The 57,671-nt window shown below is 63.2% G+C and carries 46 protein-coding genes (1 of these 46 running past the window's edge); 25 read left to right on the forward strand and 21 right to left on the reverse strand.

Translation table 11 applies throughout. The features are described 5' to 3' along the window. Positions 1 to 336: 336 nt before the first annotated feature. The 4 genes from PAQ31011_RS00005 to PAQ31011_RS00020 are packed head-to-tail and all read left to right on the forward strand — an operon-like array spanning position 337 to position 4,503. Positions 337 to 1,761, forward strand: coding sequence for a circularly permuted type 2 ATP-grasp protein (locus PAQ31011_RS00005; RefSeq protein WP_174989815.1), 1,425 nt, complete (start codon positions 337 to 339; stop codon positions 1,759 to 1,761). A gap of 33 nt (positions 1,762 to 1,794) precedes the next feature. Then, positions 1,795 to 2,793, forward strand: a complete 999-nt coding sequence (locus PAQ31011_RS00010) for an alpha-E domain-containing protein (RefSeq protein WP_150573909.1) — start codon at positions 1,795 to 1,797, stop codon at positions 2,791 to 2,793. A 4-nt stretch (positions 2,794 to 2,797) separates the two neighbouring features. Continuing rightward, on the forward strand, positions 2,798 to 3,604 hold the full coding sequence (locus tag PAQ31011_RS00015; RefSeq protein WP_150573910.1) for a transglutaminase family protein: 807 nt from the start codon (positions 2,798 to 2,800) through the stop codon (positions 3,602 to 3,604). 50 nt (positions 3,605 to 3,654) lie between these two features. Next, complete coding sequence (locus PAQ31011_RS00020) at positions 3,655 to 4,503, forward strand: proteasome-type protease (protein WP_150573911.1); 849 nt, start codon at positions 3,655 to 3,657, stop codon at positions 4,501 to 4,503. A gap of 61 nt (positions 4,504 to 4,564) precedes the next feature. Here PAQ31011_RS00020 and PAQ31011_RS00025 read toward each other — a convergent pair whose 3' ends face one another. From PAQ31011_RS00025 to uraH, 3 genes are all read right to left on the reverse strand, one after another. Further along, complete coding sequence (locus PAQ31011_RS00025; protein ID WP_150573912.1) at positions 4,565 to 5,935, reverse strand: MATE family efflux transporter; 1,371 nt, start codon at positions 5,933 to 5,935, stop codon at positions 4,565 to 4,567. Between the two features lie 447 nt (positions 5,936 to 6,382). Next, positions 6,383 to 7,588 carry a urate hydroxylase PuuD gene (locus PAQ31011_RS00030; RefSeq protein ID WP_150573913.1) on the reverse strand — a complete coding sequence of 402 codons (1,206 nt, stop codon included), beginning with the start codon at positions 7,586 to 7,588 and terminating at the stop codon, positions 6,383 to 6,385. Between the two features lie 40 nt (positions 7,589 to 7,628). After that, complete coding sequence (uraH, locus tag PAQ31011_RS00035; RefSeq protein ID WP_150573914.1) at positions 7,629 to 7,979, reverse strand: hydroxyisourate hydrolase; 351 nt, start codon at positions 7,977 to 7,979, stop codon at positions 7,629 to 7,631. 448 nt (positions 7,980 to 8,427) lie between these two features. Between uraH and PAQ31011_RS00040 the strand changes: the two genes are divergently transcribed. Beyond that, a complete protein-coding gene (locus PAQ31011_RS00040) occupies positions 8,428 to 9,801 on the forward strand; it encodes a nucleobase:cation symporter-2 family protein (protein WP_150573915.1) in 1,374 nt (457 codons plus the stop codon). Continuing rightward, complete coding sequence (locus PAQ31011_RS00045) at positions 9,801 to 11,159, forward strand: 8-oxoguanine deaminase (protein WP_150573916.1); 1,359 nt, start codon at positions 9,801 to 9,803, stop codon at positions 11,157 to 11,159. Before PAQ31011_RS00040 ends, PAQ31011_RS00045 begins: the two co-directional genes overlap by 1 nt. Positions 11,160 to 11,374: 215 nt before the next feature. Here PAQ31011_RS00045 and PAQ31011_RS00050 read toward each other — a convergent pair whose 3' ends face one another. After that, positions 11,375 to 12,313 carry a LysR substrate-binding domain-containing protein gene (locus PAQ31011_RS00050; protein WP_039398644.1) on the reverse strand — a complete coding sequence of 313 codons (939 nt, stop codon included), beginning with the start codon at positions 12,311 to 12,313 and terminating at the stop codon, positions 11,375 to 11,377. 244 nt (positions 12,314 to 12,557) lie between these two features. On the opposite strand from PAQ31011_RS00050, the gene PAQ31011_RS00055 reads away from it, so the two are divergent. The 6 genes from PAQ31011_RS00055 to PAQ31011_RS00080 all read left to right on the forward strand — a co-directional run bounded on the left by PAQ31011_RS00055 (position 12,558) and on the right by PAQ31011_RS00080 (position 20,907). After that, positions 12,558 to 14,105, forward strand: coding sequence for an ABC transporter ATP-binding protein (locus tag PAQ31011_RS00055; protein WP_150573917.1), 1,548 nt, complete (start codon positions 12,558 to 12,560; stop codon positions 14,103 to 14,105). Between the two features lie 113 nt (positions 14,106 to 14,218). After that, positions 14,219 to 15,325 carry an ABC transporter permease gene (locus PAQ31011_RS00060; RefSeq protein ID WP_150573918.1) on the forward strand — a complete coding sequence of 369 codons (1,107 nt, stop codon included), beginning with the start codon at positions 14,219 to 14,221 and terminating at the stop codon, positions 15,323 to 15,325. Positions 15,326 to 15,335: 10 nt separating this feature from the next. Continuing rightward, complete coding sequence (locus tag PAQ31011_RS00065; protein ID WP_150573919.1) at positions 15,336 to 16,265, forward strand: ABC transporter permease; 930 nt, start codon at positions 15,336 to 15,338, stop codon at positions 16,263 to 16,265. Positions 16,266 to 16,355: 90 nt separating this feature from the next. After that, positions 16,356 to 17,504, forward strand: a complete 1,149-nt coding sequence (locus PAQ31011_RS00070; protein ID WP_150573920.1) for a BMP family ABC transporter substrate-binding protein — start codon at positions 16,356 to 16,358, stop codon at positions 17,502 to 17,504. A gap of 237 nt (positions 17,505 to 17,741) precedes the next feature. Further along, positions 17,742 to 19,337, forward strand: a complete 1,596-nt coding sequence (locus PAQ31011_RS00075) for an ABC-F family ATPase (protein ID WP_150573921.1) — start codon at positions 17,742 to 17,744, stop codon at positions 19,335 to 19,337. Positions 19,338 to 19,473: 136 nt separating this feature from the next. Continuing rightward, positions 19,474 to 20,907, forward strand: a complete 1,434-nt coding sequence (locus PAQ31011_RS00080) for an aldehyde dehydrogenase family protein (RefSeq protein ID WP_150573922.1) — start codon at positions 19,474 to 19,476, stop codon at positions 20,905 to 20,907. On the opposite strand, the gene PAQ31011_RS00085 is transcribed toward PAQ31011_RS00080, so the two are convergent. After that, positions 20,888 to 21,103 (reverse strand): DUF1289 domain-containing protein, encoded by a 216-nt coding sequence (locus PAQ31011_RS00085; RefSeq protein ID WP_150573923.1) that lies wholly within the window; start codon positions 21,101 to 21,103, stop codon positions 20,888 to 20,890. The genes PAQ31011_RS00080 and PAQ31011_RS00085 overlap by 20 nt on opposite strands. 160 nt (positions 21,104 to 21,263) lie before the next feature. Here PAQ31011_RS00085 and PAQ31011_RS00090 point away from each other — a divergent pair, with 160 nt between their 5' ends. Further along, positions 21,264 to 21,686, forward strand: coding sequence for an EamA family transporter (locus PAQ31011_RS00090; RefSeq protein ID WP_174989817.1), 423 nt, complete (start codon positions 21,264 to 21,266; stop codon positions 21,684 to 21,686). 59 nt (positions 21,687 to 21,745) lie between these two features. Here PAQ31011_RS00090 and PAQ31011_RS00095 read toward each other — a convergent pair whose 3' ends face one another. The 6 genes from PAQ31011_RS00095 to PAQ31011_RS00120 all read right to left on the reverse strand — a co-directional run bounded on the left by PAQ31011_RS00095 (position 21,746) and on the right by PAQ31011_RS00120 (position 28,624). After that, on the reverse strand, positions 21,746 to 23,044 hold the full coding sequence (locus tag PAQ31011_RS00095) for a phospholipase A (protein ID WP_150573924.1): 1,299 nt from the start codon (positions 23,042 to 23,044) through the stop codon (positions 21,746 to 21,748). A 47-nt stretch (positions 23,045 to 23,091) separates the two neighbouring features. Next, positions 23,092 to 24,651: a sensor domain-containing diguanylate cyclase gene (locus PAQ31011_RS00100; RefSeq protein WP_174989825.1), complete on the reverse strand. Its 1,560-nt coding sequence runs from the start codon at positions 24,649 to 24,651 to the stop codon at positions 23,092 to 23,094. 141 nt (positions 24,652 to 24,792) lie between these two features. Further along, positions 24,793 to 26,127 carry a putative bifunctional diguanylate cyclase/phosphodiesterase gene (locus PAQ31011_RS00105; protein WP_150573926.1) on the reverse strand — a complete coding sequence of 445 codons (1,335 nt, stop codon included), beginning with the start codon at positions 26,125 to 26,127 and terminating at the stop codon, positions 24,793 to 24,795. Continuing rightward, complete coding sequence (locus tag PAQ31011_RS00110) at positions 26,124 to 26,456, reverse strand: hypothetical protein (protein ID WP_150573927.1); 333 nt, start codon at positions 26,454 to 26,456, stop codon at positions 26,124 to 26,126. The genes PAQ31011_RS00105 and PAQ31011_RS00110 overlap by 4 nt, the downstream gene beginning before the upstream one ends. 11 nt (positions 26,457 to 26,467) lie before the next feature. After that, a complete protein-coding gene (locus PAQ31011_RS00115) occupies positions 26,468 to 27,718 on the reverse strand; it encodes an NAD(P)/FAD-dependent oxidoreductase (RefSeq protein WP_150573928.1) in 1,251 nt (416 codons plus the stop codon). Between the two features lie 423 nt (positions 27,719 to 28,141). After that, the gene (locus PAQ31011_RS00120) at positions 28,142 to 28,624 is read right to left on the reverse strand and encodes a Cd(II)/Pb(II)-responsive transcriptional regulator (RefSeq protein ID WP_150573929.1); all 483 of its coding nucleotides are present in this window, start codon (positions 28,622 to 28,624) and stop codon (positions 28,142 to 28,144) included. Between the two features lie 134 nt (positions 28,625 to 28,758). Here PAQ31011_RS00120 and PAQ31011_RS00125 point away from each other — a divergent pair, with 134 nt between their 5' ends. Further along, positions 28,759 to 31,188 (forward strand): heavy metal translocating P-type ATPase, encoded by a 2,430-nt coding sequence (locus tag PAQ31011_RS00125; protein WP_150574810.1) that lies wholly within the window; start codon positions 28,759 to 28,761, stop codon positions 31,186 to 31,188. A 34-nt stretch (positions 31,189 to 31,222) separates the two neighbouring features. On the opposite strand, the gene PAQ31011_RS00130 is transcribed toward PAQ31011_RS00125, so the two are convergent. Continuing rightward, positions 31,223 to 32,137, reverse strand: coding sequence for a CHAD domain-containing protein (locus tag PAQ31011_RS00130; RefSeq protein ID WP_174989827.1), 915 nt, complete (start codon positions 32,135 to 32,137; stop codon positions 31,223 to 31,225). Positions 32,138 to 32,596: 459 nt separating this feature from the next. Continuing rightward, a complete protein-coding gene (locus PAQ31011_RS00135; RefSeq protein ID WP_039398613.1) occupies positions 32,597 to 32,875 on the reverse strand; it encodes an HU family DNA-binding protein in 279 nt (92 codons plus the stop codon). A gap of 473 nt (positions 32,876 to 33,348) precedes the next feature. Between PAQ31011_RS00135 and PAQ31011_RS00140 the strand changes: the two genes are divergently transcribed. After that, positions 33,349 to 34,173 (forward strand): phosphodiesterase, encoded by an 825-nt coding sequence (locus PAQ31011_RS00140; RefSeq protein ID WP_150573931.1) that lies wholly within the window; start codon positions 33,349 to 33,351, stop codon positions 34,171 to 34,173. A gap of 181 nt (positions 34,174 to 34,354) precedes the next feature. Here the strand turns inward: PAQ31011_RS00140 and PAQ31011_RS26600 are convergent, their stop codons facing one another. Continuing rightward, positions 34,355 to 34,618, reverse strand: coding sequence for a hypothetical protein (locus PAQ31011_RS26600; RefSeq protein ID WP_246179240.1), 264 nt, complete (start codon positions 34,616 to 34,618; stop codon positions 34,355 to 34,357). Between PAQ31011_RS26600 and PAQ31011_RS00145 the strand changes: the two genes are divergently transcribed. The 6 genes from PAQ31011_RS00145 to PAQ31011_RS00170 all read left to right on the forward strand — a co-directional run bounded on the left by PAQ31011_RS00145 (position 34,617) and on the right by PAQ31011_RS00170 (position 42,379). Then, positions 34,617 to 35,915, forward strand: a complete 1,299-nt coding sequence (locus tag PAQ31011_RS00145) for a PelD GGDEF domain-containing protein (protein WP_246179242.1) — start codon at positions 34,617 to 34,619, stop codon at positions 35,913 to 35,915. The genes PAQ31011_RS26600 and PAQ31011_RS00145 overlap by 2 nt on opposite strands. After that, complete coding sequence (locus tag PAQ31011_RS00150) at positions 35,908 to 37,059, forward strand: tetratricopeptide repeat protein (protein WP_150573933.1); 1,152 nt, start codon at positions 35,908 to 35,910, stop codon at positions 37,057 to 37,059. The genes PAQ31011_RS00145 and PAQ31011_RS00150 overlap by 8 nt, the downstream gene beginning before the upstream one ends. 68 nt (positions 37,060 to 37,127) lie before the next feature. Beyond that, positions 37,128 to 38,804: a GT4 family glycosyltransferase PelF gene (gene pelF / locus PAQ31011_RS00155; protein WP_150574811.1), complete on the forward strand. Its 1,677-nt coding sequence runs from the start codon at positions 37,128 to 37,130 to the stop codon at positions 38,802 to 38,804. Beyond that, positions 38,804 to 40,180, forward strand: a complete 1,377-nt coding sequence (pelG, locus tag PAQ31011_RS00160; protein ID WP_150573934.1) for an exopolysaccharide Pel transporter PelG — start codon at positions 38,804 to 38,806, stop codon at positions 40,178 to 40,180. The genes pelF and pelG overlap by 1 nt, the downstream gene beginning before the upstream one ends. A 131-nt stretch (positions 40,181 to 40,311) precedes the next feature. Continuing rightward, positions 40,312 to 41,334 carry a UDP-glucose 4-epimerase GalE gene (gene galE / locus PAQ31011_RS00165; RefSeq protein WP_150573935.1) on the forward strand — a complete coding sequence of 341 codons (1,023 nt, stop codon included), beginning with the start codon at positions 40,312 to 40,314 and terminating at the stop codon, positions 41,332 to 41,334. A gap of 274 nt (positions 41,335 to 41,608) precedes the next feature. Then, positions 41,609 to 42,379 (forward strand): ferredoxin--NADP reductase, encoded by a 771-nt coding sequence (locus tag PAQ31011_RS00170; RefSeq protein WP_150573936.1) that lies wholly within the window; start codon positions 41,609 to 41,611, stop codon positions 42,377 to 42,379. Between the two features lie 110 nt (positions 42,380 to 42,489). On the opposite strand, the gene PAQ31011_RS00175 is transcribed toward PAQ31011_RS00170, so the two are convergent. The 7 genes from PAQ31011_RS00175 to PAQ31011_RS00205 form a co-directional block, all read right to left on the reverse strand. Continuing rightward, a complete protein-coding gene (locus tag PAQ31011_RS00175) occupies positions 42,490 to 44,742 on the reverse strand; it encodes a TonB-dependent siderophore receptor (RefSeq protein ID WP_150573937.1) in 2,253 nt (750 codons plus the stop codon). Between the two features lie 60 nt (positions 44,743 to 44,802). After that, the gene (locus PAQ31011_RS00180; RefSeq protein ID WP_150573938.1) at positions 44,803 to 46,383 is read right to left on the reverse strand and encodes a PepSY-associated TM helix domain-containing protein; all 1,581 of its coding nucleotides are present in this window, start codon (positions 46,381 to 46,383) and stop codon (positions 44,803 to 44,805) included. Between the two features lie 10 nt (positions 46,384 to 46,393). Then, positions 46,394 to 46,648 (reverse strand): hypothetical protein, encoded by a 255-nt coding sequence (locus PAQ31011_RS00185; protein WP_150573939.1) that lies wholly within the window; start codon positions 46,646 to 46,648, stop codon positions 46,394 to 46,396. Next, a complete protein-coding gene (locus PAQ31011_RS00190) occupies positions 46,638 to 46,916 on the reverse strand; it encodes a hypothetical protein (protein WP_150573940.1) in 279 nt (92 codons plus the stop codon). Before PAQ31011_RS00190 ends, PAQ31011_RS00185 begins: the two co-directional genes overlap by 11 nt. Positions 46,917 to 47,288: 372 nt before the next feature. Next, on the reverse strand, positions 47,289 to 48,338 hold the full coding sequence (locus PAQ31011_RS00195; RefSeq protein WP_150573941.1) for a fatty acid desaturase family protein: 1,050 nt from the start codon (positions 48,336 to 48,338) through the stop codon (positions 47,289 to 47,291). 232 nt (positions 48,339 to 48,570) lie between these two features. Continuing rightward, positions 48,571 to 48,858 (reverse strand): helix-turn-helix domain-containing protein, encoded by a 288-nt coding sequence (locus PAQ31011_RS00200; protein WP_150573942.1) that lies wholly within the window; start codon positions 48,856 to 48,858, stop codon positions 48,571 to 48,573. Then, on the reverse strand, positions 48,851 to 51,163 hold the full coding sequence (locus PAQ31011_RS00205) for an FdhF/YdeP family oxidoreductase (protein ID WP_150573943.1): 2,313 nt from the start codon (positions 51,161 to 51,163) through the stop codon (positions 48,851 to 48,853). Before PAQ31011_RS00205 ends, PAQ31011_RS00200 begins: the two co-directional genes overlap by 8 nt. A gap of 236 nt (positions 51,164 to 51,399) precedes the next feature. Here PAQ31011_RS00205 and PAQ31011_RS00210 point away from each other — a divergent pair, with 236 nt between their 5' ends. From PAQ31011_RS00210 to fdhF, 4 genes are all read left to right on the forward strand, one after another. Beyond that, positions 51,400 to 52,473 carry a substrate-binding domain-containing protein gene (locus PAQ31011_RS00210; protein WP_174989830.1) on the forward strand — a complete coding sequence of 358 codons (1,074 nt, stop codon included), beginning with the start codon at positions 51,400 to 51,402 and terminating at the stop codon, positions 52,471 to 52,473. 258 nt (positions 52,474 to 52,731) lie between these two features. Beyond that, entirely contained in the window at positions 52,732 to 53,214 is a 483-nt protein-coding gene (locus PAQ31011_RS00215) for an NAD(P)H-dependent oxidoreductase subunit E (protein WP_150573945.1), read from the forward strand. After that, the gene (locus PAQ31011_RS00220; protein ID WP_150573946.1) at positions 53,207 to 54,841 is read left to right on the forward strand and encodes an NADH-ubiquinone oxidoreductase-F iron-sulfur binding region domain-containing protein; all 1,635 of its coding nucleotides are present in this window, start codon (positions 53,207 to 53,209) and stop codon (positions 54,839 to 54,841) included. Before PAQ31011_RS00215 ends, PAQ31011_RS00220 begins: the two co-directional genes overlap by 8 nt. A gap of 60 nt (positions 54,842 to 54,901) precedes the next feature. After that, on the forward strand, positions 54,902 to 57,671 hold the 5' portion of the coding sequence (gene fdhF, locus PAQ31011_RS00225) for a formate dehydrogenase subunit alpha (protein WP_150573947.1). Its footprint extends 116 nt past the window's final position; only the first 2,770 of its 2,886 coding nucleotides appear in the window; it begins with the start codon at positions 54,902 to 54,904; its stop codon lies off the right edge, out of view.

The raw sequence follows: 57,671 nt of genomic DNA on the forward strand, positions 1-57,671 counted from the left end.
GCACTGGGTGCTTCGAGGGAGACGGACCGGGGCGCCTTTCTGCAGCGAGTTGGGTTTATGTCTGAGCGGCGGAAAGGGGCTCCGGTCCGTTAGGGGGGAGGTTTTGGGGGGCGGGGGCGGGGGTAAACACAACAGACTGAGGCAAAACCCAGCTCCTATACTTCGAAAAACACTGACATGGTGCGCGTAGATGGGGGAGGGAGTGCGGGCGCACCGAAAGCGTGCGGAAAGGGTGAAAAGGATAGAAAACGGTGAAAAAAGGGTAAAAAAAGGGCGGATAAACAGCTCGGGCATGGATATTGCTCGATCTCGACACAGCAATCTGCGGAGAAGCGTATGGTCGAGAGCTATAACGAGATGGCGAGCATCACGGGTGCGACGCGTTCGCACTACCGGCGGTTTGACGACTGGTTGAAATGTCAGACAGACGATGTCTTGCACCATAAGCGAGCCGAGGCTGATCTGGCGTTCCGGCGCGTCGGGATCACCTTTGCTGTGTATGGGAATGAGGCGGGCACCGAGCGCCTGATCCCGTTCGATCTGATCCCTCGGATCATTCCGGCGCATGAGTGGCAGACCTTGCAGACGGGTTTGCGTCAGCGAGTCGAGGCGCTCAACAAGTTTATTCACGACGTCTACCACGAGCAGAACATCCTGCGCGCGGGGGTAATCCCGGCCGATCAGGTGTTGAAGAACGCGCAGTATCGTCCTGAGATGCAGGGCGTGGACGTTCCTGGCGATATCTACTCGCACATCGCGGGCGTCGATGTCGTCAGAGCGGGAACGGGAGACGATGGCGTCTTCTACGTGTTGGAAGACAACTTACGGGTGCCATCCGGCGTGTCGTACATGCTGGAGAATCGCAAGATGATGATGCGGTTGTTCCCGGAGTTGTTCGCGCGTAACCGCATTGCACCGGTGGAGCATTACCCGGACTTGTTGCTAGACAGTCTGCGCGCGGTGGCCCCGATCGGCGTGGACGATCCCACCGTCGTCGTCATGACACCCGGCATCTACAACTCCGCCTACTTCGAGCATGCGTTCCTCGCGCAGCAGATGGGGATCGAACTTGTCGAAGGGCAGGATTTGTTCGTCGAAGACAACCTCGTCTACATGCGCACGACCAACGGTCCGAAGCGTGTCGACGTCATCTATCGTCGTATTGACGACGACTTCCTTGATCCATTGGCCTTCCGAGCCGACTCGACGTTGGGTGTGCCGGGGTTGCTGAGTGTCTATCGTGCGGGGCGCGTGACGCTGGCCAACGCCATCGGTACAGGCGTCGCCGACGACAAGTCTATCTACCCGTTCGTCCCCGACATGATCGAGTTCTACCTCGGAGAGAAGCCGATCCTGAACAACGTGCCGACCTACCAGTGCCGTCGGCCCGACGACCTTGCGTACACCCTCGACAACCTCGGTGAGCTGGTCGTCAAGGAGGTCCATGGTGCGGGCGGCTACGGCATGCTCGTCGGTCCGGCATCCACCAAAGCCGAAATCGAAGCCTTCCGCCAGCGGCTTATCGCGAAACCCGACGGCTACATTGCGCAACCCACGCTGGCGCTTTCCGCATGCCCGACGTTCGTCGAGGCCGGTATCGCGCCGCGACACATCGACCTGCGGCCCTTCGTATTGTCTTCAGGCAAGGGTGTGACCATGGTGCCGGGTGGCCTGACGCGCGTGGCGCTCACAGAGGGTTCGCTGGTCGTCAACTCCTCGCAGGGCGGGGGGACGAAGGACACCTGGGTATTGGAAAAGTAAGGGAAAAGTAAGCGAAACTATCGGGAAGAGATCATGCTCAGCCGTACCGCCGACCACTTGTTTTGGATGGCCCGCTATATGGAGCGGGCTGAGAATACCGCTCGCCTGCTCGACGTCAACCTGCAAAACCTCCTGCTTCCGCAGGATGCCATCGACGACGAAGACGACACCGACATGACGCAAGTCCTCGCCGGCGGCATCGACAACGAAGCGGGCTGGCGCGCCACCTTGCGCATCTCCGAGCTGGAGCCGGCGTTCAATCGAAAACATGCGCGTGCGACGCGGGCCAACGTGCTCGACTTCGTGGTGCGCGACCCCGAAAACCCGTCGAGCATCGCCTGCTGTCTGGCGGCCGCGCGGGAGAACGCCCGTGCCGTGCGCGGCACACTCACCACCGAACTGTGGGAGACCGTCAACAGTACCTGGCTGGATTTCCCGCGCATCCTCGATCTGCTTGAGCGTGACCCTGCGCACCTGTTCGAATGGGTCAAAGTGCGTTCGCACCTCTCGCGAGGCGTGAGCTTCGGCACCTTGTTCCAGGACGACGCGTTCTACTTCACCCGGCTCGGCCTGTTCCTTGAGCGCGCCGACAACACCGCCCGCATTCTCGACGTCCGCTTCCACGAAGCCGTGCGTGCCGACAAGGCGGGGCCGGATGCGTCGCATCCGACCGACTTCTACTACTGGTCGGCCGTACTGCGCAGTGTCTCCGGCTTCGAAATCTACCGAAAAGTCTATCGCGACGTCATCACCCCCGAACGTGTGGTCGAGCTGCTGATGCTCAATGCGCACATGCCGCGCTCGTTGCTCGCATCGCTCACGGGCGTGTGCGAAAACCTTGCCACGCTCTCCAATGCCCAGTCCGGCGACGTCGAACGCTACGCGGGCAAACTTCAGTCCGAACTCAAGTACACCGACATCCAGCAGATCCGACAGCAAGGCTTGCACCCCGTGCTGACCGAATTCCTCGAGCGAGTCTCCGTGCTCGGTAACAAGATCAGTCAGACCTTCCTGATCCCGCTCGCCGCCTGATGCCATGCGCCTGACCATTCGCCACGAAACCACCTACCGCTACGACACACCGGTGCGCTACACCATCCAGCAGCTTCGGCTCACGCCGAGCGCGTCGGAAGTGCAGCGCATCGTGCAATGGCGACTGAGCGCGCCGGGCAAGCTTACGCCCGCGCGCGACGCCTTCGGCAACGATATGCATACGCTCGTTCTGCATCAACCGCACGACGAGATCCATCTGCTGGCCGAAGGCGAGGTCGAAACGACACCGCTCAACGACGGCAGGCTGGGGGAAACGAGCCACGCCGTACCAGTGTTATGCTTCGCCAGCCCTACGCCGTTGACGGGGCGCAGCGACGGCATCGACGCCCTGGCGGGCGACGCCGGGGTTGCCACGCCGGGAGAGTTGCTGGCGCTGGCGGCCGCCATTTGCGAGCAGGTCGACTACGAATCAGGGATCACCGCAGTGACCAGCACTGCTGCACAGGCGCTCGCACTGGGGCGCGGGGTCTGTCAGGATCATGCGCACCTCATGCTGGCCGTCTGCCGCGCGCGTGGCGTGCCGGCGCGCTACGTCAGCGGGTACATCGATCCGGGCGACGTGCCGCATGCGGCCAGCCATGCCTGGGTCGACGTGTGGGTGGATGGGGCAGGGTGGGTCAGCATCGACGTCACACATGCCTGCTTCGCCAGCGGCAACTACTGCCGTCTGGCGGTGGGGCGAGACTACGAATCAGCGGCACCCGTCAGAGGGATGCGTAGCGGTGGTGCGACCGAGAAGTTGCACGTATCGGTCAGCGTCGATACGACACCGCTCGATCAACAACAATAGCTTTTCAACGTAGCGAGGCGGCGCGCCTTGCACGGCAAGACAGGAACGACATGACGTATTGCGTGGCCATGAAGCTCGATGCCGGGCTGGTCTTTCTTTCCGACACCCGCACCAACGCGGGCGTCGATCATGTGAGCACATTCCGCAAGATGCTCGTCTTCGAGCGTCCGGGCGAACGCGTCATCGTGCTGCTGTCGGCGGGGAATCTGGCGCTGACGCAGGCGGTGCGCCAGCAACTGGTCGAGGCGCGCGACACAGAAACGCTGTGGACCGCCAAGACCATGAGCGACGTGGCGCGCGTCGTCGGGCAGGCCATTCGCGACGTCTACACGCGCGACGCCAAGTCGCTCGAAGCGTTCGGCGTCGACTTCAATTGCAGCTTTCTGCTGGGCGGACAAATCGCCGGTGCGCGCAGCCGATTGTTCCAGTTGTACTCGGCGGGCAACTTCATCGAAGCGTCCTCCGTCAATCCATACTTCCAGATCGGCGAGTCGAAGTATGGCAAGCCCATCATCGACCGGCTGGTCACGCCAGCGACGTCGCTCGACGACGGCGCGAAATGTGCCCTCATCTCGATGGACTCCACGCTGCGCTCCAACGTCTCCGTCGGATTGCCGCTCGATCTGCTCGTCTACGAAGAAGACAGTCTGCGCGTGACGCGCTTCGCGTCGCTCGACGACGAGAACGTCTACTACAAGATGATCCACGACACGTGGGGCTCGCGTCTGCGTCAGGTGTTCGACGAACTGCCCGAACCGCAATGGGCGACGTCCAGCGTGGCCAGCGTGCCCGCGTCGCTACCGCCGCGCGCCGAGCCGCCCGAAGGCATGCCCGGCGCGGACGAGCCGGGGAGCGTTCAGTCGCTTGCGCAGACCGTATCGCTCAAGATGCCGTCCTGACGACCGTGCGCAGATGCGCGCCGGCCTTTGACCGACAAGCATCCGCGCATCGGTGCACCTGTTACGCCAACCCGAGACTGCGGTGCTGCTTCCGATACAGCCATGCACTGACGGCGAGCGTCGCCGCTTCCGTGGCGAGTAGCGTGTACCAGATCGCGCCGCCGCCGAAAAGCGCGTCGAGCAACCAGAGAATGCCCAGCAGCAAAATCCAGCTGCGCAGCATCGCGATGGCTGCCGACGGGCCCGGTGCTTCCACCGCCGTCAGATAGCCCGCGACGATCAGATTGCCTGCCGCGGGCAGAAACGCCAGCGCGTACCAGATTACGGCGTGCTCCAGAATCGACCATGCGTCGCCACCGGCGGGCAGGAAGAGGAACGTCAGCGGACGCGCCAGCGTCGCCATAGCGACCGCGACGAGTAGCGAGAATCCCATCACCGCGATCACACCGAGACGGAACGACCCCTGAAGCGCCTTCGCATTCTGCGCGCCACGATAAAAGCTGATCATCGGCTGCATGCTCTGCACGAGTGCGACCATCGTCACCGTCGCCCCGAGTGTCATGTATTCGAGGATCGCGTAAGCGGCCAGCCCCGGCTCACCGAAGCTCGCCAGAATCACGCGGTTGAAGACGAACACCGTCACCGCCGGCGCGATCGCGCCGAGGAACTCCGACGCGCCGTTGTACATCGCCCGCCACACGTGCGTCTCTCCGCCACCGAAGGCGCGACGGGCCGGCACCACCTGCTTCGCCAGGAAGAGGTGATATGCGAACATCACGCTGCTCGACACCATCATCGACAACCCGGTGGCGAGCGCTGCACCGTGCATGCCCATCCCACGAACGACGATGAACCAGTAGTCGAGCGCCACGTTCGCGAGTGCGCCCATGAACATCGCATACAGACCGAAACGGGCGGCGGGTGCACCTTCGACGCGCAGGAACAACTCCATCGCGTAAAGACCGTTGGCAAACAGCACGAACCAGCCCCAGCCGGACAGATAGGCGACGACATCCGCCGTGATCGCGCCTTGCGCACCCAGGGCGGCCGCGATCTCATGCTTGAAGACGAGCACACCAGCACTCATCAGGACGCCCGAGACGAGCATCACCCACAGCACTTGCGAGAACGCACGACGCGCTTCCGCATGCCGTTGCTCACCCAGCAGACGGGCGATGAGCGTGGCACCCCCGACGCCCACCATCACGCTGACGGCGTACGGTACATAAAGCAGCGGCACCACGAGATTCAGCGCGGCCAGCGCTTGTTGACCGACATAGCGGCCGATAAAGATTCCGTCGATCAGCGTGTAGATCGTGTAGACCCAGCCGGAGAGGATCGTCGGAATCGCGAGAGACGTAAATTCCTTGAGCAGAGACGTCCGTGCGCCCTGCGAATGATTGCAATGATTGGTCGACGTGGAAAGAGACATGGTCCCCCCGATGACTTCGCACCGCGTCGTGTCGGGACGCGGCTCACCGTGGCTTGCACATCAAAGGCTTCAGAACTTCAGAGACTTCGGGATGGGGAGGGTTGTCGCTCACGCGCAAGCGATGGCGTAAGCGCTCCGCCCCGCTGCGTGACACCCGAGCGGGTGGACGTCAGCGAGGCAGTCAGACGGACGGAGGGAACATCGCCTGGTGCAGATGCACCCAGACGACGCCTTGCCGGGAGGAACAGAAAAGGAGGAAATTCATGATGTTTGTCGTTCGGCCCGGAAATCCGGGCGCGTATGACAGACACGCCGTGCTACGCCGAAGTTCCCTCACTTGGAGGACGTTTTAGGCAGCGCTTCGGCTGACATCATGGGAATGTCGCGATGAAAAAAGGGGCGCCGAAGCGCCCCAACATGGGTCCAGCAAGAAAGACGGTAATGCCGTTATTGTTGTGCGCCGCCGTTAAACCACGCGGCAATCTTCTGGCGCTCTTCATCGGTCATTTGCGTCACGTTGCCCAGGGGCATCGATTTGAGCGCGACCGATTGCTGATAAATGCGTTGTGCGTTTTGCGAGATCTCGGCGGGTGTATCGAGCATCACGCCGGCCGGTGCGCTACCCATCATCGTCGGCTTGGCCGAGTGGCAGGTGGCGCAACGTTGCGTGAGGATCGGCTGAATCTCCGAGAGCTTCACGGCCGGGGCAGCGGCCTCACCGTGTGCGCCAGCGGCAGGTGCCGGGGCGGGACGGGGGGCAGCAAACACGGCAACGCCTGCGAGCAGTGCGGCTCCGGCCACCGGCAGCGCGTACAGATTCTTGCCTGCGTGACGCAGCACGAAGAACTGACGAATCATTGCGCCTGCGGCCATGATGATCGTGAGGATCACCCAGTTGTACGGGTTGCTGTACGTGAACGCATAGTGGTTGCTGATCATGATGAACACGACCGGCAGCGTGAAGTACGTGTTGTGCACCGAACGTTGCTTGCCGAGCTTGCCCCAGATCGGGTTCGGGACTTCGCCCTTCGAGAGCGCGTCCACGCTCTTGCGCTGGCCCGGAATGATCCAGAAGAACACGTTCGCCGACATCGACGTCGCCATCATCGCGCCCACGATCAGGAACGCGGCGCGGCCAGCGAAGATGTGCGTCGTCGCATACGTTGCGGCCACCACGAACAGCGCCACACCGATGCCCAGCAGACGATCGTTCTTGCCCAGAATGCGGCACAGGAAGTCATAGACGAACCAGCCGCCGATCAGGAACGCGACCGCAAGGCCCACGGCCTGACCCGGTTGCAGATCCATCACGTTCTTGTCGATCAGATACGTTTGCGGTTGCAGCAGGTACAGCACGCAGAACAGGGCGAAGCCCGAGAGCCACGTCGTGTACGACTTCCACTTCGACCAGTGCAGATCTTCCGGCATCTGCGGCGGTGAATTCAGATACTTCTGGGCGTGGTAGAAACCGCCGCCGTGCACCGACCACATCTCGCCGAACACGCCTTTCTGTTTGTCCTCGGCAGCTTTGGGTGGCTTCAGACCATTGTCCAGCATCACGAAATAGAACGACTCGCCAATCCAGGCAATGGCCGCCACCACATGCAGCCAGCGCAGCAACAGATTGACCCAGTCGGTAATAAACGCTTCCATCTTATGTTCTCCTCAACTGCCTGACGTTCACGTTCGCGATTTAGCTACCGCGATACGTTGAAAAGCTCCACGGCGACACCAGAAGGGGCACGTGGTAATGCTGGGAAGGCTCCGCGATGCCGAAACGCAGCACCACGCGATCCACGAAGCGCGGCGACGGCACGTCCACGCCCTGCGCGGCGAAATAGTCGCCTGCGTGGAACACCAGCTCGTATTCGCCGGCGGCGAATTCCTCACCTTCGAGCAGCGGCTTGTCGCAGCGGCCGTCGGCATTCGTCTGCACGTCGCGCAGCGAACGGCGCTCGCCGTCCACGCGCCACAGCTCGACACGGATGCCCGCGCCTGGCTTGCCGTGCGATGTATCTAGTACGTGGGTAGTCAGTCGTCCCATGATGTCTCCTGTGATGGATGGGTGCATTGTAGGGAGATGGCGGCCCGGCAACGCGCGCAATACCAAAGATAAAAACGCGCACATACCCCCACATACTCCGTTATGCAGGACAAAAAAGATGACGCGCTTCAATATGGCATCGTGACGTCTGAAGCGTACGCCGCGTGCACCGGAATTGGGATTTTTTGGAGGACTATCGGATTCTGTTATCCGGCGTATAACGCCTGTCATATGAGCCGTTATCGCGACAGGAGACGGATCGCCCGGGAAGCCCAATGGTTACGTGCATGCTTGGGGAAAACCCGAGACGCAAGATAAGCATTCATGCATACGTTCCATGAAAAAAACACTATAGCCTCCGGTGGTCTTGCCGCAAAGTGCGTCGACCTGCACCATTGAGTCACCCTAAAAATAGACATTAAACAGCCCCCCGAGGGACGGAGACGCAATGAGTGTGACAACCAATACCGTGGATCCGGTCGATGAGCGACTGCCGATCGGAAAATTGTTCATGCTGGGCCTGCAACACGTTCTGGTGATGTACGCGGGCGCGGTCGCCGTGCCCCTCATCATCGGCGGCGCGCTGGGTCTGCCCAAAGATCAGATTGCGTTTCTGATCTCCGCCGACCTGATGTGCTGCGGCATCGCCACGCTGATTCAAAGCGTTGGCGTGGGCCGCTTCGGTATCCGTATGCCCGTCATCATGGCGGTCACATTCGCTGCTGTCGGGCCGATGCTCGCCATCGGCACGAACCCCTCGCTAGGCTTACCCGGTATCTTCGGGGCGACCATCGCGTCCGGAATCATTGGCACGCTGATCGCGCCGCTCGTGGGCAAGTTGCTGCGCTTCTTCCCGCCGATCGTGACGGGTATCGTCATTACGTCCATCGGGCTGACGATCATCGGCGTGGGCATCAACTGGGCGGCCGGTGGCGTGGGCAATCCCGACTACGGCGACCCGGTCTACCTCGGTGTGTCGTTTGCCGTGCTCATCTTCATCTTGCTGATCACGCGCTTCGTGAAAGGCTTCTTCTCGAACATCGCCGTGCTGCTCGGCATCCTTTTCGGATTCGGCATTGCACTGTTGCTGCATAAAGTGAACTTCGACGGACTCGATCAGGTGAAATGGTTCGACATCGTGCTGCCGTTCCACTTCGGTATGCCCGTGTTCGATCCGTGGGCCATCGTGACGCTCACCATCGTGATTCTGATTACCTTCATCGAATCGACGGGCATGTTCCTCGCGTTGGGAGAGATCGTCGGTAAGCCGGTGGATGAAAAGGCGCTGGTCGCCGGCCTGCGTGTCGACGGCGTTGCCACGGTCATCGGCGGCCTGTTCAACACCTTCCCGCATACCTCGTTCTCGCAAAACATCGGCCTTGTTGGCGTCACCGGCGTGAAGAGCCGCTGGGTGTGTGCCTCGGCCGGCGTTATCCTGCTGGTGTTCGGCCTGATTCCGAAGATGTCGGTCGTCGTGGCGTCCATTCCCCAGTTCGTGCTGGGCGGCGCAGGTGTCGTGATGTTCGGCATGGTGCTCGCCACGGGTATCAAGATCCTGTCCAAGGTCGACTACTCGCATAACCGCTACAACCTGTATATCGTGGCCATCAGCATCGGCATGGCGATGATTCCGGTCGCGTCGAACAAATTCTTCGCGAAGATGCCGGAACAGCTCGCGCCGTTGCTGCATAGCGGGATTCTGCTCGCTACGCTGTCCGCCGTGATCCTGAACGCCTACTTCAACGGCTTCAAAGCGCCGGTGACGCATGGCAACGGCCACGGCGAGAAAAACGGATCGGGTATGGGGCTGGAGGCGCATTGATGAAAACGTTGCTCGTCAAGAATGCCGAAGTGCTGGTCACGATGGACGCCGGTCGCCGCGAAATCGCGCGCGGCGGGCTGTACATCGAAGACAACCGGATCGTGGCCGTCGGCACCAGCGACACGCTGCCGGCGAGCGCCGACGAGGTGCTCGATCTGACGGGGCACGTCGTCATTCCCGGTCTGGTCAACACGCACCATCACATGTACCAGAGCCTCACGCGGGCCATTCCGGCCGCGCAGGACGGCGAGCTGTTCAACTGGCTGACGAACCTCTATCCGGTGTGGGCCAACCTCACGCCGGAGATGATTCGCGTCTCCACGAAGACAGCGATGGCCGAACTGCTGCTCTCGGGCTGTACCACGTCGAGCGACCATCTCTACATTTACCCGAACGGCTGCAAGCTCGACGACAGCATCGAAGCTGCTGCCGAGATCGGCATGCGCTTTCACGCGAGCCGGGGCAGCATGAGCGTCGGTCAGAGTCAGGGCGGATTGCCGCCCGACCGCGTGGTCGAGCGTGAAGACGACATTCTCAAAGACACGCAACGCCTCATCGAGACGTATCACGACGAAGGCCGTTACGCGATGCTGCGCGTGGTCGTCGCGCCTTGCTCGCCGTTCTCGGTGAGTCGCGACCTGATGCGCGAGTCGGCCACGATGGCGCGCCACTACGGCGTGTCGTTGCACACCCATCTGGCCGAGAACGTCAGCGACATTGCCTATAGCCGCGAGAAGTTCGGCATGACGCCGGCCGAGTATGCGCAGGATCTAGGCTGGGTCGGTCACGATGTCTGGCACGCCCACTGTGTTCAGCTCGACGACGCAGGGATCGCGCTCTTCGCGAAAACCGGCACCGGTGTGGCGCATTGCCCGTGCTCGAATATGCGGCTCGCGTCGGGCATCGCCCCGATTCGCCGGATGCGCGATGCAGGCGTGCCCGTCGGACTGGGCGTGGACGGCTCGGCGTCCAACGATGCGGCGAGCATGATTAACGAAGCGCGTCAGGCGCTGCTGCTGCAACGGGTCGGATTCGGCCCGAGCGCGATGACGGCGCGCGAAGCGCTGGAAATCGCGACGGTCGGCGGCGCGCGCGTGCTGGGGCGCGACGACATCGGCGTGCTCGCGGCGGGCATGGCGGCGGATTTCGTGGCGTTCGATACGCGTGGCGTCGGCATGGCGGGCGGTCTGCACGACCCCGTGGCGGCGCTCGTCTTCTGTAATCCTGGACAAGCTGCGTACAGCGTGGTGAACGGACGGGTGGTGGTGCGAGAAGGGCGTCTGACGACGCTCGACCTGCCGTCGCTCGTCACGCGTCACAACGCGCTGGCGCGGCAACTGGCCGAGGCTTCCCGGTAAGGCGTTGCCACACCGGCCGCACATTCATGGTGTGAGGTCGCGGGACGGCTCACCCCAATCGGCAGATTCGGGTGAGTCGGTTCCGGCGTGGCGATGGGCAAGCGGGAAGTCGGGGTGGCGTTCCTGTGCATGGGGAACGCTGCCGTGCGGTTCGGCGGGGCGGTGGGGGCCGCTCCGCCGGTAAAAACGGCACAGCCCCTTGGGTTGAATCGATGTCAGGACGGCGTACGCGATTCCAGCAGCGTGCGCGTCGCATCGGAAATCACACTGCGCAGCCAGCGCACTTCGTCCGAGTAATGCGTGCGCTCGTGCCACAACTGGTAGTACTGCATCGGCGGGAAATCGATGGGCGTCTCCAGCACCGTAAGCGGCAGGAATTCCGCGTAGTGGTCGGCAAACAGGCGCGTCGTCGTGAAAATCAGATCGGATTTCAGCAGGACATACGGTGCCAGATTGAAGTACGGAATCGTGACGACGACATTGCGCTTCAGACGCTCGCGCGCAAGGTGCATGTCGATCGCACCGCGCTGGGCGACGGAGTAGGGTGTCGGCGCGAGGTGCGGGCTGCCGAGGTATTGCTCCAGCGTGAGCCCGCGCTTGGCATACGGATGCGTATTACGGACCAGACACACGATCTGGTCGACGAACAGATTCGAGAGGTGAAGCTGCTCGGGCGGTTCCGGCCAGTTGCCGATGACGATGTCCACCTTGCCGTCTTCGAGCGCGTGTTCGTAGTCGAAGGCGGGGCCGAGCGAGTGCAGTTCCAGTTGTGCGTTGGGGGCTTGCTGGCGGAAACGTTCGACGACCGTCGGCACGAACAGCGTATTCAGATAGTCGGGCGAGCCGATGCGGAACGTGCGCACCGTCGTGGCCGGGTCGAAATTCGATTGCTGCACCGTGATGCGCTCGATTTCGCGCAGTGCGTTTTGCGTCGGCTCCAGCAGCGACTGACCGTATTCGGTCGGCACCATGCCCGATTTGCCGCGAACCAGCAGCGGATCGCCGGTAATGTCGCGCAAACGGCGCAGCGCAGCGCTGATCGCCGGCTGCGACTGATTCAGTTTGACGGCCGCACGCGTCACGCTGCGCTCGATCAACAGGGTGTGAAGAACGCGCAGCAAATAGGTGTCAATCGGTTCGCGGTTTTGGCTCATGAGAAATATAACGATCCGGATATGTCGGACCCTGTAGTGCATAAGTAAATCATTATGAAGGACAAGGGTGGGGGCCTCTATAGCGGAAAGTCCCTATCACTAAACTAGACGCGCGTCGTTCGTAAGGTGGCCTTAGATGTCCTTGTTAATGACACAGACTCGACATTTCGCCGCGAATTGGGTATTTTCGGACCGCCCAAGCCCCGAACTCAGACTCAGTCAGACTCCGCCAGTGACCCTTTCCATGCAATCGACGCCACGTCTGGCGCTGACCGGCATCACCAAACGCTATCCGAGCGTGGTGGCCAACGACGACATCGCGTTGAGCGTATTGCCCGGCGAGATCCACGCGGTACTGGGTGAGAACGGCGCAGGTAAGAGCACGTTGATGAAGATCATCTACGGCGCCGTGCGCCCCGACGCCGGGGAAATCCTCTGGGAAGGTCAACCGGTTCGCATCGATAGCCCGGCGGCGGCACGCAAGCTCGGCATCGGCATGGTCTTCCAGCATTTCTCATTGTTCGAGACGCTGACCGTCGCCGAGAACATTTCTCTTGCGCTCGACGACGCAGGCCGCGACCTCAAGGCGCTGGCCAAACGCATCCGCGAGGTCTCGACCCAGTACGGGCTTGAGGTCGATCCGCTGCGCCACGTTCACAGCTTGTCCGTCGGCGAGCGTCAGCGCGTGGAGATCGTGCGCTGCCTGTTGCAGAATCCGCGTCTGCTCATCATGGACGAACCGACCTCGGTGCTCACGCCGCAGGCCGTCCAGAAACTCTTCACGACGTTGCGCCGCCTCGCCGCCGAGGGATGCAGCATCGTCTATATCAGCCACAAGCTCGACGAAATTCGCGACCTTTGCGACCGCGCGACCGTGTTGCGTGGTGGACGCGTGTCCGGTCACGCCGTGCCGCGCGAGGAAACCGCCGAGACCCTGGCGCAGATGATGATCGGACGTGCATTGCCGCAGATCGAACGTCGCGCGCATCAGCCGGGCGACGTGCTGTTGTCGCTCAAGAACCTCTCGATGACGAGCGAAGACCCGTTCGGGACTTCGCTGCATGACGTCAATCTCGATGTGCACGCAGGCGAAATCGTGGGGATCGCGGGGGTGTCCGGCAACGGGCAGGCCGAACTGCTGGCAGCGCTCTCGGGCGAGGCGCGTGCACCGCATGCCGAAGCCATCGCGCTGCATGACCGTGCGGTCGGTCGCATGGGCGCGGCCACGCGGCGACGGCTCGGGCTCGCCTTCGTCCCCGAGGAGCGGTTGGGACGCGGCGCAGTGCCGAGCATGTCGCTCACGGATAACGCCTTGCTGGGTGCGTCAGGCACGGCACATCTCGGCTTGCTTCGCGGGGGATGGATTCGTCGCGGCACGTTGCGCAAGTTCGCCACGTTGTGCATCGAACGCTTCAACGTGAAGGCGGGCGGCCCGGACGCCGCTGCGCAAAGCCTCTCGGGCGGCAATTTGCAGAAGTTCATCGTCGGACGCGAGATTTTGCAGGAGCCTCGGGTGCTGGTGGTGGCGCAACCGACGTGGGGTGTGGATGTCGGGGCTGCGGCCTTCATCCGTCAGCAATTGCTGGATTTGTCTGCGCGTGGCGTGGCGGTGCTGGTGCTGTCCGAAGAACTCGACGAGCTGTTCGAGATTTGCGACCGGATTACTGTGCTGGCGCAGGGACGTTTGTCGCCTGTGCGCAAACCTGCGCAGACCGACGCGCGTGAGATCGGTCTGTGGATGGCGGGGATGTTCCCCGGTGGCCCGGGAGAACGCACCGCAACGGCCGCCTGACGGGCAAACACGGGCGCGCGCGGCATTTTCCGTTTTCGACGTGTTCCGTTGCTTGACGAGCGACCGCTCGCCAGCCGGAACACCGTAATGCTTTCATCGATTCATCAGACACCATGTTCGATATCACGCTTGAGCCACGGCCAAGTCCTTCCCGCACCATGCGGCTCGTTATGCCGCTGGTGGCCACGCTCATCACGTTGGCTGGCGGCGTGCTCATCTTCAGCTTTCTCGGCAAGAATCCAGCGCAGGCGATGGCTGCATTCTTCCTCGCGCCGATCAGCAGTCTGAACGGCTGGTCGGAGCTGCTGCTCAAGGCGTCGCCGCTGTGTCTGATCGCGTTGGGGCTCGCCATCGGCTATCGCGCGAACGTCTGGAACATCGGCGCAGAGGGGCAGTTGTTGCTCGGCGGGATCTTCGCGTCGGGCGTGGCTATCCACTTCGACGGCCACGGCGGTGCGTGGCTGCTGCCGCTGATGATGGCGGCCGGTGCGCTCGGCGGCATGCTGTGGGCCGCCATTCCGGCGCTGCTGCGTGTGCGCTTCAACGCCAATGAGATTCTCGTGAGCCTGATGCTCACCTACGTCGCGACGCAGTTGCTGATCTATCTCGTCAGCGGACCGTGGCAAGACCCGCATGGAATGAACTTCCCGCAGTCCATCAACTTCAGCCGCGACGCGCTGTTCCCGCGCTTCTTCGGCGACTGGCACTGGGCGACGTGGCGGGGTACGCGTCTGAATGCCTCCATCTTCATGGCCGTGGTGGCCGTGCCACTCGCGTGGTTCTTCATGCGCAAGAGCTTCGCGGGATACCGCATGGAAGTCGGCGGTCTCGCACCGCTCGCTGCACGCTACGCCGGTTATTCGGAACCGCGCGCGGTCTGGCTCGCGTTGCTGATCGGTGGCGCGGCCGCCGGGCTGGCCGGAACAGGCGAAGTCGCGGGGCCGGTGGGACAATTGCAGGCGACGTGGGCACCGGGGTATGGCTTCACGGCGATCATCGTGGCGTTCGTCGGCCGCTTGCATCCGGTGGGCATTGTGCTGGCGAGTCTGCTCATGGCGCTGCTGTATCTCGGCGGCGAAGCGGTGCAGACGTCGCTCCAGCTGCCCAAAGCCATCAGCGGCGTGTTCCAGGGGCTGCTGCTGTTCAGCCTGCTGGGCTGCGACGTGTTTGTGAACTACCGACTGCGTCGGCGCGCTCGTGCGCTGACGCGTGACGCCTGAGGAGCGCAGCATGGACTGGATCAATCTGCTGACGCCGCTGGCCGCAAGCGCGGTGATCGCCGCCATCCCCCTGATGCTCGCCGCGCTGGGCGAACTCGTCACCGAAAAATCGGGCGTTCTCAATCTCGGCGTGGAAGGCACGATGCTCATGGGGGCTATCGGCGCGTTTGCCGTCACCGTGCAAACGGGCAGCCTCTGGCTGGGTGTCATCGCCGGTATTGCGTCGGGCGTCGTCATGTCGGCCGTTTTCGCGTGGCTCACGCTCTCGCTGATGGCCAATCAGGTCGCCACAGGTCTGGCGCTGACGATCTTCGGCATTGGCCTGTCGGCGTACGTCGGCCGTCCGTATACCGACGCGACGATTCCGATGTTGCGCGACATGCCGATTCCGGGGCTGTCGTCGATTCCGGTGCTGGGCGCGTCCATCTTCTCGCTCAATCCGCTGGGCTATCTCTCGGTCGCATTGCTCGCGGCGATTGCGTGGTTCCTTTACCGTACCCGCGCCGGTCTCGTGCTGCGCTCGATTGGCGAAGCGCCCTCAGTCGCCCATGCCATCGGCTATCCGGTGGTGCGGATTCGTTATTTCGCGACGCTGTTCGGCGGTGCCATGTCGGGACTCGCCGGTGCCTATTACTCGGTCGGCTATTTGCGTCTGTGGCAGGAAAACCTGACGGCCGGACGTGGCTGGATCGCGCTTGCGCTGGTGGTCTTCGCCACATGGCGGCCGGGACGCACCGCGCTCGGCGCGCTGCTGTTCGGCGTCGTGATGGCGCTGCAATTTCAGGCGCAGGCGATGGGCATTCGCATCCCTTCGCAAGCGCTCGCAAGCCTGCCGTATCTGGCAACCATCGTGGTGCTGGTGATCATTTCACGCAACCGTCAGACGATTCGCCTGAACGCCCCGGCATCGCTGGGCAAACCGTTCTTTGCCGGGTCCTGATGCCTGGGTGGGTGATGGGTTGGCGACAGCGTGCACGTAGCAAGCGATACAAGCATTTCACTGAAACAATCGATGACGAGGAGAAAATCGATGCGACGTAAAGTCCTGATCACAATGGCAAGCCTGGCCGCCGCCATGCTGGTCTCCGCCTGCGGCAAGCAGGAGAACACGACCACCAACGCACCGGCGGCAGCGTCCGACGCGCAGGCGTCTGCGGCACCGGCGGGCAAGGGCACGATGGCTGTGGCGTTCGTCTACATCGGCAACCCGGGTGACGCAGGCTGGACCTTTGCGCATGAGCAAGGCGCGAAGGCCGTTGAAGCCAAGTACGGCGACAAGGTCACCGTGACCCGCGTGGAAAACGTGCCGGAAGGCGCGGACTCGGAGCGCGTGTTCCGCGATCTGGCGAGCAAGGGCAACAAGCTGATTTTCGGCACGTCGTTCGGCTACATGGATTCGATGGTCAAAACGGCGGCCGACTTCCCCGACGTGACGTTCGAGCATGCCACGGGCTTCAAGTCGGCACCGAACCTGGGCACGTACGACGTGCGTACGTACGAAGGCGCGCATCTGGCGGGCGTGGTTGGCGGTTACACCACGAAGTCGAACGTGATCGGCTACGTGGCGTCGGTGCCGATTCCCGAGGTGATCCGCAATATCGACGCGTTCACCATCGCCGCGCGTGAAGTCAATCCGAAGGTCAAGGTGAAGGTCGTCTGGATCAATAGCTGGTTCGATCCGGGCAAGGAGCGTCAGGCCGCAGAATCGCTGGTGGGTCAGGGCGCAGACGTGCTGATGCAGAACGTCGACTCGGCCGTGGTCATGCAAGTGGCCGAAGAGAAGAAGATTCACGCCTTCGGCTGGGATTCGGACATGAGCAAGTTCGGCCCGAACGCGCATCTGGCATCGGCCGCCATCGACTGGAGCAAGTACTACATCCGCACGGTCGACGAAGTCATGCAGGGCACGTGGAAGAACACGCCGGTCTGGGGTGGCATCAAGGAAGACGAAATCAACCTCGTCGCCATCAACGACAAGGCCGTGTCGGAAGCGGCCCGCAAGGCCGTGACGGCGCGTCACGACGCGATTCGCGACGGCAAGTACGACCCGTTCACCGGCCCGCTCAAGGGGCAGGACGGCAAGGAAATCGTGCCGGCGGGCAAGACCCTCAATGACGACGAAAAGCACCAGATCAACTGGTTCGTGGAGGGCGTCGAGGGCACGCTGCCGAAGCAGTAAAGGTGGATGCCGCCTCGTGTGGCAAAGCCAACGAAAAAGCCGCCGGCCGATGCTGGCGGTTTTTTTATGGATGGGCGGTATTTATGTGGTTGTCGATGGCCGGAATCTGTTCCCCGCTCAGGAAGCTTCACAAGGTGTGACGCCGTACACAGGGCGCGTGACACGCATCGGTGTTAAAATGTCAGGTTTCGTGGCGCAATTTCGTGCCGCCGCAACTCATCTCCCCGGATACCGCCTGTGCTGTCTACTGCCAATATCACGATGCAATTCGGCGCCAAGCCGCTCTTCGAGAACATCTCCGTCAAGTTTGGCGGGGGCAACCGCTATGGCCTGATCGGTGCCAACGGTTGCGGCAAATCGACGTTCATGAAGATCCTCGGCAGCGACCTTGAGCCGAGCGCCGGCAACGTCATGCTCGAACCGAACGTGCGTCTGGGTAAGCTCAAGCAGGATCAGTTCGCGTATGAAGACATGCGCGTGCTCGACGTCGTGATGATGGGCCACACCGAAATGTGGGCGGCCATGAGCGAGCGCGACGCGATCTACGCGAATCCGGAAGCGACCGACGACGACTACATGCACGCGGCCGAACTCGAAGCGAAGTTTGCCGAGTACGACGGTTACACCGCCGAAGCGCGTGCGGGCGAGCTGCTGCTGGGCGTGGGCATTCCGACGGATCAGCATCAGGGCCCGATGAGCAACGTCGCGCCGGGCTGGAAGCTGCGTGTGCTGCTGGCGCAGGCGCTGTTCTCGAATCCGGACGTGCTGCTGCTCGACGAACCGACCAACAACCTGGACATCAACACGATCCGCTGGCTGGAAGACGTGCTCAACGAGCGCAACTCCACCATGATCATCATTTCGCACGATCGCCACTTCTTGAACGCCGTGTGCACGCACATGGCCGACATGGACTACGGCACGCTCAAGATTTACCCGGGCAACTACGACGACTACATGCTGGCGTCGGCACAGGCCCGTGAGCGTCAGATGGCGGCGAACACCAAGGCGAAGGAACGCATCACCGACCTGCAAGACTTCGTGCGCCGCTTCTCGGCGAACAAGTCGAAGGCACGTCAGGCGACGAGCCGCCTCAAGCAGATCGACAAGATCAAGGTGGAGGACATCAAGCCGTCGTCGCGTCAGAACCCGTTCATTCGTTTCGAATTCGAGAAGAAGCTGCACAACCTCGCGTTCGAATTCGATGGCATTTCGAAGGCCTACGACCGTCAGATCTTCAAGAACTTCACGGGCGCGGTGCGCGCGGGCGAACGTGTCGCGATCATCGGTGAGAACGGTGCCGGTAAGACCACGCTGCTGCGCAGCCTGATGGCCGATCTGCCGGTCGACGGCGGCAACGTGAAGTGGGCCGAAAACGCGAATATCGGCTATTTCCCGCAGGATACGTCCGAAGCGTTCCCGGAAGATCAGACGCTCACCGACTGGATGACGCAGTGGGGCAAGGAAGGGGACGACGATCAGGTGATCCGTGGCTCGCTCGGCCGTCTGCTGTTCGGTGGCGACGACGTGGGCAAGTCGGTGCGCGTGCTGTCCGGTGGTGAAAAGGGCCGCATGATCTGGGGCAAGCTGATGCTCGGCCGTCACAACGTCATGATGATGGACGAGCCGACCAATCACATGGACATGGAATCGATCGAATCGCTTCAGATCGCGCTCGACAAGTATCCGGGCACGCTGATTTTCGTCTCGCATGACCGTGAGTTCGTGTCGGGTCTCGCCACGCGCATCATCGAAGTGAAGAACGACGGCACGCTGGTCGACTACGCCGGGACTTACGAAGAGTACCTGGCCAGCCAGGGCGTGGAAGTCTGAGGCTCGCTAACGTTCGGTAGCTAAGCTGTAAAGTGGTATCCGGAGCAGGGCGCTTGCATCGCAAGCGCCCTGTTTGCGTTTACGTCGGGCGGACTACAATAACCCTTCGTTGCTCAACGCCAGCAGGAGGCAATGCATGAAGACGTACGACAAGTTTTTCATCGACGGACAGTGGGTGACGCCGGTCGGGCGTGGCACGCTGGACGTCTTTCATTCCGCCGACGCGAAGCTGATGGGCCGCATTCCCGAGGGCGCGTCGGAAGACACGGAAGCTGCGATTGTCGCCGCGCACAAAGCGCGTGATGCATGGGCGGCGACACCGGCTGCCGAGCGCGCCGGTTATCTGCGCAAGATTGCGGCGGGCCTGAAGGCACGCACCGACGAACTGGCGCAAGTGATGACGGGCGAGACCGGTATGCCCATCAAACTCGTGCGCGCCATTCAGGTCGGCGGTCCCGTGTATCACTGGAACAAGTACGCTGAGCTGGCCGAATCGTTCGAGTTCGAGGCACGCGTCGGTAATTCGCTGGTGGTGCGCGAGCCGGTCGGTGTGGTGGGGGCGATCACGCCCTGGAATTACCCGCTGAACCAGATCACGCTCAAGGTGGCACCGGCGCTGGCTGCCGGGTGCACCGTGGTGTTGAAACCGTCGGAAGTGGCACCCTTCAATGCATTCATTCTGGCCGAAGTGATCGAAGAGGCAGGACTGCCGCCGGGCGTGTTCAATCTGGTGACGGGGCTCGGTCCAGTTGTTGGCGAGGTGCTGGCAAGGCATCCGGATGTCGACATGGTGTCGTTCACCGGATCGACGCGCGCGGGCAAACGCGTGTCGGAGGTGGCGTCGCAAACCGTCAAACGTGTTGCGCTGGAATTGGGCGGTAAGTCGGCCTCGGTAGTGCTCGACGATGCGGACCTCGCCGCAGCCGTCAAAGGAACGCTCAACGCCTGCTACCTGAATTCGGGGCAGACGTGTTCCGCACACACGCGGATGCTGGTGCCAGCGTCGCGCTATGACGAGATCAAGGCGCTGGCGAAAGACGCCGTGGCGCGTTTCACGCTCGGGGATCCGCGCGAGGAAACGACGCGTCTCGGGCCGCTCGCGTCGTCGGCGCAGCGCGAGCGCGTGCAGACATATATCCGCAAGGGATTGTCGGAAGGTGCCGAGTTGATTGCCGGCGGGGACACGGTGCCCGAAGGCTTCGAGGCAGGCTTCTTCGTACAGCCGACGGTGCTGGGGCGTGTGACGCCGGATGCCACGGTCGCACAGGAAGAAATCTTCGGTCCCGTGCTGTCGATCATCACGTATCAGGACGAGGCCGACGCAGTGCGCATCGCCAACGATTCGATCTACGGGTTGGGCGGTGGCGTGTGGTCAGGCGACGAGGCGCGCGCGGTACGTGTGGCGCGTCAGATTCGCACCGGACAGGTCGACATCAACGGCGGGGAGTTCAACGTGCAGGCCCCGTTCGGTGGATTCAAGCAGTCGGGGCACGGGCGTGAGAACGGCGTGTACGGCTTCGAGGAGTTCCTCGAGTACAAGTCGCTTCAGTTCAAGTCTGCGAAGTCGTAGAACCGCTGTCGCAAAAGCGCATTGCCGTGCCTTCGCGGGTGATGCGCTCCCACACCGCCGCCTTCTCTTGCTCGGTGAAAAACACCCAGTTCGAGACTTCGTACGCGGTGCGGCCGCAACCTTTGCAGACGTCGTCGAAAAGTGTCGAGCAAACGCCAATGCAAGGGCTGTCGGGGCGGTCGTGCAATTCGGACATAAGGGAGAATTCGGCCAAGTCTGGCGGGGGTGACACAAGATGTTGCCATTATCGCATCGATGGCCGGGGCGGTTTCGATTCCCCTACGGGTGGGCGCGGACGGTGGACATTTGCGTCCGTTTCAGGTTGGGCGGGTATTTATTGATGGGTGACGATCGCTATGCTGCGTAGCTGGCAACTCTTTGCGCTGGGCTCGGCGTTTTTCGCTGCGCTGACGGCGATATTCGGCAAACTCGGGGTGGCGCAGGTCAACTCGAACATGGCCACGCTGATTCGTACTGTCATCATTTTCGGGGTGACGCTGGCCATCGTCGGCATGCGCGGTGAATGGCAAAAGCCGACGAGCCTGAGCGCCAACACGTGGGTCTTCCTTGTCCTCTCGGGTGTCGCCACAGGGCTGTCGTGGCTCTGCTACTTCCGGGCGTTGCAACTGGGGCCGGTGTCGGGCGTCGCGCCGCTCGACAAGCTCAGTGTGGCGATGGCGATGCTGATCGGCTGGGTGGTGCTTGGTGAGCCGTTCTCGCTGAAGGAGGCACTCGGCGGTGCGTTGATCGTCGCGGGCGCACTGGTGCTGGTGTTGTAGCGGGACCGGAGACGACGGACTGGTTTGTCGTCTCCGAGTTGCTTTGTCGGCGGCGGTGCTTACCAGCGGAACACGCTGTAGCCGATGCGCACCTGCGACGGTGAGTGACGGTTGTAGTCGAGCATGTCTTCGCCGTAGCCGGTGAAGTAGCCGAGCCAGATGTAGCCGCCGGTGCCCGGAATCAGCTTGCCGAGCGGATAGGTGACCTGCACGTCCACACTGCCGTAATTGCGCTTCATGCCCTTGCGAAGCGTTGCACCGATCTGCCAGCCATTGGGCTTGCCCCACAGCACGAGCAGGTCCATGTAGCCACGGTAGTTCTGAATGTCCGGGTTGTCCTTCTTCTCCACATAGGCATAGAGCTTTGGTGCGACCGTCCAGTGATATTCCGACGGATTGCCGAAGGTGAGGATCGGTTTGACGAAGACGGTGTTGATGCTGCGTGAGTCGGGGCCTGCCTTGCCGTTGGACTCATGCTCGATACCGGCGGCAATACCCAGCGACGAGAACCAGCCGGCGCGCACGCCAGTGTCGGGGACGTAGTAGAAGAAGCTCGGACGGTAATTCGAGTCTCGGAAGGGGGCCGATTCGGCTTCCAGATCCCAGATCGACAACTGGGTGTAGCCGAAGTACAGATTGTCGAGGAAAGCCTTCGACGAGGGATTGTCCGGCTTCAGGATGTGGAACTTGAAGCTGAGCTGAAAGCGCGCGTTCGCGTCGCCGTTCTTGCCGAACCCGATGTACATCGGCTCGTTCGACGAAATACGGGCGAACTCGGCGTCGGCTGTCGGGGCAATAGCATCGGACGATGTAGCGGCCGGTGCCGCCGCGAGTGCGCCTGATGCGGGCGCTGCGGTGGCGTCGCCCGTGCCGGGGGACGCGCCGCCTTCCGCCGGGATCGGCGCGGCGGCGACCATCGGTTCGGCAGGTGCGGCGCGGTCCAGGACCACGGTCGTGATCGAGGCGTCCCAGTCGACCGGCTCGATGCGCACCGAGCCGCGCAACTCTTTCGGCAGGACTGCCGAATAAGAGATGCGACGGAACTGGCCATTGGACAGCGTGAGCTGAGCAGGGACGATGGCCGCACGCTTCAGATGCAGCAGTGTGGGTTTGAAGTCGTCGTTCGAGATGCGGACGACGATTTCGTCCGGTAGCTGAATGGTCTTTCGGCCAGGCGAATCCTGTGTGGCCAACAGCATGAGCTGCAATGGCGCGCCGCCCGTGAGGGCGCGCGGAGGTTGCAGTAGCGAGAGATCCGCATGTGCGGCGCTACTCAGGGCCAGGCAGAGGGCGGTCGCGCCGACCTGAATGGCGCGAAGCGGCGATGGGGCGAATGTGGCGAGATTCGTCTTGAGCATCGGTCCGGTCTGAGTTGGCGACTTCAGGCCGGGATGCCTGAAGCCGGTTAAGAACCGCCTCGGGTCAGTACCCGAAGGTCGGATTCGCGGGCGCAGCCATCGCGTCCGCGAGATTTGGCAAGGTACAGCGCTGCGTCGGCACGTTGTAGCCAGGCGTTGTCGTCGTCACCGCTGTGCCATTGGGCCACGCCGGCACTTATCGTGAACTGAAGCGTTCGTCCGTCGACGTTGATGCGCGATTCGCGAACGGCTTCACGCAGCCGTTCGGCGGCGTCGAACGCCCGTGCCTCGGTGGCGCCACTCAGGATAATAGCGAATTCTTCGCCGCCCAAACGACCGCAGATGTCATCTTCGCGTAACGATTCGTGACAAAGCCGGACAAAGGTGGCCAGTACCGTGTCGCCCAGTGCATGTCCCCAGGTGTCGTTGATCTGCTTGAAATGGTCCAGGTCGACGAGGATGACGCTGGTCGGCACGTCTGCCGAATCCGCTTGCATGACTTCGGCGCGCAGGCGCTTGAGGAAGTGTCCGCGTGAGAGCGCACCGGTCAGTGCGTCGTACTTCACCTCGTGTTCGAGGGCTGCGTTTTTTGCGAGCGTGTCCGTCAACTGGAGCTTTTCACGGCGCAGGTAACGCACGAGCAGGTAGAGTGCTCCGGCCGAGCTGAGCAGCAATGCGAACACCAGCGAGGCATAGCGGCGTCGTTCGATCGAGAGGCTGCCGAGCGTCGGTGCCTCGCTCATGGTGTAGATCACCATGTCGCCGTCCGAAGACGGTTCGACATCCAGTAAATAAGGCTGATTGTCCGGCCGCACGCGCACCAGCCGTGCACTGTGCTTGTTGTCCTCATCCTCCGGCCCCATTTGCAGAAAGTTAGGGGTGCCGGGTGTCAGATCGTAGTTTTCGATGGGGACGACGGTGAAGTCTTCCTGCAAATACAGGTGGCGGCGTTCCGGGCGCGTGAGATTGAACACCGCCGCCCCCGGCACGGCCAGACCGGTGAAGGTCGGGTCGTTGGCGAGCACGATGACGCCATTCTTGTCTGTGATGAACGAAGCACCGGTATCGACCCAATGCGACAACCTGCGAATGCCGAGCTTGACGACAACGACGCCGACCAGGATGCCGTCGTGATAGACCGGCGCGGTGAAGTACATGCCGGGCATCCCGGTCTTGCGTCCGGTGACGTATTGCTGCCCCGCACCGCCCAGCACTGCGGTGTTGAAGTAGTCGCGGTCGCCATAGCGGTCGCCGATCAGCGGGTTCGTCGAATTGAAATCGCTCGACGCAATGGTGATGCCGTCGGGCGTTCCTAACCAGACGAGATCCGCGCCGAAGTAAAGCTGAGCGGAACGAAACAGCTCATTGACCGGCTTCAGCGCGGCATTTGCCAGCAGCATCTGGCGCGCCTTGTCCTGGGGAACCTCGGTGAGCGGATGCGTGGCAATCGTGTTGGCTGCCGACTGAATCTGCTCGATCTGCGCGAGGACCTGCGGAATGCCGCGAATGAGTATCAGGTCCTGATTGACCGTGTGAACGGTGCCATGCGCGAGTCGCGTGGCGATGCTGCGCTCCTCGTAAAGCAGGCGCGCGGTACGGTTCGCCACGAGTTGGTCGGCAGCGAAGCGTGCCAGCCCCCAGGCGACAAAGACACACAGCAGGACGACGACGCCGCACACAAAGGCGGAAGCGGCATGTCGACGGGAAAGATGAGCGTTGACCAACGGCAAAGGCGGTTGCTGACGCGTTTACAGGCGCCCGTGCCAGTCTCGAATGAACGTTTCGATGTGTCCGGGCGGTAAGGGACGCGTGCAATGATACCCCTGCCACGCGTGACAGCCCAGCGAAGCCAGCGCATCGCGTTGCGCACTGGTCTCCACGCCTTCGGCCACCGTTTCGATTTCGAGCTTGCGGGCGATGGCGATGATCGCGCGGATCAGTTCGGTGTCGTAGCCGCCGAGCAGCACCCCGGCCACGAACTGGTAGTCGATCTTGACGGTGCCGAATGGCCAGCGTTTGAGCCGCACGAAGCTCGAGTAGCCTGTGCCGAAGTCATCGAGCGACAAGCGCACGCCCATCGCGACGAGTTCGTTCATCAGCGTCGCCGCTTCGTCGAGATGCGAGATCAGCGACGACTCGGTGATCTCGATCTCCAGCTTGTCGGGCGGTACGCGGTGGTGTTTGAGGGCGTAGCGCACCGTCTCCAGTGTCTGCACACGCATTTGTTGTGCGGAGAGGTTCACCGCCACGCGGGGGTACTCTTCGCCGTCCGTATGCCACTTGTCGAGCTGACGGCAGGCTTCGTGCAGCGTCCAGTCGCCAATGGGGCCGATGACGTCGCAACGCTCGGCCGCGGGGATGAACTCGCCCGGCATGATCAGCTCGTCGTCCCGTTGCCAGCGGATCAGGGCTTCGAGGCCCGTCAACCGGTGAGTACGCATATCGATCTGCGGCTGATAGTGCAGACGGAATTCCGAGTCCGAGAGCGCGCGTCCGATGGCGCTGCGCCAGTAATGTTCGTTGCCTGCGTCGTCCGGCGGTGCAATGCCCTCGGTCGGTGCGGCCGGGGCTTCGGTGACGAGAAAGCGCGACGCGCTCTCGCGAATGGCTTGATCGGCGACGTCGGACGTATGTTCAAGCAGGGTAGCCGGCCACACGGGAACCTGCGGCAGATGCGTGATGCCCGCCGAGACGATCGGATAGAGCAGCCCGTTACCGCAGGGCACCGGCGATTCGCCGGCCCGAATGAAGCGGCGCGTAATCTGAACGGCGGCCTCGCGGCTGCTCAGGTCGCGTAGCAGAATCGCGACCTGCTGGTCCGAAACACGGCCGATGAGGTCGCGGCGTCGAATGCGCGAGCCGATGCGAAACGCCACCGTCGCGAGCAGATCCGCGTCGGAGATGGCCTGTTGACTGGACGCCGTACGCTGGCCCCGGCCCACGTGCAGCACGACCAGCGCGCTGTGACTATTGGGAGGGCTCGGGGTCCTCAGCTCCAGGCTGAGGGCGCGCAAAAGCCGCTGGCGATCCAGCAGCAGGTCGGCGAGGACGACTTGCCGTCGCAGCGCGTTCGTATCGTTCATCTCGGCAGGCAGGCAAACATCGCCTGAACGGTTGAGCGATTGTCACCGGCGCGTTCAATGATGGCGAGGCCATCCAGCAGGAAAAGCCCACGCGTCGAACAGGTCGTGCCGCCAGAAAACCCTTGAATCATGTTCTGCATAAGACGCGTAAATGTGTCGGCCGTAGTGCGAGGGGCGAATCGTGCGCGCGTGCCGGTGCGCCGTTTCCCTTCGCGTTGCGGCAGACCGCGCGCAAGGCGTGGCCCGACTAGAAGCTCGTTCCCGATCGCGAGACCGGGTCCTTTGACCTTTAACGGCACCCGAATTTGAAAATTGAGTGCGGGTTTCACCTACGGTCTGCTCAGCGTGGGCGCGCCAGCCATTCGCGCCCCCGAAGCATGAAGTCCCAATAAACCTTTGGCAGCACGTACTTTTTCAGGACCCATGCAAAGCGGTTCGCGTGCGTACCGTCGATGGGGAATGTAGGGAGAAGTTTCCCGCCATAGCCGAATTCTGCGAGCACGATCTTGCCGTGTTCCACCGTGAGCGGACACGCGCCATAACCGTCGTAATGCAGCGAAAGGGGGCGGCCGTCCATCGACGCGAGCAAGTTTTCGGCGACGACAACGGCCTGCTTGCGCGCGGCGGCAGCGGTTTTGGCGTTGGGCGCGGAAATCGCGTCGCCGAGACCGAACACATTGGCGTAGCGCGCGTGGCGCAGCGTCGCCGGGTCGACTTCACACCAGCCGGCAGCGTCGGCCAGTGGACTCGCGCGCAAGACATCCGGCGCGCTTTGCGGCGGCACTACGTGCAGAAAATCGAAGGGTTTGTCGACAAACTGTGACTGTCCGTCGGCATCGAAAATCTCGAAACGCGCCACGCGGCGCTCGCCATCCACCGCACGCAGATGCGAGAGGTGATTGAGCGAGATGCGATATCGCTGCACGTACTCCATCAGCGCCGGGATGTAATCCTTGACGCCGAACAGGGCGGGTGCCACGAGATGAAACTCGATCTTGGTCTTGTCGAGCAGACCGCGCTGGCGCCACGTGTCGGCCGAGAGATACATGGCTTTTTGTGGCGCGCCCGCGCACTTGATCGGCATCGGCGGTTGTGTGAAGAGGGCATTGCCGCCCTTGAATTCGCGAACCAGCGACCATGTGTACGGGGCGAGATCGAAGCGGTAATTGGAGGTCACACCATTGCGGCCGAGCGTTTCGCTCAGACCGTCGATGGCCTCCCAGTTCAGTTGCAGCCCGGGGGCTACGATGAGAAAACGATAGCCGAGCCGACGCCCGTCCGAGAGCAGCACTTGCTGGCGCTCCGGCGCGAAAGCCGTGACCGCCGCCTGGATCCAGTTCACGCCTTCGGGAATCACGCTCGACATCGGGCGTGCCGTGCGGGCAGCGTCGAATTCGCCGGCGCCGACGAGCGTCCAGGCGGGCTGATAGTAATGCGTGTCGGCCGGATCTACGATCGTGATCGAGAGCGTCGGACGGCGGCGGCGCAGGCTTGCGGCGACCGAAATGCCGGCCGCTCCCGCACCCATGATGACGATGTCGGCGTTGCTCTCCGTCGCGGGTGCTGGCGTCGCGGATACATCGCTGGACATAAGGTCTCCGACAAGTGATCAAAAATTAAAACGGATTACGACATATCGATGTCGTATCCCGAGCAGCGCGTAACGTGCGGTGTAAGGCAGTGACGAAGCGTGCGGGACATTCTACGTTCACTTGCCCCTAATTTCGCGGGAAACAGGTCGATTTCTCACAATTTTTACGTTTTGATCAAAGGTGGAGCGTTTGCGGCGTGTGCCATCTGCGTGCAGATGCTGCGTTTGTTAACCCCTGCGTCGTGCGGCACATCGTGCGACGTGTTTTGTCTCGTGCGAGGGTGGACGCGGCGAGTGCCGCAGGGGCGGGGGAGTGTCGACGCGGACATCACGTAAGTGATGCCCGGGAACGTTTGTGTAATGTGAAGAATTGATTTGCGTCGCCGGTCCTGCGACGCGAAATTAAACGGGAACGTTTTCGATTTACGCGTGCGCGTGACCGTGATTGTGATCGTGCTCGCAAGCGACTTCGATCGGTTCCGTCTCGTTGTGGCAAGCGCAGGCTTCGCCCTGTGCGCCTTGCATGAGTGCGCGCAAGATACCGCAGTCGCTCGTCTCGTGACGGCTGCGACACTGTGCTTGCAGATGTAGCAATTGCTGCTCCAGCGCCTGCAATTCGTGGATGCGTGTATGCACGCGCGCCAGATGCGCCTCGATCAGTTGATTGGCGTCTTCACAAGTTACGCCGGTGTCGTGTGCCAGTTCGCCGAGTCGTTTGGCGTCGGCGAGAGGCATATCGAGCGAACGGCAGTGACGGATGAAGCGCAGGGCTTCCAGATGCTCGTCGCCGTAGGTGCGGTAACCCGCGTCGGTTCGCGGCGGCGGCGGCAGCAGGCCGGCACGCTCGTAATAGCGGATGGTTTCGACATCGGTGCCCGCCGCCCGGGCCAGTTCGCCGATTTTCATGCTTGACTCCGTAGTCACTACAGGGTTTTGAATGAAGGGTAACACGAATCATGTAACCAGGAGTTCACATGTCCAACCCTTCGGAGTCGGCCCGTCTGGCGGGCCTGACGACTGCGGCGACAGCGGATCGGGAGATGCCCGGCCATGGGAATGCTCCCGCACAGGGGCATGACCACAAAAACTGTCACGGGCATTCGCATGAGCACACGCCGTCATCGCAGGCGCATCGGCATGCCCACGATGACAGCCATCGTCACGACGGTCATGCTCACGACCACGACCACGACCACGACCACGACCACGACCACGACCACGACCACGGCAGCCACGGCGTAACCCCCGCCCATACGCATGCCGAAGCGTCGTGCTGCTCCGGCGGTGCGAGTTTCGCACCGTCAGCCCCGGCACCCACGACGGATGCCCCGCAGGCGCGCTTTCGCATCGATCAGATGGACTGCCCGACGGAGGAACGTCTGATTCGTGATCAGCTTGAGCGTCGTGCCGGTGTCGATACGTTGTATTTCAATCTGCTCAAGCGTGAGCTGACGGTTGTTTTCGACAAGCGTGCGTCGGCGTCCGATGTCGAGCGTGAGCGCGACGCTGTGGCGGACACCCTGCGCAAACTGGGGATGACGCCAGTGCCGCTCTCCGGCGAGAACGCAGATGCCGCCGCACCGCCGCCCGCCAGCCGGACAAGCGACGCTGCCCGGCTCGTAGCCGGTGGTGTGCTGGCTGCCGCGAGCGAGATCGCAGTCTGGTCCGGTGTGCCGGAGCACAGCCCGTGGGTGGGTGCAATCGTGGTCGCGGCTATCCTCGCATGCGGCCTGCCCACGCTCAAGAAGGGCTGGATCGCGCTGCGGCACTTCACGCTGAACATTCACTTTCTGATGTCGCTTGCCGTGATCGGTGCGATGGTCATCGGTCAGTGGCCCGAAGCGGCCATGGTGATCGTGCTGTTCGCGTTGTCTGAAAAGCTTGAGGCGGCTTCGCTGACCCGGGCGCGTCGCGCGGTCGAGGCGTTGATGCGTCTCGCACCGGATCAGGCGTCGGTGCAGCAGGCCGACGGCACCTGGGCGGACGTGCCTGCCGCAACGCTCGCCGTGGGCGCGAGAGTTCGGGCGCGTCCGGGTGAGCGCATCGCCATCGACGGCGTGATCGAGGAGGGTGCCTCGGCGCTGAATCAGGCGTCGATTACCGGTGAGAGCGTGCCCGTCGACAAAACGGTGGGAGACGACGTCTACGCGGGCAGCATCAACGAAAGCGGCCTGATCGTGTATCGCACGACAGTCGCGCCTGGCGATACGACACTCGCGCGTATCGTGCGCATTGTCGAGACGGCGCAGCAGCAACGCTCGCCGACGCAACGCTTCGTCGACAAATTCTCACGCATTTACACGCCGGTCGTGGTGCTTTGCGCACTGCTGGTCGCGATCGTGCCGCCGCTGGCGTTCGGTCTGGCCTGGTCGCCGTGGATCTACAAGGCGCTGGTGATGCTGGTGATTGCGTGCCCCTGCGCGCTAGTGATTTCCACGCCGGTGACCGTCGTGAGCGGGCTGACGGCCGCTGCGCGCGCCGGGATTCTGATCAAGGGCGGGGCGTTTCTCGAAAGCGGTCGCCTGATTCGGGCGGTCGCGCTCGACAAGACGGGCACGCTCACGCGTGGCGAGCCGAAGCTGACCGACGTTGTGCCGTTGCGTGGGACATCTCGCGACGAAGCGCTGACACTCGCCGCCGCACTGGATGCTCAGACGACTCACCCGATTGCGCGCGCCGTCGTCGATGGCCATGCACAGGCCGGGCTTGGGACGTTGCCGTCCGTGACCGATTTCGAGGCGCTGGTGGGCATGGGCGTGAAGGGGCGTGTCGGTGAAACGCTTTACTACCTCGGCAATCATCGTCTGATCGAATCGCTCGGCGTGTGCAATGCCGAGGTAGAGGCCGAACTGACGCGTCTCGAAGCGCAGGCGCGCACTGCCATCGTGCTGGCAGGCGAAACGCAGGCGCTGGCGGTGCTGGCCGTCGCCGATACGCTGCGTGAGGAAAGCCGGGAGGCCATTGCTCAATTGACGAAAATGGGGGTTCGCACCGTCATGCTGACGGGGGACAACCGGGCCACCGCTCAAGTGATCGGCGAGCAATCGGGGGTGAGCGACGTGCGCGCCGAAATGCTGCCGGAAGACAAATGGCAGGCCGTTTCGTCGCTGCGTGAGAAGTATGGGCACGTGGGGATGGTGGGCGATGGCATCAACGATGCGCCCGCGCTGGCGGCGGCCGACGTTGGCTTCGCGATGGGCGTGACGGGCACGGATAGCGCGCTCGAGACCGCCGACGTCACGCTGATGGACGACGATTTGCGCAAACTGCCTGCTTTTCTGGCGCTTTCGAAACGTTCCGCGACCGTGCTCAAGCAGAACATCGCCGTCGCGCTCGGGATCAAGGCGGTGTTTTTCGCACTCGCGGTGATGGGGCTGGCGTCGTTGTGGATGGCGGTGTTTGCGGACGTGGGCGCGAGCCTGCTGGTGATCGCCAACGGCATGCGCCTGCTTCGCACGAAGGTCGTCTGAGTCGATCGATGCTGGGTTGCCTGATGCCTGATGCCTAGGCCTTGCGCATGCCGCGCTCAAGTCGATGGGCGTCGGGCAATTGGCATAGCGCGTGCGCGGCGCGGCTGGTGGCGTTGACGATGATCGCGTCGAGGCGTCCCGTCAGCGTCTCGCGGTGTTCCGTCGAGATGGGCATGTCTTCCAGCGCGCGTTGTGCGACCACGGCATCGTTGAGATGCCCGAGCAACGTTTGCGCGGTGCGCAACGTCTCGTGATACGGCAAGCGAACCGCCTTTCGCAACCACGGCGTGAGCGCCTCCGCGCTGTAACGCGCCTTCTTGATCTTCACGCGCAATGCGTGCAACTGCTCGGTATCGAGCATCGCTAACTGGCGACAATCAGGAAATAACCCAATGTATCGTTCGCGGAGGATGTTATGCGCGTGTTTCGCTAGCGCGCGTGGCCGCTTGCCGGGTGTGCGTGACGGACGTCGCAAGGCTTTCGCGGCGCGCGCATCGGCCGTGCCGTTGTCGCGAACGCCAAAGGCATCGCGTAACAGCGCATGCAGCGCGCGTTGGCGATCGCTCGTGAGCGCGGCGGCAGCTTGCGCCCGGGCATCGGTGCGAACTTTCGATAGATGCGCGTCGACCGCAATCCAGTCGACATGCGGATATTCGAGGCGTAAGGTCGGAAGTGTCTCGGTGGTCAAAACATCTGCATCGCGCACGGGCCCCATCGAATGCCCGAGCCAACGCAGTTCCGTGACGAGCCGACGGTGCCAGCGTGGTTTGAGCCACGGCGAGTAGATGTCGATCAGCGCACGAAGACGACGCGTCGCGATGCGCAATTGATGAACGGCTTCAGGGGGAATGGTGTCGATGTTGGCTGTGTCTTCTGCCGCATCCGGCAGCGCTGGCCATTGCGTCAATGCCGACGCCACATGCATGACCAGCAGACGAGACGCCGACATGCGCCGCATTTGGGCAGACGACGGCAGTGAAACTTCCTCTGCCTGACGAGCGCCGGCAGCGGAGAAAACATCGGAAGAGGCGGCGGTAGCCGCTAACGGCGCGCGTGTCATGTTCCGCAACATAGCATAGTTGCCGAAGCGCATGACTGACCGCGTGACGGAGCACACGGGTGGCGGTAAAGCGATTGCCGCGATTGCAGCACTTTGTCGCGGGCGCCTGCTTTGCCGCAGAGCGGGGCACAGGCCACCCGCGAGGCACGCAGCGTCACATCAGTCGTGGACCTCGCGAGAGGATGACGTGACGCCTTCTCATTGCTGCGCATGGCTTATCGGGATTTGAGCGCGGGATTCAGACGCGGAATCCAACAGGAATCCTGTCGAAATCGCAGTCGAAATCGACGGCCGGATGCGAGCAAAAAAGATAGGCCGGCACGGAGGCCGGCCTGCGCGCAACTGGTTTTACTTCTTGTTCACAGCGTCCTTGAACGCCTTGCCAGCCGTGAACTTCACGGTCTTGGCTGCCGGGATCTTGATCGCTTCGCCAGTCTTCGGGTTGCGGCCGGTACGCGCAGCGCGCTTGCCCGAACCGAACGAGCCGAAGCCGATCAACTGAACCGAGTCACCCTTGGCGACTGCCTTCTTGACGGTCTCGAGCAGAGCGTCGATGGTTTCGCCAGTTTGAGCCTTGCTTGCACCCGTAACACCAGCGACGGCGTCGATCAGTTCCTGTTTGTTCATGTGTGTTTCCCTTGAGAGGTGGTGAATACCGGCGACAACTCTAACACTTTCGTCATTTGACGAGTGTCGGTGTTGTATCCGCGCCATAAGGCACGCGGCACACGCCAGAATGTCGCCTTCGCGGCACGTCACGCGAACCTGATCCGAAGACCGGTTTCGTCACGTATCGTGAGGGCGCCGGCACTGGCCGGGCAGCCGCATTATAGAGCCTTCGGCGGGCTGTGGGCCAGTCCTGACAACGGTTTGCGGCGATTTTGTTGCGCAATGCCGCGTACTTTCTTGTTCTTGATGGCAAAACCCCGGTATCTGCGGGCATCTCCGGTCATGCCTCCGCGCAATCCCTTGCTGGGCGGGCTTTGGGAGTTTCCCTAGCGTTTTAGGGCTTGCGCAGACGGGCGTCTTTTGGTTGGTCATTCGGGTGTCATTTACGATGGCTAGCGTGACGCCGCTCATCGACATCGAGGAACCGCTTCATGCTGATCTGCCAGATCACCGACCTCCACATCACGCGTCCCGGCATGCTCGCTTGCGGACGTGTCGACACCGCGCTCGCCTTGCGCAATGCCATCGCCACCCTCAATCGCTGGACGCCTCGGCCCGATGCCGTCATCGCAACAGGCGATCTGATCGACACGCCACATCTCTCGGAATACGAAGTACTTCGCGAGTGCCTGGCGGACCTCGACCTCCCGCTCTATCTGGTGGTCGGCAATCACGATCATCGCGAAGGGTTGCGCGATGCTTTTCCGGAACATACCTATCTGCATACGAACGATACGTTCGTGCAATACCGCGTCGATCTCGGGCCGCTCACCGTTTTGGTCCTCGACACGCAAGATCCGCCGAGCGCGGGCGGCCATTTGTGCGACGCGCGACTCGCATGGCTCGACGCGCAGCTCCACGCCTGCGAAGGACGGCCGACGATCATCGCCATGCACCATCCGCCGTTCGATACGGGCATCGAATTCATGGACGGCTACGGCCTTTCGGCGCAAGGGCGTGCAGGGTTTGCGCGCGTAGTATCGCGCTATCGCCACATCGAGCGGGTGATCTGCGGGCATTTGCATCGCAGCATTCATGCGAATGTGGAAGGCGCGCCGGGGATCATGGCGAGCACGTGTGTGTCCACCGCACATCAGATCGCGCTCGGGCTGGCTGCAGGTGCGCCGGGATCGATCACGCTGGAGCCGCCGGGCTTCGCCATGCACCTGTGGCAGCCGGGCGCAGGGTTGCGTACACATCTCGCTTACGTCGGTCCGCACGAGGGGCCATTTACATTCGACGGCGAACCCCAGTAAGTGGGTCTCTTGCGTCGGTATCCTGAGCATTCATGCGGGTTGGCGGCGAGAAAAAATGGGGACGAAAGTAGGACCGCGCGTGTGTAAAGTGCTTTTCTATCAAACATACGAGATCAGTTCGGATCAGCAGCTAAAGGCCGTCCCGGTGCGCAGGTTTCGCGGGACGGGAGCGACGGGTCTTTCACAGGAACTGTCGATCCGTGGCCCATGACCCAGGCATGAATGAAAAGGCCGGGCAGGGCGCTTTCTGATAACGGGGAATCATGCATACCGACGCCGAACCGGCGCGCGCCCATCGCGCCGGTGCTTCGTCATCACCTTCGGCATCTTCGACTTCCGGCACATCGAGTTCATCGTCGTCGCCCTCGTCATCGACGACGCGCGTACGCCGATCGCAACCGCTCGGGAATCTGGGACGCTGGGGGCGGCGGGTTGCACCGGCCATGGCGCGCCCCTTTGCGCTGCTGGAAGTCTTGCTCGCGACGCTGATCGCGGTGCTCGTCGCCTGGCGGCTCCGTCCCGACGATCCCTTGTTGCTCACCACGCAATTCCCGTGGCTCTGGCTCGTCTCGCTCGTGGGTGCCTTGCATTACGGTTCGTTGGCCGGTGCCGCGAGCGGCGCCATGCTCATGGCGGCGTGGCATGTCCTGTGCGGTCCCTCCGGCGCGCCGTTCCCGATGGCGCACTTTGCAGGCGGTATGACGATGGCGCTCGTCGCTGGTCACTTCTGCGACATCTGGTCCCATCGCGCGCTCAGATCGCAAGGCATTAACGCTTACTACAGCGACCGCCTTGTCGCGATTACCCACAATCACTATTTGCTGCGCGTGTCGCATGAGCGGCTGGAGCGTGATCTGCTCGCGCGTCCCGTCACGTTGCGCGATGCATTGACGCGTCTGCGCGACCTCACGGTGCGGCGTTCGGGCGACGTTCATGGCGCGCCGGGCGGTCTGCCCAACGCACAACCGATGCTCGAATTCGCCGCGCTGACCTGCCAGATCGAAGTCGCTGCGCTGTTCCCGGTGCGTGGCGACCGGCTGACGACGACGCCGATCGCGCGTGTCGGGGAAGGGTTCGAGCCGGACGTGGACGACCCGCTGGTGCGGCACTGTCTGCGCGAAAGCACGCTGGCCCACGTGAAGGCCGACGATGCCGCGAGCGATAACAGTCCCTACTTGGCCTGTGTGCCGCTGCTCGACGCCGAAGGTGCACTAACCAGCGTGCTGATCGTGCGACGCATGCCGTTCCTCGCGCTCAATCACGACAACCTGCAACTGTTATTGGTGCTACTCGCGTACTACGCCGACGGCGTCGCGCATCAGCCGCTCGTGGCGAGCGTCAGAGCGTTGGTGCCCCAAGCCCCGTATGACTTCGCGCTCGAACTCGGCCGGCTCGCGCGTCTCAAGCGCGCAAGCGGCATCGAGTCGTCGTTGGTTGCACTGGCGTTTCCGCGCGGCGCACGAGGCGACTCGCTATTCGAACAGACGGTGCGTCAGCGTCGCGCGCTCGACGTCATGTGGACGATCGGCACGCCGCGTCGGCAAATCGCCATCGCGCTCATGCCGATTACGGACGAGCACGGCATCGACGGCTACCTGATGCGTGTGGAGACATTGCTGCGCCAGCAGTACGACGTCGATTTCCAGAGCGGTCATATTGCCGTGCACACCGCACACATCGACGCCGAAGCCCCGGGTGACGGCCTGCTCAAACTCATGGAGCGCTGCGTCGACCATGCCTGAGCGCCACTCGACAAGCGGCCACGCGAAAGCGCTCTGGCGACTCCGGCAGCGAGGCGCGGCGCGCGGTGTGCATGTCATTCGTTGGGCGCTGACACTGGCGCTGGCGGGGCTCGCCGTCGCGTCGCAGTGGCACGTGTTGCGACTCGTTTTGCAGACCGCGACATGGGACGTGCCGGTCGTCGCGCCGACCGCCGCCGGACCCGTTGGTGATGTCGTGCCCGCCGTGCTGGCATGGCAGGCGGTGACGGCACTGCTCGCCGGCGGGTTCGTGACGTGCGCGCTGCCTGCGAGCTATCGCGACCGTCGTGGCGTGTTCTGGCACATCGCACTGGCGACCTTTTTCCTGCCGGTGGCGGGCATGGTCGTCGTGATGGGCGTGTTGCTGATGGGGTATCTGTTCCCGCCGCCGCGCGAGTCGCTGCCGGCGGGCCTCGTCGAAACACCGGGTTTCGTCTCGCATCTGGTGGCGCGTGTGCGTCACGGTGCGGGCATGCGACTGCGCGCCCGGTTGCGCAACGTGCAGGGGGAGCGGGACGACCGGGTTGCCGCCCTGATCTCCGTGCAGGCGTTGCCCTCGCGGGTCACGAGCGAGATTGCGCGCGACCTGCTGGCGGATCCGGTGGAGGAGGTGCGCCTGCTGGCGTACGGCATTCTCGACGGGATGGAGAAGCGGATCATGCAGCAGATCTTCGTGATGCGCGACCGGCACGAGGCGGCCGAGGACGACGACGAACGCGCACACGCCTGCGTCTGTCTCGCGCAGCTCTACTGGGAATTGATTTACCAGAATCTCGTGCGTGGCGAAGTCCTTCGTTTCACGTTGGAGCGTGTGGAGAAGTTCGCACGTGACGCGCTCGAACAGCACGAGGACGATGCGTCCATGTGGTATCTGCTGGGTCGCTGTGCGCTCATGCGCGAGCACCCCGACGTGGCCGAGATGCACCTGCGTCAGGCCCAGTTCCACAGCTTTCCGACCGAGCGCCTGTTGCCGTGGCTGGCGGAGGCCGCATTCCAGCGGCGGCGCTATGACCGCGTTTCACTGTTGCTGGGCGGGCTGGGTGCCGGTGTGACGGGGGCTAAGGGCGTGTCGAACGCAACGGCCTCGCCGGTCGTTCAACCCGCCGTGCGATTCTGGACACGCTAAATCCCATGGCTTCGTCCACGTTCTACGCGACGCCCGAACCGTCGTCCCGCACCGGGGCCGCGGTCGCCATGACGCCTGCGATGGCCGACGTCGCGCTCTTGCTCGAAGGCACCTTTCCGTACGTGCGTGGCGGCGTGTCGTCATGGGTCGACCAACTGATCCGGGCATTTCCCGATCTGACGTTCTCCGTCGTGTTCATCGGCAGCCGTCGTGAGGATTACGGTGCGCCCGTCTACCCGTTGCCCGCGAACGTCACCCATTTCGAAGCGCATTACCTCTACGAGACGGAGACGTCGTCCGCGACGGCGGCAGACGAGGGGGACGCGCGCGCCTCGTCCCGGAAGAGCGCAGGTGACGCCGAAGCTTTTGCCCGCATCGCACGCATGCACGACCTGTTTCGTCAGCGGCATGAGAGCCAGGCGGGTGGCGCAGGGACGCCGGACGCTACCGAATACATGAAAGTCGATGGCCTGCGCAGCATGCTCGCGCACCTCCTGCCGCTGCTGTGCGACGGCCAGCCGCTGTCATCGTCGGCGTTCCTGCACAGCGAACGATCCTGGGAATTCATCACCGAGCGCTACGAACGGTTTTGCCATGACCCGTCGTTCACGGACTACTTCTGGACGATTCGCGCCATGCACCGTCCGATCTGGCAACTCGCGCGCATCGCCGGAGCATTGCCGCCGGCGCGCATGTATCACACGGTGTCGACGGGCTACGCGGGGTTGCTCGGCGCGATGCTGCGTATGACGACCGGGCGGGCGCTGCTGGTGACCGAGCACGGCAGCTACACGAAGGAGCGCAAGCTCGACCTGTTGCAGAGCGAGTGGTTGCGGGACAACCGGGGGCCCTTCGAGCGCGACATCTCGCGTGTGGGCTACTTCCAGAATCTCTGGATGCGGTTCTTCGAAGCCATCGGGCGGGTCTGCTATGACACGGCCAACGAGATCGTGTCGCTCTACGAGGGCAACCGCCTGCGGCAGATCGGCGACGGCGCGCCTGCGCACAAGACACGCTGTATCGCGAACGGTGTCGACATCGCGCGGTTTGCCGCGCTTCGGGACAAGCGCGTCAAAGGTACGCGGGGCGAGGAAGGTGTTTCGGGCGATGACATCCCGCCTGTGGTGGCGCTGATCGGGCGCGTGGTGCCGGTTAAAGACATCAAGACCTTCCTGCGTGCGCTCTTCATCGCGTATCGTGCGCGGCCCGACGTGCAGGGCTGGATCGTCGGCCCGGACACCGAAGACCGGGCGTATGCGCAAGAATGCCGCGACCTCGCGGCGAGTCTGGGGATGGAGTATCAGGTGAGGTTCATGGGCTATCGCGCCGTCGAGTCGGTGTTGCCGCAGATCGGCGTGTTGGCACTGTCGTCGGTGTCCGAGGCGTTACCGCTGGTGATGCTCGAAGCGGCCGCTGCCGGTGTGCCGGTGGTCGCGACGGACGTCGGCGCATGCCGTCAACTGATCGAAGGCGGCGATCCGGAAGACCGCGCGCTCGGCTGGTCGGGGCGTATCGTGCCGATGGCCGACCCCGAAGCGCTGGCCGCCGCCATCGTCGACGTGATGGAGCCGTCGGCATGGCACGCCGCCAGCCTTGCCGGTATCGCGCGGGTTGAACGGCACTATCGCCTCGACGCCGTTCGCGACGCCTATCGCACGCTGTATCGCCGCTGGATGGACGGCGACAGTCCGCCGAGCATGCAGGGCGTGTCGGGCGTGTCGGACGTGCAGGGAGGCGAGCACTGATGGCCGGGATCGGATTCGAGCTTCGGCGTCTGCTGCGCCGCGATACGCTGTCGGGAACCTTCGCGGCCTATAGCTACGCCGGGATCATCAGCGCCGGGCCGCTGGTGCTGTCAATGGTCGGGGTGGTGCTCGTCGGGTTGATGAGTCTCGCGCACGTGCATCCGCAGGTCGTCCTCACGCAGTTTCAGGTGTCGGTGACGTACCTGATCGCGTCGAGCGTGATCGCGACCGGGCTGATCCAGCTCGCTTTCACGCGTTACCTGAGCGACCGGCTCTTTGCCGGGGAGCCGCAACTGGTGATGCCCTCGTTCAACGCCGTGTCGCTGGTGACGACGGTGGTACTCGGCGGCATTGGCTTGCTGCTGTCGCAAACGCTCTTCGCCGACCAGCCGTTGACGTATCGATGGCTGATGTGGATCGGCTTTGTGCTGCTCGGGAACCTCTGGATCGTGGTGCTGTTCCTGACGAGCGTGAAGCAGTACCGGGCGATTCTCGGCGTGTTCTGCGCGGGCTACAGTCTGACCGTCGTCTGCGCGGTTCTGCTGGGACGGTTTGGCCTGACCGGCCTGCTGGGCGGCTTCGTCATCGGCCATACGGCGCTGCTGCTCGGGTTCACCGTCATCGTCGCGCGCAATTACCGGACGTCCACGTGGCTTTCATGGGCGGTGTTCGTGCCGCGCAATCTTCGGCTCTCGCTCGTGGGCGTCGGCGTCTGCTTCGGCTTGGGCGTGTGGATAGACAAACTGATGTTCTGGGCGTGGCCTGCGACCGGCATGACGGTGATCGGCCCGCTGCGTGCCGCACCCCTTTACGATCTGCCGGTCTTCCTGTCCTATCTTTGCGTGATCCCGGGGATGGCCGTGTTCCTGCTGCGCATCGAAACCGACTTTGCCGAGGCTTACACCGCTTTTTTCGATGCCGTGCGTCACGGCGGCACGCTGCGCCAGATTTCGGCGTCACGGGTGCTGATGGTCCGTGCGGTGCGTACCGGGCTGTACGAGATCCTGAAGGTGCAGGCCGTCGTGACCTTGCTCGTCTTCGCATTCGGCGACGATATGTTGCGGCTTGTCGGGGTGCCCGGTGGATGGCAGACATTGCTGCGTATCGACGTCGTCTCGGCCGGGCTGCAAGTCCTCCTGCTCGGTGTTCTCAACGTGCTGTTCTATCTCGACCGGCGTCGCGACGTGTTGATCCTGACGGCCATGCTGGTGTGTCTGAATGCGTTGTTCACCGGGTTCAGTCTGGTCTACGGCCCCACGCTGTACGGCTACGGGTTTGCGCTTGCGCTGCTGTGTGTGCTGGCGCTGGGTGCACACCGACTGACGCGGCGGCTCGCGGCGCTCGAATACGATACCTACATGGGACAGAACGTCTAAGCGGTCCGGTGCAGCTACCATCAGTAGCATGGCGTGAACGGCTGGAGTAAGATGCCGGGTCTCGCGATTGCAATCGTCGTGCACATTTGTGCGAATCGGCCACGCCAAACAGGCGTTGCCAAGGCATCTTCATGAATCATCTGGGCACTATTCTCGTTACCGGCGGCGCCGGTTACATCGGCTCACATACGTGTGTCGAGCTTCTGGCGGCGGGCTACGACGTCGTCATTCTCGATAACCTGTGCAACAGCCACCGCGACGCCGTGGCGCGCATCGAACGCATTGCCGGGCGCGCGCCCGTGTTCGTCGAGGGCGACGCCTGCTCGGCGAGCGTCATGGAAGACGTATTCACCCGTCACCGCATCGACGGCGTGATCCACTTCGCGGCACTCAAGTCCATCGGCGAGTCGCTCCAAAAGCCTTTCCTGTACTACAAGAACAACCTCGGCAGCCTGCTCACGCTCATCGAGACGATGGACCGTCACGACGTGCGGCACCTGGTGTTCAGCTCGTCGGCGGCGGTGTACGGCAATCAGGTGTCCGTGCCGGTCGAGGAGACGGCGGCGCTGTCTACGGCCAATCCGTACGGTCATACCAAGCTGATGGCCGAACAGATGCTGACCGACACGGCCAAATCGGATCCGCGCTGGCGTATCGGCGTGTTGCGGTACTTCAACCCGGTGGGTGCCCACGAAAGCGGGTTGATCGGCGAAGATCCGGGCGGCACGCCCAACAATCTGATGCCGTTCGTCGCGCAGGTCGCCGTCGGCAAGCAGCCGGTCCTGAATGTCTATGGGGGCGATTGGCCCACGCCGGACGGCACCGGGATTCGCGATTACATCCATGTCGTGGATCTGGCGCGTGGCCATCTGGCGGCGCTGACCGGGCTGACCAAACTCGACGCCGGGTTCACCGTCAATCTGGGTACGGGGGAAGGTCGCAGCGTGCTGGAAGTCGTGCACGCCTTCGAGGCCGCCAGCGGTCAAAAGGTGCCGTTTCAGATCGTCGAGCGCCGCTCGGGCGATATCGGTGTGTCCTACGCCAATCCGGCACGTGCGCAGGCGCTGTTGGGCTGGCGCGCCGAGTACGATCTGGCGCGCATGTGCGTCGATCACTGGCGCTGGCAGCACCAAAACCCGAACGGCTATCGCTAATCGGGCAGCCCCGTCCGATATGCCGCTCAGGCATATCGATATGTCTTTAATGACGTTGGGGACAAATGAAAGCTATTCCCAATTGGGGTAAAATAGTCGGGTTTTCCCGTCCATAACCGATAGTGCGTACACCTGATGCGCCTGGAGTTCTGGCATCAGGGCCGTCAAGGATGGCCTGCGAAAGCGTCATTCAGGCAAGTCTGATCGTACGGGGTAGTCCCGTTCAGCCGTGCCGAAGCGCTGTACCGCCGCCTCCGTTAAACGTCAAGTCAATATGAGCATTCAGAATCAACAGACCGTGCTGGAAGTCCACCACTGGACCGACACGTTGTTCAGCTTCAAGACCACGCGCGACGCTTCGTTCCGTTACGTCAATGGCCAGTTCACGATGATCGGCCTGGAGGTCGATGGCAAGCCGCTGCTGCGCGCCTATAGCATGGCGAGCGCCAATTACGAGGAAGAGCTGGAGTTCCTGAGCATCAAGGTGCAGGACGGCCCGCTGACCTCGCGTCTGCAAAACATCAAGCCGGGCGACAAGGTGATCGTTGGCCGCAAGCCGACGGGCACGCTGATCGACGACAACCTCCTGCCGGGCAAGAATCTGTATCTGCTCTCGACGGGCACGGGCCTCGCGCCGTTCATGAGCATCATCCGCGACCCGGAAGTCTACGATCGCTACGAGCACATCATTCTGGTGCACGGCTGCCGCTTCACCAGCGAGCTGGCTTACCGCGATCTGATTACCCAGCATCTGCCGGAGCACGAGTATCTGGGCGAGTATGTCCGCGACAAGCTGATCTACTACCCGACCGTTACGCGTGAAGAGTTCGAAAACCAGGGCCGTATTACGGAGCTGGTCGAGTCGGGCAAGATCTTCACGGATATCGGTCTGCCGGAGTTCTCGCCGGAACACGACCGCATCATGCTGTGCGGCAGCCCGGCCATGCTCAAGGACACCCGCGAGCTGCTCGAAAAGCGTGGCTTCGTGGAAGGTCACAACCACGCACCGGGGCATTACCTCGTCGAGCGCGCCTTCGTCGGCTGATCGACGATTGCCGCAGGCGTGAGGGTGTCGCGCTAGTCGTCACACCTTCCAACGAGAAAGGCCGCTCATTGAGCGGCCTTTCTTCATTCCACGAACCTCTTAGCCGGCGATCAGAAATCCATCGTGGCGCTGGCGAGGAACGTGCGGGTCGAGCCGGGCAGCACAAACCCGTTGTAGGTCGTCGTCCAGTAGTGTTTGTCCGTCAGGTTGTTGATGGCGGCACGGAACACCACCGACTTACCCGAGATACGGGTTGCGTACTTGGCCGACACATCGATCGTCGTGAACGCCGGGATCGACAACGTGTTGGCGGCGTCGACTTCCTGCTGTCCCGTCACCTTCACGCCCGCCGCCACGGTCAAGCCCCGCACGAACGGCGTGTCGTACTCCACACGGCCCGTTACCACATAGCGCGGGGCGGCAAAGATGCGCTTGCCCGCAACCGTCGGATCGTCCACGTCCACGGCCTTCGTGTTGAGCAGCAGCACGCCGCCCATCACGCGCCAATCGTGCGCGAGACGCACCCAGCCGCTGGCGTCCAGCCCCTGGAAGCGCTGCGTGCCGTCCTGCACATAGAAGTTCGCCGCGTTGGTATAACCGTAGCCGCGCTCGACACGGAACAGCGCCAGATTCGCACCCCACGACGTCTTGTCGGCCTTCCAGCCCACTTCATACTGCTTACTCTTGAGCGGACCGTACGTCGTCGGGAAGTTGACGTTGGTAATGCTGGCGGAACCGCCCGGTTCCAGCGATTCGACATAGCTCGCGTAAGCGGTCGAGTCGTTGTCCGTTTTGTACATCAGCGCGACTGTCGGCGTGACGGGCTTGGCTTTGTACGACGTGCCGGTCTGCCCGTCGATGTCGTACAGGTCATCGTTGAACTGCGTGTAGCGCAAGCCGACCAGTGCCGAAATACGCGACGTGATGTCCACGGTGTCGCTCGCAAAAATCGCGCGTTGCGAGATCTTTTCGCTGCGATACGGCTGGTAATCCATGCCGATGTCCTGATTCGGCAGCAGCGACGGGTTGTAGATATTGCTCGTGCCGAGCGAAATACCATTGCCGCCCAGCCCGTTGTCGTTGAGCTTCACCTGCGTCTGATAAGACACGCCGAACACCACGTTGTGCTTGAGCGGGCCGGTGGCGAATTTGCCTTCGACCATGGCGTCCCATGCCTGGTAGTAGTACGCCGTCTTCCACTTGTATTGTGTGTCGGCGTAGTCGCCCGCCGCATTGAGCACGGAGAGGAAGCTGTCGCCGTTCAGACGATTCTGACGCGCAAAGCGGTACTTGAAGTTCGCCTTCCACTGATCGTTGATGCGGTAGTCGAGGGCAGTGCCTGCCGTCAGCGCGTCGGTTTCATAGTAGGTGAACGGCTGCGCGAGATTGCGGGCGACCTTGTTGGCGTCGGGCACCGCACCGGCACCGGCAAAGCTCATGCCGAACAGCGTGCCCGTCGTCTGACGCTTCCAGTAGGCGACATCGGCCGACCACGTCAGATCGGGGGTGATGCGGAAGTCGGTCGCGAACGAGATCGTCTTGCGGCGCACGTGGTTGTTCGGCTCGGCGGTATTGCCTTCCTCGTTGACGAGGTTCAGGCGATAGCCGAAGCGGTTGTCGGGGCCGAAGCGTCCGCCCAGATCGAGCTTCTGGCTCCACACGTTGCTGGCTTCATAGCCGACCGAGAACTGACGCAGCGGTTCGTCCGTCGGGCGCTTGAGCACGTAGTTGACGATGCCGCCCGGCGCACCGAAGCCGTACATGAAGCCGGACAGTCCCTTGAGCAGCTCGACCTGTTCGAACGGTTCGAGCGGGATGTCGGCCTGCCACGAGACGAAGTTCTGACCATCGATCTTGGTGCCGTCGAGCATGTCGACGCGCATACCGCGCACTGCAAAGTACGAGTTTTCGTTGCGCTTGTTTTCCGAGAGTGTGGTGACGGCCGGGTCCCACTTGAAGGCATCGGTCGCCGTCTGCGCCATCTGATTCTTGATCTGCTCGCTGTTCACGCCGACGACCGAGAACGGGGTGTTCACGGCACGCCGCGTGCCGAGTGCACCGCTCGTTACCCGCTCGACCTTGACGTCTTCATCGCGATTGCTCGACACGGTCGTCGTGGGCAATGCCGCGGTGTCCTTTGCGGTGGGCTGTGCATCCGACGCTTGCGGCGCCTGTTGTGCGTAGGCCGTACCGGACACGAAGGTCAGCGACGCGGCGCAGATCGCGAACACGCCTGCGATGGCCCGTGTGATGGGCGAGGGGGCAGGCACGTGTTGGGGGCGATTCGGGTGTTGAGGCGTCAGGTCGTGCGCGGCGCGTGGACGAGCGAATCCGCGCCCTGTGAGCGGGCGGTGTTGCAACATCGGTACATCTCCCTGTAGTTGACGCGCTGTGTGCCAGCGCGTCCGTCGTGAATCGATCTTTTATTTGTGGGGTGTTTGCGGCATGACTTGTGCCGTGGCTTGGTCCGTCGAGGCCGGGCGCGCCCAGACGCTGTTCGGGTCGCCGCGTCGTGCACGGTGCCACGTTGCGCGTGCGAACAGCGCGAAGATCGCGGCACAGGCGAGGGCGATCAGATCGACGCCCGCGAGTACCCAGTCGCCATTGGCGAGCGTGCGCACGAGATTGTCGGCCGTGAACATCGCATCGACGGCAGGAATCGCGAGGCAGGCAAGCGCGGTCGCGACGAGTAATCCGGTCGCGGCCACCGCAGGCGCGGTGAGCGCGGCGACGATCATCGACAGCACCAGCGTGACGACAAAGATCGACAGCGACGTCGCACCCGGCGCGACCACGGCGGCGACAAACGCCACGGCGATGCCGAGGCACGTGCCCAGGAATATCCCCGCCGTTGCCTTCGCCATCCATCGCAGATTGGCGGGCTGAATGGCAGTATTGCGCTTGCGACGCGATTCGAGCCAGAGCAGATTGCCGCTATAAACCAGCACAGCCCCCATCAGGCCGAGGATGAAATACACCCAGCGCATGGCGTCGCCGGCGAAATTCCCGAAGTGTGCCCCGTAGATCATGCTGAGCACGGCGTGATTCGTATCGCGCACGCCGGGGCTGTGCTGGCCGACGATCTCACCGTCATTCAAACGAACCGCCACCGCGCCGAAGACACCCAGCGAGTCGTTGGCTTCGCCGTAGACTTCGGCCACGGCGTCCGGTTTGCCGTAGCGCGACCAGGCGACGGCCGTTGTCTCGAGATCGGGGGCGGCGTGTTCGGCGCGTGCCAGCACGGCCTGAAGATCGAGCGGCTTGCCGTCGACCGGCGTGATTTTCGCGGGTACGGACCCCGTCATCTGCAAGAACTGCGGGGCGAGCTTGTTCTCGAACGTCAGTACGTTGAACGCCATCATCAGCGGCAGGCTCAGGCACAGCAACGCACCCGTCAACGCAAAGACGATATGAAACGGCAAGCTCAGCACGCCAATGGCGTTGTGCGCGTCTTGCCAGAAGCGCTTCAGATTGCGTCCCGGGCGCAGCGCGAAGATGTCGCGCGTCACGCGTGGCAGGTGCACGATCACGCCGGAGATGAGTGCCATGCCGTAGAACAGCGACACCACGCCCATCAGATACAGGCCATAGGTCGGGATCGAGAGGGAGTAATGCAGCGAGTTGACGGTGTTCGACAGGCCGGGGCGCGCATCGCCCGTGATGAGCGACGACGCGGTGCCGTCCGCATTCAAACGCAGTCGCGCCTGCATCCATTCGCCGTCGGGCTGTTGCCAGTAGGCGAACGGCATCGGCGAATGGCTGGGCAACACCACACCCATTTGCTCGCGCGCGGCAGGGTACTGCGCACGCACCATCTCGGCGAGTTGCTCCGTCTGGGCGAGCGAGAGCGGCGCGTGACGCGTTGCCGGTTGCTCCCAGCGTTCGATTTCGTGATGGAAGACGGTCAGCGCGCCGCCGAGCATGGCGACGAACAAGGCGAAACCGGCCACGATGCCGGCCCACGTGTGGACACTGAGGTATTGACGAAGGGTCTGAGCGCGCATCGAACGATCCTTACCAGACGGTGCGCGCCAGCAGCAGCGCAGCCCAAGCGACGACAGTGGTCGCGCCAATGCCGATCCATGCACGCGCCGCCGTGCGGCTCGCGTAGACGACGGCGAACAGACCCAGCCACACGAGCGGGAAGAGGGCGATGACGGGGATCGCGGCGGTTTGCCAGCCGGCCGGTGTCATGTAGGCGATGGCACCGCACAACGCGATGGCCGCGAAGAAGCCGAGCACAAGGCCCGCGAAGGTTCTACTCCACATGGGCATCTCCGCGCAGCCAGTGCCAGCCACCCGCCGCATACGGCCAGAAAAGCAGGCCAAAGCACAGTGACATGAACGCGGACGCAATACCGGCCGACGGCCCGGCGGCCAGCCACCAGCAAACGAGGCTCGCGATCGCCGCGACCAGCGCTATCGCGCGCGCGGGCTGCGCCGCCAGACGTTGCGCGCGCAATCGCTGGTGTTCCGAAGTGAGGTAGCAGGCAGCGCCTGCCAACCATGCCAGTGCAATGGCCAATGCAATCAACATGCTCGCGAGTAACTGATAAATAAGCGCAAGAAGCAGGAATACAGGGATGCGAACGTCGACGTGAGCGTCCGGTGTCTGTTGTCACGCTGCGCCGACGGAAACGAAAACGCCGCCCTGAGGCGACGTGGCTGGCAGCGCAAATCCACAGACGGTGTCGGTGCTCGTTACATCATGACGCTCCGCCATTCAGTGGAATGATGATGTAAACGTTAACGAAAACGATTCGCATTTATATCATGATTCGGACAAATCCTGAAAGAATCGGTCCGAAATCCACAATGCGCGGTGTGTCTTGCGTGGCGCGCAGACAACGACGCGCGCGGCGTCGTTGACTCTCAGGCGCGCTGAGACTAGTGCGAAGGTGTAGTGGCGTTACGGCGTCGTGCCGGGGGCAGCGAGGCTGCTGGCTGGCAACGGTCCGCGGAACTGGCGGAGGATGGCCCGCCAGTAAGGAATGACGGGGCCGGATGACGGTTGCGCCGCGTCGATTTCCGGCAGCAGGTGCCAGGGCGCAGTGGGGTACTGGTGGTGAACGCGGTGCAGATGGTGATTGAGCACGAGCAGACGTCCCCACGCGGGTGAGCGGAAATTGCGCGAGCGGGCGGGTTCATCCATCGCCACGCCGTAGTGCGGCAGGTTGTCGGCGATGGACAGCCAGATGCCGCGCGCGACGAATGTCACCGCAAACACGGGCCACCACGGACCATACGCCCACACCGCTGCGCCGAGTGCGAGGAGCATCAGGACGAAGTCGCGCTGAATACGGCGGCGTCGCACCGGGTCGGAGGCGAACATCACCACCCGACGACGCACATCGTCGTCCTGCGGATCGGCACCCAGTGCGCTCACGGCGAGCGTGGGCAGGCGCTTGACCGGTAACCAGGCGATCACCGGTGCGAACAGTTCCGTGAACCACATGCCGCCCAGCAGGCGCGACTGATAGCCGAGCCAGCGCCGGGCGCGCGCGGCGAACGGGGCATCGGCGGGCAGGTTCGAGATGTCGGGACGGTCGTAGGGCTGACGCGTGAACCGGTGATGCATCAGATGCCCGAATCGCATGATCTCGAAGGGCAGACCGAGCAACAGGGAGAGCGAGCGGCCGGTGCGTTCGTTGGCACGGGGCTTGAGGCGCAACTGGCCGTGAATGGACTCGTGAATCAGTCCCCAGTGCATGGGGGTGAGCAGCAGCACGGGTAGCAACGTCAGCGACGCCATCTCACCCCAGTGGCGCAGCGCCCATCCCAGCCCCAGCCATTGCCAAAGTCCGGCGAGCGTCGTCAGGCCGATCAGCACGGGGTTCCAGCGCGATGGTCTGGCGTGACGCCACAGCGCGGGCGAGGGCGTTGCAACGCTCTCGACGGTGGCGCTGACGCAAGGCGTGGCGGCGTCGATCTCGACCGGGCGCGCAACGACGTTCTCCATGAAGTCTCCGAGGCATGGCGGACATGATGTGGCCTGACGTCGTCGATGGCGAATGGATCGAATAGATCACATGGATCGCATCGTGCAACGTAAGCGCCCGGGGCGGTGATCCGCCCCGTAGCGACGAGAGTGTATGTCGGGTGCCGGGATGGAAATGTGTCAGTCGTATTGCAGCGCCTTACTTTCGTCGCATTTCCGTCATACGCGGCCGATTTTTCAGCGCACGGGCCGGTTATTGAGGACTGCCAAGGCTATCGAGCTGCTCCGCACCGGCGTCGGTCAGCCGGGCGAGTTGCAGGCCGCGCTCGCCGTCTTCGAGCGCGATCCACCCGGCCTCTGTAAGCACGCTGAGGTAGCGCAGCAACGTGCTCATGGGCAATGCGCTGCGCTTGGCCAGACGTGCGAGCGACATCGATGCACGACCTTCACGACGCCCGTCGGCGAGCGTTTGCAGCAGGCGGGCGAGTTCTTGCTCCGCCTGTGCGAGTTCGCCGTCGGCGGGGGTGGAGGCGTCAGCCAAGGCGGCGCTCCAGCAACACCGGAACCGACTTGGATGTCGGGGTGCCTGCGCCGTCGGCGGTGGCGTCGAGCGGCACGAGGCCGTTCGTCTCCGGGTAGTACGCAGCGATACTGCCGCGCGGGATATCGTAGGCCACCAGCAGGAAGTCGTCGGCGCGACGGGCGATGCCGTCATTCCACACACCGACAAGGTCGATTCGCTCGCCTGCGCGCAGGCCGCGTGCGTCCAGATCCTCGATGTTCGCGAAGACGACGCGACGCTGACCGAACACCCCGCGATACCGGTCGTTCAGGCCGTAGATCGTGGTGTTGTATTGATCGTGCGAGCGGATCGTGGCGAGTTGCAGCACGTCTGCGCCGCGATCCCCCGCCTGTTTGCGGGCGACGTCGATCTGCAGTTCGGCCGGCAGCGGGTGCGTGGTGAAGTTCGCCCGTGCGTTGGCGGTCAGCCATTGGCGTTCCGACGGCGGCACCGGCAAACGGAATCCGCCCGGGTGGCGCACGCGGCGGTTGAATTCGGCGAAGTCGTCGAAAGTGGCGGCGATGGCATCGCGAATACGGTCGTAGTCTTCGGTGTACCAGTGCCAGTCGTCATGGCCGCCGACGGCATGGCCCATCGTTGCCTGCGCCATGCCCGCGACAATCGCGGGCTCCGAGCGCAGATGCTCCGACGCCGGCGCGTTGATGCCGTACGAGAGGTGCACCATGCTCATCGAATCTTCGACGGTCACGCCTTGCACCGCGCCGTTCTGCATGTCGATTTCGGTGCGGCCGAGGCATGGCAGAATCAGCGCGTCGCGGCCATGCACCAGATGGCTGCGGTTGAGTTTCGTCGCCACGTGCACGGTCAGGTCGCACTGACGCAGACCTTCCCACGTGCGTGGCGTATCGGGGGTGGCCATCGCGAAATTGCCCCCCATCCCGATGAAGACCCGGATCTTTCCGGCGAGCATCGCCGAGATCGTGTCGACGACGCCCAGACCTTCGCGGCGCGGGGGCGTGAAGTCGAAGACCTCGCCGATCCGATCGAGGAACGCGGCGGTCGGCTTCTCGTTGATGCCGACAGTGCGGTCGCCCTGCACGTTGCTGTGACCGCGAACGGGACAAAGTCCGGCACCCGGACGGCCGATGTTGCCGCGCAGGAGCATGAGGTTGACGATCATCTGGATCGTTGCCACTGCCTGCTTGTGCTGCGTGATGCCCATGCCCCAGGTCGCGATGACCCGCTCGCCGCGCAGGTAGACGTCGGCAATCTGGCACATCTGGGCCTGCGACACGCCGGACGCGCGCTCAAGATCGTCCCAGCGCTCGGCGCGCACGTCGGCGGCGAAGTCGTCGAAGCCATGGGTATGTTCGGCGATGAAGGCGTCGTCGAGCAAAGCAGGAGCACCGTTGGCGCGTGCGTCGGCGTCGCGCTCCAGCACATGTTTGATGACGCCCTTCACGAAAGCGAAGTCGCCGCCGCTCGCCGGGGTGACGTAATGGCCACTGATGGCCGTGCCGCCCATGCTCAGCATTTCGCCCGGACTCTGCGGGTCGGCGAAGCGCTCCAACCCGCGCTCATGCAGCAGATTGATCGAGACGATGGTCGCGCCGCGTTTGGCCGCTTCACGCAATTCGCCGAGCATGCGCGGGTGATTGGTGCCCGGGTTCTGTCCGAACAACAGCAACGTATCGGCCTGTTCGAAGTCTTCGAGCGTGACCGTGCCTTTGCCGAGGCCGACGACCGGTGGCAACCCCACGCTGGTCGGCTCGTGACACATATTCGAGCAGTCGGGGAAGTTGTTCGTGCCGTACTGACGCACAAACAGCTGATACAGGAAGGCCGCTTCGTTGCTCGTGCGCCCCGACGTGTAGAACGCCGCCTGATCGGGGTCGGGCAACGCACGCAGATGCTCGCCGATCATGGCGAACGCGGCGTCCCAGTCGATGGGCAGATAGCGGTCGGTGGCGGCGTCGTAGCGCATGGGGTGCGTGAGGCGGCCGTAACCTTCGAGCGTGTAGTCGTCGAGTTCGAGCAATTCGGTGACAGTGCGCGCAGCGAAGAACTCGGGCGTCACCCGGCGCTTGGTCGCCTCGGCGGCGACGGCCTTCGCGCCGTTCTCACAGAATTCGAAGGTCGACGCATGTTCGCGGTCCGGCCAGGCGCAACCTGGACAATCGAAACCGCTGGGCTGGTTCGCGCTGAGCAGCGTTCGCGCACCTTTGAGCGGGATGCCCTGCGTGACGAGTTGGATGGCGACGTTCTTGAGCGCGCCCCAACCGCCGGCAGGGCGGTCGTACGGGGCAATTTTCGGGGCAGACATGACGCGTTTTCGAGCAAGAGTGACCGGCGCATTGCACCCACTTCGGGGGGGGGGCAATGTCCAGAGGAAACGGTTGACGTCAAATAGGCAAATTGATGCATAATTGCGAAACATTGCGCCCGTTACTTCGCGCGAATGTCGAGCGGGAAATGCCCGTTAAATCGACGTTTGTAGGCATGTTATCAGGATTTTGCATAAATTGATTTATGCAATTAATAGCATATAAGGTGAGTCCCATGAAGCGTATCTCCATCGCCCCGCAACTCCGTTTTCGCCATGACGGCAACGACCTGCCGCTCGACAAAGTGCTGTCGTTGCTCACCGAAGTGCAGGCGCACGGCAACTTGCAGGCCGCCAGTCAGGTGCTGGGGCAGTCGTACCGTGGCGCGTGGGGGCACGTGAAAGAAGTGGAGTCGCTGATGGGGGCACCGTTGCTAACGATGGCGCGCGGGCGCGGCGCTGTCCTTACGCCGCTCGCGCAGCGATTGCTCTGGGGGCAGAAGCGTTTGCAGGCGCGGCTCGGGCCGTTGCTGGAGACGATGGCGTCCGAACTGCAAACCGAACTGGACGATTTGCTGCTTCAGGAAACCGACCAGTTGCGGCTGTTCGCGAGTCATGGTCTGGCGGTGGCGGCGCTGGTCGATTTCGCAGGACGCGCCGGTTTGCCCATCGACGTCAGCTATCGCGGCAGCATTGAGGCGATTGCCGCGCTCGCCAAGCACGAATGCGAAGTCGCGAGCTTTCACGTGCCGATCGGCGCGCTCGCGGAGCCGGTGCTCGATCAGTACATGCCACTGCTCAAAGGCAAGTCGTATCGCGTGGCGGACGTGGCGTCGCGGCGTCTTGGTTTGCTCGTGGCGCGCGGTAACCCGCTCGGCATTCGAACGTTGGCCGATTTGCCGCGCACGGGCGCGCGCTTCGCGAACCGCGAGCGTGGGTCCGGCACGCGCATCATTTACGATCTGCTGCTGGCGCAGGACGGCATCGATCCCACGACGGTAGCCGGTGCCGAGAGCATCGAATTCACGCACGCGGCCGTTGCTGCCTATATCGCCAGCGGACGTGCCGACGCGGGCCTTGCCATCGAAGCCGCTGCGAGTCAGTTCGGCCTCGATTTCATCCCGATCCTCACGGAGCGCTACTGCCTGATGTTCCCGGAGAGCGGCAGCGAGTCTCCGCATCTTCAGGCTTTGCTTGAGATTCTCCAGAGTGGGGAATATCGACAGGCCGTTCACGCGATTCCGGGCTACAGCGAAGGGGCGACAGGGCGAGTGACGTCTCTGTCCGAAGCATTTCCGTCATTGGGATGATGTTTCATATGTATTTGTATGCATATGAGGCGCGGAACGTTTTTCAATGACCGACGCCCGGCCCGCATGGGCTGGACGTCTGCATCATGTTGCAACGCAGCGCAAACGTTTGCGTGAGGGTATCGGTATTTGCACGAGGCTTGTTGGGACGGGGCGTTTGGTCTACTGTCATAAGGACTGAGCCCCCAAAAGACCTTGGATCATCATATGCAATCAAGAACATATGAGATGCGGTCTTGCCCCAGGAGACAATTCGAGATGGTGCCCACACCTCATGCGACGCTCGCGCCGCTGCTGGCTCGCCACGCCGGCCGCGCACACGAGTTGTTGCCGCTGCTGCATGCCTTGCAGGATGCTGACGGTTACGTCGATCCCGCGCACGTGCCGGCCATTGCTGCCGCGCTGAACCTTTCGCGCGCCGAAGTCCACGGCGTCATCACCTTCTATCACCACTTTCGCAGCGCGCCGCCACCGCCGACCGTCGTACAGGTCTGCCGTGCGGAAGCTTGTCGCAGTCGAGACGGCGAAGCGCTCGTCGCCCATGCTGAGGCGTGTACCGGCGCGCACATCGATGGCGACGCATGCAATGGCGTGGGCGTCGAATCGGTCTACTGCCTTGGCCAATGTGCGTTGTCACCTGCCGTGACGATCAACGGCGAATTGCATGCGCGCGTCAGTCCGGCGCGCTTCGACGCGCTGCTTGCGGCGGCCGTTGCCAGCACGGAGGGTCGTCATGACTGAGGCATCGAAGGCTTACCGTATCTACATTCCGCGTGACTCTGCCGCGCTTGCACTGGGCGCAGACCGCGTGGCGGCGGCCGTAGCCGCCGAGGCGACCCGGCGTGGTGTTGCCATCGATATCGTTCGCAATGGCTCGCGGGGGCTGTTCTGGCTGGAGCCGCTCGTCGAAGTGGCGACGCCTGCGGGCCGCGTGGGATACAGCAACGTGCAGCCGTCGCAGGTCGTAGCACTGTTCGAAAGCGGTTGGCCCGCGTGCGCCACGAAGGACGCAGCGTGTGACGTCTCGCCGGAAGATCCCGACGGAAGCTGGGATGCTGCCATGCCCGCCTGCGTGGGGCGCGTCGAGGCGATTCCGTATCTGGCGCGGCAGCAACGATTGACGTTTGCCCGCGTGGGCGTGACCGATCCGCTGGACCCGGCTGACTATGTGGCGCACGGTGGCCTCGCGGGGCTTCGCGCCTGTCTTGCACTCGACGCGGAGGCCGCCTGTCAGACGGTGCTCGACTCGGGGCTGCGCGGACGCGGCGGTGCGGCGTTCCCGGCCGGTATCAAGTGGCGCACGGTGAGTCGCGCGCAAGCCACGCAAAAGTATGTCGTCTGCAATGCGGACGAAGGTGACTCCGGCACGTTTGCCGATCGCCTCATCATGGAAAGCGATCCGTTCGTGCTGATCGAAGGGATGGCGATCGCAGCGCTGAGCGTCGGCGCGAGCGAGGGCATCGTCTACGTGCGCAGCGAATATCCTCACGCCATTGCGGCACTCGAAGCGGCGATTGCCGTCGCGCGCCGTGAGGGCTGGCTTGGGCCGGACGTACTCGGCTCCGGACGCGCCTGCGAATTGCGCGTGGCGAAGGCCGCTGGCGCATACATCTGCGGCGAGGAAACGGCGCTGCTCGAAAGCCTTGAGGGCAAACGCGGCGTGGTGCGTGCCAAGCCGCCGATCCCCGCGCTGTCCGGTCTTTTCGGGCAGCCCACGCTCATCAACAACGTGATCACGCTGGCAAGCGTGCCGTACATCTTCGCCCATGGCGCACAGGCCTATCGCGAGTACGGCATGGGCCGGTCGCAGGGCACGCTGCCCGTGCAACTGGCGGGCAACATCCGCCGCGGCGGGCTGGTGGAGCTGGCATTCGGCGTGACGTTGCGCACGTTGCTCGACGACTTCGGTGGCGGCACAGCGAGCGGACGTCCCGCGAAGGCCATCCAGGTCGGCGGGCCGCTCGGCGCATATCTGCCGGCAGCGCAATGGGATGTGCCGATGGACTACGAGGCCTATGCGGCGCTGGGCGCGGTGGTAGGGCATGGCGGTGTTGTGGTCCACGACGACACGGCCGATATGGCCGGGCTGGCGAGCTACGCGATGGAATTCTGCGCGCTCGAATCGTGCGGCAAGTGCACGCCGTGCCGTATCGGGTCGACGCGGGGTGTCGAGGTGATCGAACGGATCCGGCGCGGGGATACGTCCACGCGCCAGGTGCAGTTGCTGCACGACCTGTGCGACACGATGGTCTCTGGCTCGCTCTGCGCGATGGGCGGCATGACGCCTTTCCCCGTGCGCTCCGCGCTCGAACATTTCCCGGCGGACTTCGGTCTGCCCGACGGCGCCGGCTGCGCCGAAGCCGCTTGATGTAACCACGTCCAGGACGTCAACGGCAAAAGCCTGCACGTCTGAATGGGAGAACGACACATGATCCATCCGAATGCGCAAGTCTCGCCGGGCCACGGTCCGGACATGGGCACGCCGCGGCGTGAGAGCGAAGTCGAGGTCACGCTGGAGATCGACGGGCTGAGCGTGACGGTTCCGGCCGGCACGTCGATCATGCGCGCCGCAGCGGGCAACGACGTCAACATCCCCAAGCTCTGTGCGACGGATTCCCTCGAACCGTTCGGGTCGTGCCGGCTGTGTCTGGTCGAGATCGAAGGGCGACGCGGATTCCCCGCTTCGTGCACGACGCCCGTAGAGCCGGGCATGAAGGTGCGCACGCAATCACCGAAATTGCAGGATCTGCGGCGCAACGTGATGGAGCTTTACATCTCCGACCACCCGCTGGACTGCCTGACGTGCGCGGCCAACGGCGATTGCGAATTGCAGGACATGGCCGGCGTGACCGGATTGCGAGAAGTCCGTTACGGCTTCGACGGCGATAACCACATTCACAGCGCCAAGGATGAGTCCAATCCGTACTTCACGTACGACCCGTCGAAATGCATCGTGTGTAACCGGTGCGTGCGGGCGTGTGAGGAGACGCAGGGCACCTTCGCGCTGACGATCTCCGGGCGTGGCTTCGAGGCGCGCGTGTCGGCCGGGCAGGATCAGCCGTTCATGGATTCGGAGTGCGTGTCGTGCGGCGCTTGTGTGGCGGCGTGTCCGACGGCCACGTTGCAGGAAAAGAGCATCGTCGAGATGGGGCAACCCGAGCACGCGGTGGTGACGACGTGTGCGTACTGCGGCGTCGGATGCGCATTCAAGGCCGAGATGAAGGGCGGCGAGGTCGTGCGCATGACCCCATACAAGGACGGTCTCGCGAACGAAGGCCATGCCTGCGTCAAGGGACGCTTCGCCTGGGGCTACGCCACGCACAAGGAGCGCATCACCAAACCGATGATTCGCAGCAAGATCACCGATCCGTGGCGCGAAGTGTCGTGGGACGAGGCGCTCGACTACGCAGCGTCGGAGTTCCGTCGGTTGCAGGCGAAGTATGGGGTCGACGCCATTGGTGGCATCACGTCCTCGCGCTGTACGAACGAAGAGACGTATCTCGTGCAGAAGCTCGTGCGGGCCGCGTTCGGCAACAACAACGTGGACACGTGCGCGCGCGTCTGCCATTCGCCGACCGGCTACGGCTTGAAGCAGACGCTCGGCGAGTCCGCCGGTACGCAGACCTTCAAGTCGATCGAACACGCGGACGTCATTCTCGTGATGGGCGCGAATCCGACGGACGGGCACCCCGTCTTCGCCTCGCGACTCAAGCGGCGTGTGCGCGAGGGGGCGAAGCTCATCGTGATCGATCCGCGTCGCATCGATATCGTCGATGGACCTCACGTGAAGGCGGCATTCCATCTGCCGCTGCGTCCCGGCACCAACGTGGCGATGGTCAACGCGCTGGCGCACGTGATCGTCACCGAGGGACTGCTGGCCGAAGCGTTCATTGCCGAGCGGTGCGAAGACCGGGCGTTTGCGCAGTGGCGCGATTTCGTGGCGCTGCCGGAGAATTCGCCCGAGGCGGTGTCGGTCGTGACGGGCGTGCCTGCCGAGCAGATTCGCGGTGCCGCGCGCTTGTATGCGACGGGCGGCAATGCGGCGATCTACTACGGGCTGGGCGTCACGGAGCACGCACAGGGCTCGACCACGGTCATGGGCATCGCGAACCTGGCGATGGCGACGGGCAACGTCGGGCGCGAAGGGGTCGGTGTGAATCCGTTGCGCGGACAGAACAACGTGCAGGGCTCGTGCGACATGGGTTCGTTCCCGCACGAGTTGCCGGGCTACCGGCATGTGTCCGATACGCTGGTGCGCGAGGAATTCGAAGCCGCGTGGGGTGTGACGTTGCAGGCTGAGCCGGGGCTGCGTATCCCGAACATGTTCGATGCGGCCATCCACGGCAGCTTCAAGGGACTCTACTGTCAGGGCGAGGATATCGTGCAGTCCGACCCCAACACGCAGCACGTGGCAGCGGCGATGGAGGCGATGGAGTGCATCGTCGTACAGGACATCTTCCTGAACGAGACCGCCAAGTATGCGCACGTATTGCTGCCGGGCACAACGTTCCTCGAGAAGGACGGCACGTTCACCAACGCCGAACGACGCATCTCGCGCGTGCGCCGGGTGATGGCGCCGCTGCCGGGCATGGCGGACTGGGAAGTCACCATCGCGTTGGCGAAGCGGCTGGGCTACGAGATGCCGTACGCGCATCCGTCCGAGATCATGGACGAAATTGCACGGCTCACGCCGACGTTCCATGGTGTGAGTTACGCGCGACTGGACGAGGCGGGCAGCCTTCAATGGCCGTGCAACGACGAGGCACCCGAGGGCACGCCGATCATGCACGTCGACGCATTTGTGCGCGGCAAGGGGCGCTTCATCATCACGCGTTACGTGCCGACGGACGAGAAGGTCACGCCGCGTTATCCGCTCTTGCTCACCACGGGGCGCATCCTCTCGCAATACAATGTCGGAGCGCAGACGCGCCGCACGCACAACGTTCACTGGCACGACGAAGACCGGCTCGAAATCCACCCGCACGACGCGCAGGAGCGGGGCATCAAGGATAACGACTGGGTCGGCATCCGGAGCCGGGCGGGCGAGACAGTGCTGCGCGCGGTGCTCAGCGAGCGTATGCAACCCGGCGTGGTTTATACGACGTTCCATTTCCCCGAGTCGGGGGCGAACGTGATCACGACGGATAACTCGGACTGGGCCACCAATTGCCCGGAATATAAGGTGACGGCCGTGCAGG

Origin of the sequence: Pandoraea aquatica (assembly GCF_902459565.1) — a bacterium.
GTDB classification, from domain to species: Bacteria; Pseudomonadota; Gammaproteobacteria; order Burkholderiales; family Burkholderiaceae; genus Pandoraea; species Pandoraea aquatica.

What these genes read in the sequence shown, in the direction of transcription:
- PAQ31011_RS00005 (WP_174989815.1), top strand. Translation starts at nt 337, where the DNA reads ATGGTCGAGAGCTATAACGAGATGGCGAGCATCACGGGTGCGACGCGT.
- PAQ31011_RS00010 (WP_150573909.1), top strand. Translation starts at nt 1,795, where the DNA reads ATGCTCAGCCGTACCGCCGACCACTTGTTTTGGATGGCCCGCTATATG.
- PAQ31011_RS00015 (WP_150573910.1), top strand. Translation starts at nt 2,798, where the DNA reads ATGCGCCTGACCATTCGCCACGAAACCACCTACCGCTACGACACACCG.
- PAQ31011_RS00020 (WP_150573911.1), top strand. Translation starts at nt 3,655, where the DNA reads ATGACGTATTGCGTGGCCATGAAGCTCGATGCCGGGCTGGTCTTTCTT.
- PAQ31011_RS00025 (WP_150573912.1), bottom strand. Translation starts at nt 5,935, where the DNA reads ATGTCTCTTTCCACGTCGACCAATCATTGCAATCATTCGCAGGGCGCA.
- PAQ31011_RS00030 (WP_150573913.1), bottom strand. Translation starts at nt 7,588, where the DNA reads ATGGAAGCGTTTATTACCGACTGGGTCAATCTGTTGCTGCGCTGGCTG.
- uraH (WP_150573914.1), bottom strand. Translation starts at nt 7,979, where the DNA reads ATGGGACGACTGACTACCCACGTACTAGATACATCGCACGGCAAGCCA.
- PAQ31011_RS00040 (WP_150573915.1), top strand. Translation starts at nt 8,428, where the DNA reads ATGAGTGTGACAACCAATACCGTGGATCCGGTCGATGAGCGACTGCCG.
- PAQ31011_RS00045 (WP_150573916.1), top strand. Translation starts at nt 9,801, where the DNA reads ATGAAAACGTTGCTCGTCAAGAATGCCGAAGTGCTGGTCACGATGGAC.
- PAQ31011_RS00050 (WP_039398644.1), bottom strand. Translation starts at nt 12,313, where the DNA reads ATGAGCCAAAACCGCGAACCGATTGACACCTATTTGCTGCGCGTTCTT.
- PAQ31011_RS00055 (WP_150573917.1), top strand. Translation starts at nt 12,558, where the DNA reads ATGCAATCGACGCCACGTCTGGCGCTGACCGGCATCACCAAACGCTAT.
- PAQ31011_RS00060 (WP_150573918.1), top strand. Translation starts at nt 14,219, where the DNA reads ATGTTCGATATCACGCTTGAGCCACGGCCAAGTCCTTCCCGCACCATG.
- PAQ31011_RS00065 (WP_150573919.1), top strand. Translation starts at nt 15,336, where the DNA reads ATGGACTGGATCAATCTGCTGACGCCGCTGGCCGCAAGCGCGGTGATC.
- PAQ31011_RS00070 (WP_150573920.1), top strand. Translation starts at nt 16,356, where the DNA reads ATGCGACGTAAAGTCCTGATCACAATGGCAAGCCTGGCCGCCGCCATG.
- PAQ31011_RS00080 (WP_150573922.1), top strand. Translation starts at nt 19,474, where the DNA reads ATGAAGACGTACGACAAGTTTTTCATCGACGGACAGTGGGTGACGCCG.
- PAQ31011_RS00085 (WP_150573923.1), bottom strand. Translation starts at nt 21,103, where the DNA reads ATGTCCGAATTGCACGACCGCCCCGACAGCCCTTGCATTGGCGTTTGC.
- PAQ31011_RS00090 (WP_174989817.1), top strand. Translation starts at nt 21,264, where the DNA reads ATGCTGCGTAGCTGGCAACTCTTTGCGCTGGGCTCGGCGTTTTTCGCT.
- PAQ31011_RS00095 (WP_150573924.1), bottom strand. Translation starts at nt 23,044, where the DNA reads ATGCTCAAGACGAATCTCGCCACATTCGCCCCATCGCCGCTTCGCGCC.
- PAQ31011_RS00105 (WP_150573926.1), bottom strand. Translation starts at nt 26,127, where the DNA reads ATGAACGATACGAACGCGCTGCGACGGCAAGTCGTCCTCGCCGACCTG.
- PAQ31011_RS00115 (WP_150573928.1), bottom strand. Translation starts at nt 27,718, where the DNA reads ATGTCCAGCGATGTATCCGCGACGCCAGCACCCGCGACGGAGAGCAAC.
- PAQ31011_RS00120 (WP_150573929.1), bottom strand. Translation starts at nt 28,624, where the DNA reads ATGAAAATCGGCGAACTGGCCCGGGCGGCGGGCACCGATGTCGAAACC.
- PAQ31011_RS00125 (WP_150574810.1), top strand. Translation starts at nt 28,759, where the DNA reads ATGCCCGGCCATGGGAATGCTCCCGCACAGGGGCATGACCACAAAAAC.
- PAQ31011_RS00130 (WP_174989827.1), bottom strand. Translation starts at nt 32,137, where the DNA reads ATGTCGGCGTCTCGTCTGCTGGTCATGCATGTGGCGTCGGCATTGACG.
- PAQ31011_RS00135 (WP_039398613.1), bottom strand. Translation starts at nt 32,875, where the DNA reads ATGAACAAACAGGAACTGATCGACGCCGTCGCTGGTGTTACGGGTGCA.
- PAQ31011_RS00140 (WP_150573931.1), top strand. Translation starts at nt 33,349, where the DNA reads ATGCTGATCTGCCAGATCACCGACCTCCACATCACGCGTCCCGGCATG.
- PAQ31011_RS00145 (WP_246179242.1), top strand. Translation starts at nt 34,617, where the DNA reads ATGGCGCGCCCCTTTGCGCTGCTGGAAGTCTTGCTCGCGACGCTGATC.
- PAQ31011_RS26600 (WP_246179240.1), bottom strand. Translation starts at nt 34,618, where the DNA reads ATGGCCGGTGCAACCCGCCGCCCCCAGCGTCCCAGATTCCCGAGCGGT.
- PAQ31011_RS00150 (WP_150573933.1), top strand. Translation starts at nt 35,908, where the DNA reads ATGCCTGAGCGCCACTCGACAAGCGGCCACGCGAAAGCGCTCTGGCGA.
- pelF (WP_150574811.1), top strand. Translation starts at nt 37,128, where the DNA reads ATGACGCCTGCGATGGCCGACGTCGCGCTCTTGCTCGAAGGCACCTTT.
- pelG (WP_150573934.1), top strand. Translation starts at nt 38,804, where the DNA reads ATGGCCGGGATCGGATTCGAGCTTCGGCGTCTGCTGCGCCGCGATACG.
- galE (WP_150573935.1), top strand. Translation starts at nt 40,312, where the DNA reads ATGAATCATCTGGGCACTATTCTCGTTACCGGCGGCGCCGGTTACATC.
- PAQ31011_RS00170 (WP_150573936.1), top strand. Translation starts at nt 41,609, where the DNA reads ATGAGCATTCAGAATCAACAGACCGTGCTGGAAGTCCACCACTGGACC.
- PAQ31011_RS00175 (WP_150573937.1), bottom strand. Translation starts at nt 44,742, where the DNA reads ATGTTGCAACACCGCCCGCTCACAGGGCGCGGATTCGCTCGTCCACGC.
- PAQ31011_RS00180 (WP_150573938.1), bottom strand. Translation starts at nt 46,383, where the DNA reads ATGCGCGCTCAGACCCTTCGTCAATACCTCAGTGTCCACACGTGGGCC.
- PAQ31011_RS00185 (WP_150573939.1), bottom strand. Translation starts at nt 46,648, where the DNA reads ATGTGGAGTAGAACCTTCGCGGGCCTTGTGCTCGGCTTCTTCGCGGCC.
- PAQ31011_RS00190 (WP_150573940.1), bottom strand. Translation starts at nt 46,916, where the DNA reads ATGTTGATTGCATTGGCCATTGCACTGGCATGGTTGGCAGGCGCTGCC.
- PAQ31011_RS00195 (WP_150573941.1), bottom strand. Translation starts at nt 48,338, where the DNA reads ATGGAGAACGTCGTTGCGCGCCCGGTCGAGATCGACGCCGCCACGCCT.
- PAQ31011_RS00205 (WP_150573943.1), bottom strand. Translation starts at nt 51,163, where the DNA reads ATGTCTGCCCCGAAAATTGCCCCGTACGACCGCCCTGCCGGCGGTTGG.
- PAQ31011_RS00210 (WP_174989830.1), top strand. Translation starts at nt 51,400, where the DNA reads ATGAAGCGTATCTCCATCGCCCCGCAACTCCGTTTTCGCCATGACGGC.
- PAQ31011_RS00215 (WP_150573945.1), top strand. Translation starts at nt 52,732, where the DNA reads ATGGTGCCCACACCTCATGCGACGCTCGCGCCGCTGCTGGCTCGCCAC.
- PAQ31011_RS00220 (WP_150573946.1), top strand. Translation starts at nt 53,207, where the DNA reads ATGACTGAGGCATCGAAGGCTTACCGTATCTACATTCCGCGTGACTCT.